The organism is Rathayibacter sp. AY1B5 (assembly GCF_002932795.1).
Lineage (GTDB): Bacteria > Actinomycetota > Actinomycetes > Actinomycetales > Microbacteriaceae > Rathayibacter.
The window spans coordinates 111,074-167,698 of sequence record NZ_PSWM01000002.1 but is presented as its reverse complement, the minus strand read 5'-3'; the positions used below and the strand labels follow the sequence as shown (position 1 = coordinate 167,698).

Here is a 56,625-nt window from a genome sequence, read left to right as displayed (position 1 = left end):
TGTACCCGACCGCGAAGTACCTGCAGCAGGCCGACGCGGTCGTGGTGCCGATGCCCGTGCTCGACGGCGTCCCGCTCGGCGACCGGGCGCTCATCCAGTGGGTCGCGTCGCTCCTGGACGCGCTGTTCCCGGAGCCGGTCACGGTCTGAGGTCCTCGGGGCGGCGCTCCCCGGTGGCGCGCCGCTCCGGTCGCCCTGCTCCGGTGGCCGGCGCCGCCGTGGGAGGGCCCGCTGGCAGGATGGAGGGCATGCCGCTCCTCGCCGCCCGACGTCCCCGCGAGCCGGAGCCGCTCGCCGGCCCGCTGGTCGCCGTCCGCGGTGTCGCGGTGCGCGCCTCGGGGGTCGAGCTGCTCGCCCCGTGCTCGCTCGAGGTGGAGGCGGGCGAACGCGTCGCGGTGACGGGCCGCAACGGCACCGGCAAGACCACGCTCCTGCGGGTGATCGCCGGCCTCACCACTCCGAGCGAGGGAGTCGTGACGGTGGCCGGGCGCGCCCCGGAGGAGCGCTCCGGCGCCCACCGCCGCGCCGTCGCCGCGCTGATCGGCACCCCGCCGTTCGAGCGGGACCTGACCCTCGAGGAGCACCTCGCGATGGTCGCCGTCTCGTGGGGCGCGCCGGTCGCCGACGCCCGCCGCGAGGCCGCGGCAGGTCTCGACGCGCTCGCGCTCGCTCCGCTCGCCCGCCGCTTCCCGCACGAGCTCTCCTCCGGGCAGACGCAGCTGTTCTCCCTCGCGCTCGTGCTGGCGCGGCCCTCCGCGGTGCTGCTGCTCGACGAGCCGGAGCAGCGGCTCGACGTCGAGCGGGTGCCGCTGGTCGCGGAGGTCCTGCGGAGGGCAGCCGCGTCCCGGGCGCTCGTCGTCGCGACCCACAGTCCCGTGCTGATCGAGGGTCTGGGCGCGCGGGTCGTCGAGCTGGAGCGGGCGTGAGGCGCGCAGAGGGGGCCCGCGTCGCCGAGGTGCGGGCTCTGCACCGGGGCCGGGCCGCGGCTCCGCCGGCACCGCGCGCCTACGCCGGCTACCTCGTCGCGATGACCGTCCTCGTCGTCGTCCTCCCCGTCGCCCGGGCCCTCGCACTCCTCGCCGCCGAGGCGGGAGCCGCGCCGGAGCCGCTGATCGCCCTCGCCGCCGGTCTCGCCCTGCCCGCCGCCGTGCTCCTGGGCCGGGTGCGCGGCCCCGCGGTGGGCGAGCCGCACACCACGGCAGTGCTGCTCGCGACCGACCTGCGCCGCTGGGCGGTCCTCCGTCGGCCCGTGGTCCGGGCGACGGCCGGTCTCGTGACGGTCTGCGCCGCCGTCGCCTCGCTCCTCGCCCTCACCGCCTCCGCGCCGCTCCTCCCGGCCGTCGCCGGCGGCGCCGCGTTCGCCGGCCTCCTCGCCGTCGCCTGGCTCGCCGGCCAGTGCCTGCCCTCCCGCCTGCCCGCGCTCGCAGCGGGCCTCCTCGCCTCTCTCGCGGTCCTCGGGTCCCTCCTGCCCGGTGCGCCCACGCCGGGCGGCCTCCTCGCCTCGGCCGTGAGCGGCGCGGAGGAGGTGCGCGCCGCGATCGTGCTGCTGACGTCGGCCGCGGTGCTCCTGGCCGCGGCGCCCCGCCTGCTCGACGCCGCGCGGGGTCCGCTGCTCCTCGCCCAGGCCCGGCAGTGGTCGGCCGCCGCCCGGCTCGGAGCGACGGGCGATCTCGCCGAGTCGCTCGACGGGTACCGCGCGCTCCCGGGGATCGGGCGCGGTCTCCGAGCCGTCCGCCTCTCCCCGTTCGCCTTCGCCGTCCCGGTGCGCGACGCGATCGGCGCGCTGCGCACCCCCGGCCGCTCGGCGGTCGCGGTGATCGCACTGGTCGCGGCGGGGGCCGCCGCCGTGCTCGCCGCGGTCGTGCCGTCCTCCCTCCTCGTGCTCCCGGCCGCCGCGGCGGGCGTGCTCGCCTACCTCGGCGCCGGCGTCTGGAGCGACGGCTTCCGGCACGCCGCGGCGACCGCGGGGCAGCCGGCGATCCTGGCGCCCGGGCCCGTCGAGCTGCTGCTCCTGCACGCCGTCCTCCCGCTGGTGCTCGCGGTCGCACTGGCGGCGCTCGGCGCGGTCCTCGCCTCGCTGCTGCTCCCGGGCGCGGCGCTGCCGGTGGCCGTCGCTACGGCCGTGGCCGCCGTCTCCGCTCGCGCCATGGACGCGACCCGGGGTCCGCTGCCGCCGCAGCTGCTCGGCCCGGTGCCGCTCCCGATCGGCGACGGCGCGGGAGCCGTGGTGGTGCTCTGGAACCTGGCGGGCGCGCTGGTCAGCGCCTCGACCGCGGTGGCCGTCGCGGCGACGCCCGGGCTCCTCGCCGCGGTGCCGCTCGTCGTCGGCGGGTGCCTCCTCGTCGCGCGGCGGCGTCTTGCGCGGGCCTGAGGCTCCCGGGCACCCGCCCCGCCCGGATGTCCGCGGAGGCGGCCGGACCGGATGCGAGGATGGCGGGGTGACCGCGCATCCCCGGCTCGACGAGCTCATCCGCACCGTCCACGTCCTCCGCGCCCCGGGCGGCTGCCCGTGGGACGCCGAGCAGACCCACGAGTCGCTCGTGCGCTACCTGATCGAGGAGTCGCACGAGCTCGTCGACGCCATCGAGGCGGGGGACCGGGCCGACCTGATCGAGGAGCTCGGCGACGTCCTCTACCAGGTCCTCTTCCACGCCGACCTCGCCGCCGAGAGCGCCGAGCCCTTCACCATCGAGGACGTCGCGGCGCACATGAACGCCAAGATGATCGGCCGCCACCCGCACGTCTTCGGCGACGCGACGGCCGAGACGGCCGACGACGTCATCGCGTTGTGGGACGAGCTCAAGCGGACCGAGAAGCCGCACCGCACGAGCGTGCTCGACGGGATCCCGCAGGGAATGCCGGCCCTCGCGCTCGCCGACAAGGTGATCGGCAAGGCGACCTCGCTGGGCGTCGTGGACGCCGGCCAGGGCCCGCTGCCCATCGAGTCGGAGGAGGACCTCGGCCCGCTGCTGCTGGCCATCGTCGCCTCCGCGCGCGCCCAGGGGCTCGACGCCGAGCGTGCGCTCCGCGCGGCGACGCGCGACCTCCAGGACGAGATCCGCGCAGTGGAGCAGGAGCGGCGCGCGGACTGAGGCGCCGCCGGCCCGCCTCGGCCGATCTGGGAGAATCGCCGTCATGGCCTCCCCGATCACCCCGCCCCGCGGCATGCGCGACTTCCTCCCCGCCGACAAGGCGAAGCGCGAGCACGCGCTCGGCGTCATCCGCCGCGTGTACGCCTCCCACGGGTTCGACGAGATCGAGACGCCCGTGGTCGAGGACTTCGACCGCCTCCACTCCGGCCTCGGCGGCGACAACGAGAAGCTCGCCTTCAGCGTGCTGCGCCGCGGGCTCACCCGCGACGACCTCGCGGCGGCCGACGACGCCTCCGCGCTCGCCGACCTCGGCCTGCGCTTCGACCTCACGGTGCCTCTCGCCCGCTTCTACGCCTCGCACCGCGCCGAGCTGCCGGCCGTCTTCCGGTCGGTGCAGATCGCGCCGGTCTGGCGCGCCGAGCGCCCGCAGAAGGGGCGGTACCGCCAGTTCGTGCAGTGCGACATCGACATCATCGGCGAGCCCGGGCAGCTGGCCGAGGTCGAGCTCATCACGGCGACCGCGGCGGCGCTCGACGCCCTGGGCCTCGAGGACTGCACCATCCGGATCAACGACCGCCGCATCCTCACCGGCATCCTCGAGCACTGCGGCTTCGCCCCCGAGCGCTTCGGCCCGGCCCTGATCTCGATCGACAAGCTCGACAAGATCGGCGCCGCCGGGGTCGTCGCCGAGCTCGAGGCCGACGGGCCGGACGCGGCCGCGGTCCTCGGCGGCTACCTCGCGCGGATCGAGCAGGCGGTCGCCGCCGGGGGAGTGGCGCTCGAGCAGTCCGCGATCCTCGACGTGCTGCCCGAGGGCGTCGACCCGGAGGCGGTGCTCGCGCTCGAGACCCTGGCCCGGTCGCTGCGCTCGCTGCCCGCCGGCGTCTCGCTCCGCTTCGACCCGACGCTCGTGCGGGGGATGGGCTATTACACGGGCACGATCTTCGAGATCGCGCACCCGTCCTCGGGCTCCTCGGTCGGCGGAGGCGGGCGGTACGACGGGATGATCGGCCGCTTCCTCGGTCAGGACGTGCCGGCCTGCGGCTTCTCGATCGGCTTCGAGCGGATCGTCGAGCTGATCGGCGGTGCCGTCGTCGAGCGCCCCGACGCCGTCGTCCTCGTGCACGAGCGCGACGCGGCGCCCGAGGTGCTGCTCGCGCTCAAGCAGGAGCTCATCGCGCAGGGCTCGCGCGTGCGCCTCGAGCGCCGGGCGAAGAACCTCACCCCGCTGCTCGACCGCGCTGCCGCCGCGGGCTTCACCCGCTTCGCCCTCGTTCCACGCGGCGCCGCCTCCGCCGCCGACCTCTCCTTCAAGGACCTCGGCTGAGCGGCGCCGGCTGAGCGGCGCCGGCGGCTGAGCCGGGCCGGCGGCTGAGCTGGGCCGGCGGCTTCGGATGAGCGGAACCTGACGCCGACGCCGACGCCGACGCCGACGCCGACGCCGACCCCGACCCCGTGCCTGCGGGCGGGCGGGGCGATACCGGGGCCTGACCGTCGGGGCTGAACAGGGTCTCAGACGATCCGTCAGGAGATCACCCCGGTCTGGTCGGATCCTTGTCGGATCCGTGAGAGCCTTAATACCCGCGAAATCTGCGGACACACCCGAGAAATCTCCCCCGGATAGCGTCGAGGCACCCGATCGGCGCGGCTTGGCGCGCCTGCACGGGCACCCCGTCGCGACCCCGCGCACCGCACCGCAGCAGCCCTGACGATCCCCACCCGAGGAGTCCCCTTGACCCTGTCGCCCCTCCGCTCCCTTCCGGCCTTCGACCGCCGCAGCCTCCTCCGCCTGGCGGGCGTCGCCGGCCTCGCGATCGGCGGCGCCTCCGTCCTCGCCTCCTGCGCCTCCGACTCCTCCGGGGCGTCCGCCGCGGACGGCGGCGACCTCGGCACCCTCAAGGTCCAGCTCTCCTGGATCAAGAACGAGGAGTTCGCGGGCGAGTTCTTCGCCGACTCGAAGGGCTACTTCACCGAGGCCGGCCTCGCGGGAGTGACGCTCACCCCCGGCCCCTCGACCGGCGTGGCCGAGCTGCTCTCGGGCAGCGCCGACGTCGCGCTCAGCGACGCCGTCTCGATCGGCACCGCGATCGCCCAGCAGGAGGCCCCGCTCAAGATCATCGGCGCGACCTACCAGAAGAACCCCTTCACGGTCCTCTCGATCAAGACCGCCGGCAACATCGCCACTCCGGCCGACCTCGCCGGGAAGAAGATCGGCGTCCAGGCCTCGAACACCTCCCTGTTCCAGGCGCTGCTCGCCGCGAACGGCCTCTCCGAGTCCGACCTCACGGTCGTCCCCGTGGAGTACGACCCCTCCGTCCTCGTCAACGGCACCGTCGACGGCTTCATCGCCTACCTGACGAACGAGGCCATCACGGTCGCGGCCGAGGGCTACGAGGTCGTCAACCTGCCCTTCGCCGACAACGGCCTCCCCTTCGTCGCCGAGACCTTCTCGGTGTCCGAGCAGGCGATCGCCGAGAAGCGCGACGCTCTGAAGGCGTTCCTCGTCGCCGAGATCAAGGGCTGGACCGACGCGGTCAACGACCCGGAGGCGGGCGCGATGCTGGCCGTCGAGAACTACGGCAAGGACCTCGGCCTCAACGAGGAGTCCTCCAAGAAGGGCGCCACCATCCAGGCCGAGGAGCTGGTCGTCTCGGACGAGACGGTCTCGAACGGCCTCTTCACCATCTCCGAGACGCTGCAGTCCGAGACCATCGCGTCCCTCGCGGGCGCCGGGATCGACGTCACGGCCGAGGACCTCTTCGATCTGACCCTCCTCGACGAGGTCTACGAGGAGAACCCCGAGCTGATGAAGTACGCGGCCTGATCCTGATCCACGAAGGGCACCACTCGTGACCGACACGACCGACGCCGGCACCCTGCGCGACCAGGGTGCCGGCGGCACCGGCATCCAGATCCACGGCCTGTCGAAGACGTTCCGGATGGGCTCGCGCAGCGTCGCGGCGCTGCAGGACACCGATCTCCACACCGACCAGGGCAGCTTCCTCGCCCTGCTCGGCCCGTCGGGGTGCGGCAAGTCGACCATCCTGCGCATCCTCGCGGGGCTGGAGGAGCCGACGTCCGGCTCCATCCGCGTCGACGGCCGCACCCCCCAGGAGCTGCGCCGCGACAACAAGCTCGGCATCGCCTTCCAGGACCACGCGCTCCTGCCGTGGCGCAGCGTCATGGCGAACATCCGCCTGCCGTTCGAGATCGCGGGCAAGGGCGTCGACCAGTCCTACATCGACGAGCTGATCGACCTCGTCGGACTCCGCGGCTTCGAGAAGGCCAAGCCGGCTCAGCTCTCGGGCGGCATGCGGCAGCGCGTGTCGATCGCGCGGTGCCTGATCCTCAAGCCCGAGGTCCTGCTGCTCGACGAGCCGTTCGGCGCCCTCGACGACATGACGCGGCAGAAGCTCAATCTCGAGCTGCTGCGGATCTGGACCGAGAAGCCCGCCACGACGCTCCTCGTCACGCACGGCATCTCGGAGGCGATCTTCCTGTCGGACCGCGTCGCGGTGATGAGCCCGCGCCCGGGACGGGTGAAGGAGATCATCGACATCGACCTCCCCCGCCCGCGCACCCCCGAGATGCAGCGCACTCCCGAGTTCCACGCCTACGTCGACCAGGCCTCCGAGCTGCTGTTCGGCGACGGCGGCGCGGCCTCGGACGACCGCGTCCAGGAGTGACCGTGGCCACCACGCTCCCCGCGGCCCCGCGCCGCACCCTGTCCCTCCCTCCGTGGCTCACCGGGCTGATCGGCGTCGCCGCGATCGTCGCCGTCTGGTGGATCGTGGCGCTCGTCACCGCGCCCACCGGCACCGCGACCTACGCGCCCGTCCCCACTCCCGTGCAGGTCGTGCAGACCGCGATGGAGGACGGCCTCGGCTTCTACTGGCGCAACTTCTCCGTCACGATCGGCGAGGCGGCGGTCGGCTACTTCTGGGGCAACCTCCTCGCGCTCGTGCTCTCGGCGCTCGTGCTGGTCCTGCCCTGGCTGGAGGGGGTCGTCTCGCAGCTCGCGGTCATCACCTACTGCGTGCCGATCGTCGCGATCGGAGCGATCGTGCTGCTGATCCTGGGTGGCGCGGACGCTCCCGGGAAGGCGAGCGCGACGGCGATCTTCCTGGCCGGCCTCTCGGTGTTCTTCACCACGGTCGTCGGCAGCCTCCTCGGGCTGAAGGCGGCCGACAAGGCGGCGCTCGACGTCGTCACGGTCTACGGCGGCTCGCGCTTCACCCAGCTGCGCAAGGTCCGCCTGATCGCGGCCCTGCCCAACATCCTGTCGGCGCTGCAGATCGCGGTGCCCGCGGCCTTCCTCGGCGCGATCCTCGGCGAGTACTTCGGCAAGATCGAGACGGGCGTGGGCCCGATCCTGGTCGCGGCGCAGGTCTCGCTGAACTCGCCCCGCGTCTGGGCGCTCTTCCTCCTCTGCGCGGGCGTCGCGCTCCTCGGCTACGGCATCGTCGGACTGATCGGGCGCCTCATCGCGCCCTGGTCCTCCGGAAAGCGGGCATGACCATGACGACCACCGTCCCCGACCGCACGGAGCAGTCCACGGCCACCTCGATCCTCGCGGTCGACGAGCTGCGGCGCCAGCTGCGCACGGCCGCCCTCGGCGCGACACTCAAGAGCCTGCGCAAGAGCCTGCTCGTCGCCCTCTCGACGATCGTGATCGTGCTGGCGATCTGGATCGGCGTGGTCCTCTTCAGCGGGGTCTCGCCCTACGTGGTCAAGGGCCCGTGGGACGTCTGGCAGCACCTGGTCACCGACGCGAAGGCGGCGGAGCACCGCGCCGAGCTGGGCGGGCTCTTCGCCGTGACCATGGGCGACGCGCTGATCGGCTTCGCGGCCGGCCTGGTCGTGGCGATCCTCGGCGCGATCCTGTTCCGCCTGTCCAAGGGCATCGAGCACGCGCTGATGCCGTTCGCGATGCTCCTGCGCTCGGTGCCGCTGATCGCGATGGCGCCGCTGATCATCCTCGTCTTCGGGACCGGCTCGATCGCCTCGGTCGCGGTGATCGGCGGGATCGTCGTCCTGTTCCCCGCGCTGGTGACGATCGCCTTCGGCCTCAACAACGCCTCCCCGCAGATGCTCGACGTGGTCGCGGTCTACGGAGGCAGCACCCTCACCGCGATCCGCAAGGTCGCCATCCCCGGCTCGCTGCCCTCGCTCTTCGCCGCAATCCGCATCTCGGTGCCCGGAGCGATCACGGGCGCGCTGCTCGCCGAGTGGCTCTCGACCGGCTCGGGCATCGGCGGGGCGATCAACGCCTGGTCCGCCCAGGCCCGCTTCGCGGACGTCTGGTCGGCGGTCGTGCTGGTCACCGGCGTCTCGCTCGTGCTCTACATGCTCGTGCAGGTGCTCGAGACCTTCGTCCTCTCCCGGATGTCCCTCTCCCTGAGCTGACGCCGCCTCCTCCGCTCTCCGCTCCCTCCTCCTCCATCTCGCGGACGGGAGGAGAGGCGGGAAGGGGCAGGGGAGCGGAGCGACGGGGCCGGGTCAGACGGTGACGATCGCGTCGACGATGTGGCCGGCCAGCACCTCGCGGCCGCCGAGCCCGTCGAGCTCCATGACCACCGCGATCCCCTCGAGGCTCCACCCTGCACGCTCGATCAGGCGGCGGCTCGCGTCGAGCGTGCCCCCGGTCGCCAGCACGTCGTCGACCAGCAGCAGGCGCGAGCCGCGAGGCGCCGCGTCCTCGTGCACCTCGAGCATCGTCTCGCCGTACTCGAGGGTCGCCTTCTCGCGGAGCACGGCCCGCGGCAGCTTGCCGGGCTTGCGGATGGTCACGACGCCGAGCCCGGCCGAGTAGGCGGCCGCCGCGGCGAGCAGGAACCCGCGCGCCTCCACGCCCGCGATCGCGTCGATCCGGCCGCGGTAGGGCTCGATCAGCGCGTCGGCCACCGCCCGCAGGGCCTCGCCGTCGCCGAAGACCGGCGTGAGATCGCGGAACAGGATGCCCGGGCTCGGGAAGTCCGGGACGACGGCGGTCAGACGGTCGACGTGGTCGGCGGCGGTCGTGGTCACGGGGAACCTCCGGGTCGGCGGGTGCGCCCGGGCCGTCCGGCGATCGGGCCCTGGGAGTCTATGACCGGCCGCGGTCTCCTGCGCTTCGGAGGCGGTCAGTAGACTCCTTCCCGACCGCTCCCGGCTCCGGGAGCCCATCCGTCAAGAGGAGATAGTTGTGGCCCTTATCGAGGCAGTCGTCGCCCGAGAAATTCTGGACTCCCGTGGCAACCCCACGGTCGAGGTCGAGGTCCTGCTCGAGGACGGCGCGTCCTCGCGAGCGGCCGTCCCGTCCGGCGCCTCCACCGGCGCGTTCGAGGCGTACGAGCTCCGCGACGGCGACTCCGACCGCTACCTCGGCAAGGGCGTGCAGAAGGCCGTCGACGCCGTCATCGACGAGATCGGCCCGGCCATCGAGGGCTTCGACGCCACCGACCAGCGCCTCGTCGACGCCGAGCTGATCGAGCTCGACGGCACCGAGAACAAGTCCCGCCTGGGTGCGAACGCGATCCTCGGCGTCAGCCTCGCCGTGGCCAAGGCCGCCGCGCAGTCGTCCGACCTCGACCTGTTCCGGTACGTCGGCGGCCCGAACGCGCACACCCTGCCCGTGCCGCTGATGAACATCATCAACGGAGGCGCGCACGCCGACACCGGCGTCGACATCCAGGAGTTCATGGCCGTCCCGCTGGGCGCCGAGTCCTTCTCCGAGGGCCTGCGCTGGGGCGTCGAGATCTACCACGCGCTCAAGGCGCAGCTGAAGAAGGCCGGCTTCGCCACCGGCCTCGGCGACGAGGGCGGGTTCGCCCCCGACCTGCCCACCAACCGCGAGGCGCTCGACTTCATCCTCAAGGCCGTCGAGGCCGCGGGCTTCACCCCCGGGAAGGACATCGGGCTCGCACTCGACGTCGCCTCCTCGGAGTTCTACGAGGACGGCGCCTACACGTTCGAGGGCAAGAAGCTCTCGGCCGAGGAGCTCTCCTCCTACTACGCCGACCTCGTCGCCAACTACCCGCTGGTCTCGATCGAGGACCCGCTGGACGAGGACGACTGGGCCGGCTGGACCCACCTCACCGCGGCCATCGGCGACAAGGTGCAGCTCGTCGGAGACGACCTGTACGTCACCAACCCGGTGCGCCTCGCCCGCGGCATCGCCGAGAAGGCCGGCAACTCGATCCTGGTCAAGGTGAACCAGATCGGCACGCTCACCGAGACGCTCGACGCCGTGGCCCTCGCCCAGCGCAACGGCATGACCGCGATCCTCTCGCACCGCTCCGGCGAGACCGAGGACACCACCATCGCCGACCTCGCGGTCGCGGTGGACGGCGGCCAGATCAAGACCGGCGCCCCGGCCCGCTCGGACCGCGTCGCGAAGTACAACCAGCTGCTGCGCATCGAGGAGATCCTGGGAGGTGCGGCGACCTACGCGGGTCGCTCCGCCTTCCCGCGCTTCTCCGCGTAGTCTCGGCACGCCGGACCGGCCCCGGAGCCCAGCACCTCGGTGCGGGCGCCGGGGCCGCTCCACTTCCCCCGCCGCGATCGAGGAGGCACCCGCCCATGGCCCGTCCGCCCCGCCGCCCCTCCGCTCCCGGGAGCGCGCCCCGCCGGCCCGCGCCCGCCCCGGTCCCGGAGCGGCCCGCGCGGCCCGCCGCCGGCACGTCGTCCGGCGGGAAGAAGCGAGGAGCCTCCGGCCCCCGCACGCCCTCCACGCCGCGCGCCGCGTCCGCCCCGCGCACTCCCCGCCCGAAGCAGCCGCCCGCCCCGCCCTCGTCGGCGTGGATCGCCGGCGTCCGCGGCTCCGGCTTCACGCTGCTGGTGATGGGGATCATGATCCTCGCGGTGGTCGTGCTCGCCCCGAGTATCAAGAACTTCGTCGAGCAGCGCGCCGAGATCGCCGAGCTGCAGCGCTCCGTCGATGCGGCCAAGACGCAGGCGCAGAACCTCGACGAGGAGCGCACCCGCTGGTCGGACCCGGCGTTCATCCGCGCGCAGGCCCGCGAGCGGCTCTACTTCGTCATGCCCGGGGAGGTCAGCTACCTCGTGCTCGACGACGTGACGCTCGCCCAGCAGGCGCAGCAGCCCGCGAGCGACACGGTGCAGGAGACCCCGAGCGACTGGGCCGGCTCCCTGCTGTCCTCGATCGCGGTCTCGGGCCTCGGCGAGCCGACCGCCGACGAGCCGGCGCCGACCCCGTAGGTCCCGCTCGGCCCCGCGTACACTGGAGCGTCCTCCCGGCCGTCCGTCCTCTGGAGCCCCCGTGACCACGCCCCCCTTCGATCCGCCGTCCGAGCGCGACATCGCGGTCGTCTCCGCCCAGCTGGGCCGTCCCGCCCGCGATGTGGTCGGGATCAGCGCCCGCTGCGTCTGCGGCGACCCGACGGTGGTCTCCACGAGCCCGCGCCTGTCCGACGGCACGCCGTTCCCCACCTTCTACTACCTGACCCACCCCGCCGCGACGGCCGCGATCTCGCAGCTCGAGGCCACCCAGGTCATGGTCGAGTACAACGGGATGCTCGCCGAGGACGAGGATCTGCGCGAGGCCTACGCCGCGGCGCACCGGGCGTTCCTGGCCGACCGCGAGAGCGTCGGCTCCGTCCCCGAGATCGCGGGCATCTCCTCCGGGGGCATGCCCTCGCGGGTGAAGTGCCTCCACGCCCTCGCCGCTCACGCCCTCGCGGCGGGCCCCGGCGTCAATCCGATCGGCGATCTGGCCCTGGCCCGCGCCGACTGGTCTCCCGAGCGCTGCGCCTGCAGGCCGCTCGACGCGTAGCCGCTCCTACCGGAGCCACGGAGGCGCCACCACCGGCGCGCTCTTCGCTAAGCTGATTCCCAGTCGGGGTCAGTGCTGCCCACCGCATCGAGAGCGGGCACTTCGCATTGCGTGAGGGTGTTCGCATTGTCCATCCCTCTTGGAGAGTCAACCGTGCCCAGAATCCTGATCGTCGGAGGCGGCTACGCCGGTTTCTACACCGCGTGGAAGCTCGAGAAGCAGCTCCGCCCGCACGAGGCAGAGGTCACGATCGTCGACCCGCTGCCCTACATGGCGTACCTGCCCTTCCTCCCCGAGGTCGCCGCGGGGTCGATCGAGCCCCGCCACGCGATCGTCTCGCTCCGCCGTCACCTCAAGAAGACCGCGATCCTCGCCGCCAAGGTGACGAAGATCGACCACGCGAACCGCACCGCGACGATCACCCCGACCGTGGGCGAGCCCTACGAGTTCGAGTACGACCAGATCGTCGTCACCGCCGGCTCCGTCTCGCGCACCTTCCCGATCCCGGGCGTCGCCGACAACGCGATCGGCCTGAAGACGATCGAGGAGGCGACCGCGATCCGCGACCGCATGCTCACGAACTTCGATAAGGCCGCGTCGCTCCCGGCCGGTCCCGAGCGCTCGCGCCTGCTGACCGTCACGGTCGTCGGCGGCGGGTTCGCCGGCATCGAGGTCTTCGCGGAGCTGCGCTCCTTCGCGAGCGCGCTTCTCAAGCGCTACCCCGAGATCGACTTCGAGGAGACGCAGTTCCACCTCATCGAGGCGATGGGCCGGATCATGCCCGAGGTCGCCCTCGAGACGAGCCACTGGGTGCTGAAGAACCTCGACCAGCGCGGTGCCACCGTGCACCTCGACACGCAGCTCAAGTCGGCCGAGAACGGCGTCATCCAGCTGTCGACGGGCGAGAGCTTCGAGTCGGACCTCATCATCTGGACCGCGGGCGTCATGGCGAACCCGTCGATCAAGAACTCCGACCTGCCCATCGAGGAGCGCGGCCGCCTGCGCGTGCGCGCCGACCTCCGCGTCGGCCACGACGACGTGCTCGTCGAGGGCGCCTGGGGCGCCGGCGACGCGACCGCCGTGCCCGACCTCACCGGCGGCGGCGTCGGCGGCTTCTGCGTGCCGAACGCCCAGCACGCCGTCCGCCAGGGCAAGCTCATGGCCAAGAACATCACCGCGGTGCTCCGCGGCGAGGAGCCGGTCGACTACGTGCACAAGAACCTCGGCGCGGTCGCGGGCCTGGGCATCGGCATCGGCGTGTTCCAGTCCGGCAAGATCGCGGTGAAGGGCTTCCCCGCCTGGGTGATGCACCGCGGCTACCACGGTCTCGCCATGCCCTCGTGGGAGCGCAAGTTCCGCGTGGTCTGGGGCTGGTGGAACAACCTCTGGCTCGGCCGCGACATCGCCTCGATCGAGGCCCGCGAGTACCCCCGCGGCTCCTTCGAGACCTACGCGTCGCGTCCGCGTCCGGCGGCCCCCGCCGCCGAGGCTCCGGCCGCGCAGGCCCCGGCGCAGATCCCCGGCCAGGCCGGTGCTCCGGTCCCGGTCGGCGGCGAGCCCGCCAAGTCCTGACACCGCCGCCGGGAGGATCGCTCCTCCCGGTGGTCGCCCCCATAGCCCAATCGGCAGAGGCAGACGACTTAAAATCGTCTCAGTCTGGGTTCGAGTCCCAGTGGGGGCACTCCGTCCGACGCCCGCTCCTCTAGGCGGCGCGGGCGTGCGCGCTGCGTCGAGCGGGCTCGAGCAGGGCGGCCTCGAGAGCCTCGGTGATCTCTCCCGGGGTGCAGTCGGCGCAGAGCACGACGAGCTCCTCCTCGGTGTCGCGGCCGCCGGAGCGGTCGAGGACGACGGCGTCGGTTCCGCAGAGTGAGCATTCGATCATGCGGGTACCGTACGTCCGACCTCCGACATGCGCGCGGCAGTGCCCCGGCGCGTCTCGCCCGGATCCGACCCGGGCGCCGGGTCCGACTCCGGACCGGTCGTCCTCCCGACCGGAGGACCCCGGTGTTCGGGAATCGGACGAGGATCCCGCGCGCCCGCGCCGCCTCGCCTAGAGTCGTCACCGGGCGGTTCCGCGCCCGGGCGCCCGCGTCCGGAGGCGAGCCGCCCGGTCCACGGCGGGCGCCGGAACGGTCCCGCTTCTCGTGCCCGCGGGCACTGTCATGCACCGCCCGGCGACGGGCGGCCGGGAGGCCCCCATGGGGAAGCTGCTCTACGGAGCCTCGGGAGTCGAGATCGAGTTCGACGACCGCACGCTCACGCACGTCCAGATCGTCATCGCCAACAAACTGCGCCGCCGCGAGAGCTTCTTCTTCTCCTGGCGGGACGACCCCGCGGTCGGCGACGGCCGCTCGAGCATCTGGCTCGACCCCTCCGTGCCCCTCTACTTCAAGTACTTCGGCGGCCGGGTCCCCTCGATCAACCGCACCTGGATCGATCTGCTGACCGTGTCGGCGAACTCGTCCGGCGGGCTCCAGCTCGTGCAGGAGCCGGACGCCGCCCCCACCCCGCCGCCGAAGGGCGAGCAGGGCGTCTGACCCCCTCACCCCGCCCCTCCCCGGAGAAGAGCCTCATGCAGCGCGACGTCTCGGCCCACCTGACCCTCGACGTCGCGGCTCCGGCCGCCCTCGTCCTCTCGATCGCCGTGGCCGACGCGTACGGGGCGGAGGAGTCGCTGACCCTCAGCGTGGACGGCCGCCCGCTCGCCGCTCGCGAGGTGGTCGACCAGCACGGCACCCGGCTGCACGTGCTCGACGCGCCGATCGGGCACCTGGTGATCGACTACTCCGCGCGCGTCCTCGGCCGTCTCGCTCCGCTCGAGGGCGACGAGGTGGACCGGCTGCGGTACCTGAGGCCGAGTCGCTACGCCGAGTCGGACGTGCTGTGGGCGACGGCCCGGGCCGAGTTCGCCGGCCTCGCCGGGGCGGACCTCCTGCACGCGGTGAGCTCCTGGGTCGGCACGCGGCTGGCGTACGTGCCCGGCTCCAGTCTTCCGACGGACGGAGCCGAGCGGACGCTGCTCGCCCGCCGCGGAGTCTGCCGGGACTTCGCGCACCTCGTCGTCGCCCTCCTCCGGGCGCTGGACGTGCCCGCCCGGCTGGCGGCCGTGTACGCACCGGGGCTGCAGCCGATGGACTTCCACGCGGTCGCGGAGGCCTGGATCGAGGGGGAGTGGCGGGCGGTCGACGCGACGACGCTCGCGCCGCGGTCGAGCCTCGTGCGGATCGCCACGGGACGCGACGCGGCCGACACCGCGTTCCTCGGCGTCTACGGCGGTATCGCGACGCTGCGGGAGCTGACCGTCGGCGCCGTGGCCGATGTGCTGCCGGGGGACGACCTCGACCGGCCCGTCTCGATCGGCTGAGCGGGCCGCCGAGCCCGGCTACTGAGCGGGCCGCCGAGCCCGGCTACTCCGACTCGACGAAGCGCCGCCAGGCCCAGATCGACGTGCACACCGCGCTGAAGGCGACGACGGCGAAGAGCACCGGGCCCGCTCCGCCGTCGGTCGACCAGGACGCGATGGTCGGGGTGAGCAGCACGAACAGCACGGTCGTCGCGAGGAGCGTGAGCCCGAGCCAGAGCAGCGGGGACCACTGCAGGATGCTGCGGCCGGCGGGGCGCCCGACCGGGAACAGCAGCACCACGCTCGAGCCGACCGAGATCAGCGTGGTCGCGCTCAGCACCTCGGCGAGGAGCACGGAGCCGAACGAGCCGTCGGGCGGGACCACGGCGGAGGCGCCCCACGCGAGTCCGGCGAGCCCCAGCAGCGAGACGACGCGGACGGTCGAGAGCTTCGCCCGGTCGACGGCCGACGCGCCCTCGGGGAGGACGAGGCCGATCACCACGCCGAAGAGGAGCGCCGGGTCCAGCCCTGCGAAGCGCGAGACGAGAGCAGCCGCCGCGACCAGGAGCAGCGCGCGGGGAGCGGCGACGACGCCGATCCCGCTGAGGCCGATCCGCCGCCCGACCACCGCGGGGACGGCGGCGGCGACCGCGTTGACCACGGCGACGGCCACGATGACGGCGATCAGCAGGCGCAGGTAGGCCGGCTGGCCGTCGACGCGCCCCGAGAGCAGGACGAGGCCGGCTGCGCAGCCGATCATCCCGACGACCATCAGGCGCGGCGAGGCGGGACCGGCGTCCGGCTTGTCGTCGTACTCGACGGCGGCGCGGTTGCGGCCCGTGAGGTGCCAGCTGCGCCCCGCGCGGGGCGCGCGCCCGGCCGCGGCGAGGCGGGCCGGCACGACGACCAGGGCGAGCGAGAGCAGTGCGAGGGCGAGGGAGCGCATCCAGTCGGCCATCGAGACGACGGGCGATCCGGCCGACAGTGCGGTGGTCATGCCGGTCGCCGAGTTCCAGCCGCCCGGCTCCGAGTCGGCGCCGGGGGCGGGCTGCGGCGGCACGTCCCCGGCGCCCTGGTCGGGAGCGGGGACCGGCGCTGCGGTGGGCTCGGCGGTCGGCTCGTCGTCGGGAGCGGGCGCGGCCTCTCCGGGGCGGACGGGCGACGGGGACGCGGTCGGCGCCGCGCTGCTCGGAGCGGGAGACGCGGTGGCCCCGGGAGCGGTGGGAACTGCTCCGGGAGCGGCCGGGGTCGTCGCACTGGGCGTACCGGTGGGGGCGGTCGTCGCCGCCGCGAAGGTCACGTCGATCCAGGGGCTCGGCGGGCTGTAGTTGCCGGCGCTGTCGCCGGCGATGGCGGAGACCCGGTGCGCACCTGCCGTGATGGTGCCGCCGGTGCAGCTCCAGGCGCCTCCGCTGACCGCCGCGTCGCAGGTGTTGACCCGGTCGACGTACACGTACGCGCGAGTGCCGTCCACGCCGGTCCCGGAGTAGGACGCGCCGCTGAGCGGCAGGGCGGCGCCGTCCGACGGCGAGGCGAGGGCAGGGGCGGCAGGAGCGGCGGTGTCGACCACGAGGGTCACCGGTGCGCTGGCCGGCGAGGCGGCGCTGCCGGCGAAGGAGGCGGTCTGCGTCGCAGTGACGCGGTAGCTGCCCGGCGCCGGAGTGGGGGCGAGCTGGCAGAACCATGCGCCGCCGGAGTCGGCGGTGGCCAGGCACGCGGCGCCGCCGTTCGAGACCGCGGCGACGCTCGCGCCGGGGTAGGCCGTGCCGCGGACCGAGCCCGCCGAGGTCGCCGAGCCGTCGACCGACTCGATGACGGGGGCGCTGAGGACGGCGATCGGGACGGCGGCCGAGGTCGTTCCGCCGCCGGCGAGGAGCTCCACCGCGACCAGGGTCGCCGGCCCGTCGTCGAGGGAGACGGCGCAGCTCCAGCCGCCGTCGGGGCCCGCGGTGGTGATGCAGAGGGGGTCGCCGCCGCCGCGGAGCCCGATCTGCACCTGGTCCCCGGCGGTCGCCGTACCGGTGACCGTCGTCGCTCCCGTCCCGAGGACCGCGCCGGAGGCGGGAGCGGTGATCGCGAGAGCGGCGGCCTGCGCGGCCGGCGCGGCCAGCCCGGAGACGGAGGCGACGGCCGCGAGCAGAATCAGCAGCAGGGCGGCGGTGCGCCGCGGGGATCGGCGGAGTCGGGGCACCGGCACGGCCGGTGAACCCCCCGGTACTGCCACGTCGACGCCCGATTTCACGATGCGTCCATTGCACGGGGGCAGGGGGGAGCTGTCAAGCGCGCCGCACCACTGTTCCCGGATGTACACCATCCGGAGGAGGCGTCTCAGCCGGTCGGGGGAGTCGGGAGGATCCGGGAGAGCGCTTCCGCGAGAATATACCCGTCGATCAGATCCGGAGGACAGTGGAATGAGCGAAGACGAGGCCCGCGGGCGCGATCGGCGGGAGGTGCGCGTCGAGGCCGCGCGCTTCGACGATCCGCGCGAGCTCGGCGGGCTCCTGCCGCCGGGCCTGCGCATCGGATTGGCGCAGAGCGCCTTCCAGACGGAGGGCTCCCTCGAGACGGGCGGCCGGGGCCGGTCGGTGTGGGACGACTTCGCACTGCGACGGGGGACGATCGCCGAGGAGGCCACTCCCGAGATCGCGACGGACTTCCTCCTGCGCTGGCGCGAGGACCTCGCGCTGCTGGTCGATCTCGGCGTCGACGAGCTCCGGCTCTCGGTCTCGTGGCCCCGGCTGCAGCCCGACGGCCGCGGACCGATCGACCGCGGAGGGCTCGGCTTCTACGACCGCCTGCTCGACGGGCTCGCCGAGACGGGGATCCGGGTCGCGCTGACCCTGCACCACCGCGACACCCCGTCGGCGCTCAGCGGCGGCTGGATGAACCGCGACACCGCGTTCCGCTTCGGCGATCTCGCGTTCGAGCTGGGCGGGCGGTTCGGCGATCGGGTCGCCGACTGGATCACCCTCGACCAGCCGTCGACAGTGATGCTCGAGGGCTACGCGCTCGCGCGGCAGGCGCCGGGCGCCGGGCGGCTGTTCAGCGCCCTGCCGGCGCTGCACCACCAGCTGCTCGGGCACGGCGTGGCGCTGGAGGCGCTGCGAGCGGCGGAGGTGACGGGGAGGATCGGCCTGGTCGACGCGCTCGCGCCGGTCGAGCCCGCCTCCGACGACGACCGGGACCGCGCCTTCGCCTCCCTGGCGGACGTTCTCCGGAACCGCCTGGTCGCCGACGCGGTGCTGACCGGGTCCTACCCGGTCGGACCGGAGGAGCTGCCGCCCTTCCTCGGCGCCCTCGCGCAGGCGGATCCGGTCGACCTCGCGCGCATCTCGGCTCCAATGGACTTCTACGCGGTCGCGCCGCTGCCTCCGCTGCGGATCGCGGCGGGCCGCGACCCGGCGCTGCCGACCGGGGCGGGCGCTCCTCCCGCGCTCCCCTTCCACACGGCGCCCTGGCCGGAGCTGGACCGCACGGGCGACGGCTCGCCGGTCGCGCCCTGGGCGGTGGTCTCGGTGCTGCGCTCCCTCGTGGAGCGCTACGGCGACACCCTCCCTCCGCTGGTCGTCACCGCGCTCGGCGCGAGCTACCCGGACGAGCCCGACCGCGAGGGAGCGATCGTCGACACCGAGCGGATCCGCTGGCTGGGGGCGCATCTCGCCGCCCTGGCCGAGGCCGTCCACGACGGACTGCCGGTCGAGGCCGTGCAGCTCTGGACCCTGGTCGACGCGTTCGAGTGGCAGCACGGCTACAGCCGCCCGCACGGGCTCGTGGCGGTCGACACGCGCAGCCGCGACCGCGTGCCCAAGGCGTCGTTCGACTGGCTCCGGCGCGTCCTCGACGCCCGCTCCTGACGCGGGGGCGTGGGAGACTGCCGCCGTGCGCAGCCTCCTCGCCCTCGCCTCCGTCCTCCACGCCGACGCCGCCCCCGTGCTCGCCGCCCTCGCGGACGTCCTCGCCGCTGACGGCGCCTACGAGCGTCGGGGGAGCGGGCTCGAGCGCCGGCTCCCCGTGCTCGGCGTCGAGCAGTGGCGGGTCCTGGCGGACGAGGAGGGGGCCCGGGTCGAGTGCGAGCTGGTCGCGGCGCCCGCTTCGTCAGCCCTCGCCGGGGTCCTCCTGCGGCGGCGGATCCGCGAGGCGCCGGAGCGGTTCCGCGCCGTCGTGACCGCGGTCGCCGACGCGGTGGAGTGACGCTCCGCGCAGGTCCGGGCGGGTCCGCTCCGCCGCCCGCTCTCCGCTCCGCCTCCACCCCGCGCCAGCGCCCCCCCGAACGGGGAATGCGCGGGCGCTCCCCGCTGTTGTCTACCGATGACGGGACGGGGCTCGGCGCCCCGCCCACCGGACAGCTCGGAGGAGCCAGAGGCAGATGGCAGGAACAGGGATGAACAAGGGTCGAGGGGCGCGCGGCAGTGACGACGAGATCGTCTACCGCCGCCACGCGAACGGACGCGGCATGGTCGCTCCCGGATCGCGCGTCTCGGCGACCGCGTACGTGGAGACCGGCGCCTACGTGGAGCCCGGCGCCACCGTGGGCGAGCGCGCCTGGATCGGCGCGGGCAGCTGGGTCGACCGCGACGCCATGATCGGGCACAGCGCCTTCATCGGCGCGAACGTGCACGTCGGGCCCGAGGCGATCATCGGGCCGGGGGCGCGGATCGGGAGCTACTCCCGCATCGGACGCTCGGCCGTGATCGCGACCGGCGCCCGCATCGACCGCGACACCGTGGTGCCCGACGGCGCCCGGAAGGGCCTCGACGAGGCGAGCGAGAGCGGCCGGCGCGCGGCCTGACCCCACGACCCTGTTCCGTCGGCTCCCGGAGCGGCGGAATAGGGTCGTTCCATGTTCGAACTCCACCACCTCAGCGCGCAGGAGCAGTGGGACTGGCTGCAGCGCGGAGAGGTCACGCCTCTCGAGCTCGCCGACCACTACCTCGCCCGGATCGAGCGCTGGAACGGGGACCTGGGCGCCTTCGCCACGGTGACCGCCGATCAGGCGCGGGAGCGGGCCGCAGCGCTCGGCACCGAGCCCGGCACCGCTCCGCTCTGGGGCCTGCCGAGCGGCGACAAGGACCTCTGGCGGCGCGCGGGCGTGCGGACCGCGTCCGGAGCCCGGCTCCGCGAGCACCACGTGCCCACCGCCTCCGACGAGATCGTCGAGGTGCTCGACGCGGCGGGAGCGGTCAGCCTCGGCAAGACCGCGGCGCCCGAGTTCGGGATGCCCTCCTACACCGAGACGCGGATCGGCCCGCCCGCCGTCACGCCCTGGGACACCCGCCTGGGGGCCGGCGGATCCAGCGGAGGAGCAGCGGTCGCCGTCGCCGCGGGACTGCTGCCGTTCGCCCCCGCGTCGGACGGCGGCGGGTCCATCCGCATCCCCGCCGCGGCCTGCGGACTGGTGGGGCTGAAGCCCTCCCGCGGACGCGTCGCCGCGCTCTCCGGCATCGGCGGGGTCGGCGGCCTGACGGTCGCCGGGCCGATCACCCGCTCGGTCGCCGACGCGGGCCTCCTGCTCGAGGGCATGCTGGAGCGGACGAACGGCCGCCTCCCGCAGCGCTGGTCGCTCGGCGCGCCCGGTGACGGCGACGGCTCGTTCCTCGGCGCCGCGGTCCGGGGAGAGGGGCGCTTCCAGATCGGCGTGCTGACGGACTCGCCCTGGGACGAGGAGTACGAGATCGCTCTCGCTCCGGAGGCGCGCGCCGCCCTGGACGAGGGGATCGCCGCGCTGGCCGACCTCGGCCACGGGCTCGAGGAGGCGTCGCTGCCCCCGAGCGCCGCGTACCCCGCCGCGTTCCGGACGCTGTGGCAGAGCGGCGCGGCGACCCTGCCCGTCGAGGGCGCGGACCTCGATCTGCTGGAGCCGCTGACCCGCTGGCTGGTGGAGGAGGGGCGTCGGCGATCCGCCCGCGAGATCGTCGAGGCGGCGTCCTGGCTCTCGGGCTACGAGCGCGCGGTGATCGCGGCGTTCTCCGGCGTCGACGCGGTCCTGACGCCGTCGCTGGCGATGACGCCGCGCCCTGTCGGCTGGTACGACCTCGAGGATCCCGAGCGCAATTTCGAGCAGCAGTGCCTCTACACGCCGTACACGTCCTTCGTGAACGTGAGCGGCCTCCCCGCGATCACCCTTCCGCTGAGCACCACGGAGGAGGGCCTGCCGATGGGAGTCCAGCTGATCGGGCGGCCCGGCGGCGAGGCGACGCTGCTGGCGATCGGCGCGCAGCTCGAGCGGCGGGCGCGCTGGCAGAGGCGGCACCCGCCGCAGTGGTGACGGAGGAGGCCGCCGTGGTGACGGATCCGTTCGCCGAGGTGGCGGGTCCGGACGCGGCCGCACGGCGGATGGTCAGGATCCGACTCTGGCCACTGAGGTAAGCCTTGCCTATACTCGAACGCGATGTGCATGTTCGAGGACCTCGACGGCTCCGCGCCGGTCGACGTGAAGCAGTTCCTGATCGCGGGCGACGAGACCGTCGTGCCGTGGATCCAGAGCATCCTCGACACCCTCCCCGCGAACGCCCGCGGCCAGGTCTTCGTCGAGGTCGACGACGCGCGCGGACTCCCGCCGCTCGCCGCCCCCGGCCGGGTCTGCGTCACCTGGCTCGGCCGCTCGGAGCGCACGGGCGCCCCCGGCACCGGGGAGCGCTGCTCCCGCGGAGTCGCGCTCGACCGCGCGGTCCGGGCGTGGGTCGGCGAGATGTCGGTCGTCGACGGCGACTACCCGTGGGCCGACGACCGCCACGACTTCTGCGCCTGGATCGGCGGGGCGGGCCCCGTCGTCGCCGAGCTCGCCGCCGACGTCGAGGCGCGCCTGCGCACCTCCGCCGAGCACCCCGCGCGCTGACCGTCCGCCGGGCGTCCCGGCTCAGTGTTAGGCAAGGCTTACCTTCTGTGCGAGACTGAGGCGATGCCTCCGACGACCGCCGCCCCCGCCCGACCGGCCTACCGGCCGTACCTCGCGACCGTCGCCGCAGCGACCCGGATCGCCCCGCACTTCATCCGCGTGACCCTCACCGGCACAGGCCTCGACCACGTCGGCTGCACCGGCCCCGACCAGCGCATCAAGCTCGTCGTCCCCACCGCCGCCTCCGACGCCCCCGCCTTCCTCGCCTCCGTCTCGGACCCCGACGGACCCGACGGACTCGACCCCGACTGGTACGGCCGCTGGCGACAGCTCCCCGACGAGCTCCGGAACCCCCTCCGCACCTACACGATTCGCGCCGTCCGCCCCGAGGACGCCGAGGTCGACATCGACTTCGCCGCCCACGGCGACACCGGACCGGCCTCCGCCTGGGTCGAGACCGCCCGCCCCGGCGACCAGATCGTCATCATCGCGCCCGACACGCGCTCCGACCTCCCCGGCGGCGGAGTCGAATTCCACCCCGGCGCCGCCACCTCCCTCCTCCTCGCCGGCGACGAGACGGCCGTCCCCGCCATCGCCGCGATCCTCGAGAGCCTCGACGCCGACGCCACCGGCGCCGCGTTCCTCGAAGTCCCCACCGCCCTCGACCGCCTCCCGCTCCGCCACCCCGCCGGCGTCCACGTCACCTGGATCGTCCGCACCGACGCGGCAGCCCCCGGAGCAGCCCTCGGCGACGCCGTCCGCGCCTGGGCCGGCCGCTTCCTCACCGCCCACCACCGCGGCGTCGACGTCAGCGACATCGACGTCGACCACGAGATCCTCTGGGAAGTCCCCGAGGAGAGCCGCGACCCCGGCCTCTACGCCTGGATCGCCGGCGAAGCGGGCGCCGTGAAGCTGATCCGCCGCTGCCTGGTCACCGAACTCGGACTCGACCGGAAGCGGGTGGCGTTCATGGGGTACTGGCGCCTCAACCGCCCAGAGTCCAACTGACCCGGAGCGCCGCAGGGCGACGTTCTGCGGCGTTGTCGTCGGGCGCGATACCGCCGGTATCGCTTCCTCCTCCGCCTTGCAGAACGACGCCCTGCGACGCTCCGGGCGCTGCTCGTCGGGGGGCGGCGCGCCAGGGGCGCGGCCGCGGGGGACGGCGCGGCAGGGGCGCGGCCGCGGGGGACGGCGTGCCAGGGGTGCGGCCGCGGGGGACGGCGCGCCAGAGGCGCGGCCGCGGGGGCGCTGCTGATCGCGCAGCACTCGGGGAGGGCGGATCGAGAGCCGCCGGGAGAGCGCCTGGGCGCTCCGCGCCGCACCCGCGCCGAGCCGGCGGCAGCGGGGAGCGGCAGCGGGCTACAGGGTGGGGGAGACGCCGACGAGACGGCTGGAGAGGGTCCAGAGGTCGTGAGCGAGAGCGCGGTCGCGGGCCTGGGGGTTCAGGGAGCCGTGCGGCGTCAGCTGGTCGAAGTAGGTGCCGCTGGCGGCGCCGACGTCGGGCTCGGAGGCGAGCGTGATCAGCGGCACCGCACCCGCCTCGGCGGAGATGCCGAAGGAGCCGACCGAGAGGCTCGTCATCAGCTTCATCATCGTGCTGTCGGCGCCGAAGCTCGTCGAGACGACGCCCGGATGGAACGAGTAGGCGTCGACGGACGTCGTCAGCAGGCGCTCCGCCAGCTCGCGGATGAAGAGGATCGTCACCAGCTTCGACGTGCCGTACGCCCGCCAGCCGCCGAGCCACGGGCCGCGGCGGTTGTCGAGGTCGTCGAGCTTCAGACGTCCGAAGCGGTTCGCGAGGCTCGCAGTGGAGACGACGCGCACACCGGCCCGCTCCCGCGAGGTCTCGATCATCCGCGGGAGCAGGAGACGGGTGAGCAGGAACGGCGCGAGATGGTTGCTCTGGATCGTCCGCTCGTGGCCGTCGACCGTCTCGGCGCGATGCGAGACGAGCCCGCCCGCGTTGTTCGCGAGGACGTCGATCCGCTCGTAGCGCTCGAGGAGGCCGTCGGCCAGGGCGCGGACGTCGTCGAGCCGGTCGAAGTCGGCCAGGAAGGCGTCGCCGCCCACGTCGGCGGCGACGGCGCGGGTGCGCTCGGGGTTCCGCCCGACCACGGCCACGCGGGCCCCGGCGGACGCCAGCGCTCCCGCCGCGACCCGGCCGATGCCGGAGCTCGCTCCGGTGAGGACGACGACGCGCCCCGTCATGTCAGTGACCACGGAGATATCCGCCCTTCTCGAGACCGGCTTCGATCTCGAATCGATTGCGCAGCGGATCGCGACCCGCCACCGTGTACGCGAACGGGAACCACATCCCGTAGAGCCGCCACTGCTCCTTGTGCACGGCCTCGTGCTCGAGGACGCTGTCGGAGACGTTGGTGCCCGTGAGGTAGCTCGTGCCGACGCAGGACCCTCCGCGGCCGAACGCCCAGGAGGGCAGACCGGTGAAGACGACGAGACCGTGGCTGCGCCGGATCGGGCCCGTGCTCCACAGCGCGCCCCACGCGAGTCCGACTGCGCACGCGAAGAGGTAGCCCGGCCGGGTGATCGCCGGATCCAGGGCCACCGTCGCGACGGCTCGGCGGAGCGCGCTCACGCGCTGTCGCGCCCGTAGGTCTCGAGCAGCCGCAGCCAGACCTCGCTGATCGTCGGGTAGGAGGGGACCGCGTGCCAGAGGCGCGAGAGCGGCACCTCGCCGACGACGGCGATCGTCGCGGAGTGGATCAGCTCGCCGACCTCCTTGCCGACGAACGTGACCCCGAGGACGACCTGGCGATCCTCGTCCACGACCATCCGCGCGGTGCCCGTGTAGCCGTCGGCGGCGAGCGCGGCGCCGGCGACCGAGCCGATCTCGTAGTCGACCACGCGGGTGCGGTAGCCGGCCTTCTCGGCGGCCGCGGCGGTGAGGCCGACGGACGCGACCTCGGGGTCGGTGAAGACGACCTGCGGCACGGCCTCGTGGTCCGCGGTCGCGACGTGGGCGCCCCAGGGGGCGTCGTGCACCTCGGCGCCGGTGGCGCGCGCGACGATCACGTCGCCGGCCGCACGGGCCTGGTACTTGCCCTGGTGCGTGAGCAGTGCGCGGTGGTTCACGTCGCCGACGCCGTAGAGCCACGGACGCTCGCCGCCGAGGGGAGCTCCGTCGTCGCCGAGGACGAGCATCGTGTCGTCGACGGTCAGCGAGGAGCCGGGCTCGAGGCCCACCGTCTCGAGACCGACATCGCGGGTGTGCGGGGCCCGGCCGGTCGCGGCGAGCATCTGGTCGGCCTCGATGACGTCGCCGCCCTCGAGCGTCACCGTCACGGTGCCGTCGGACCGGCGCTCGACCGAGACGGGCGAGTCGCCGAGGCGCAGGTCGACGCCGAGCTCCTGGAGCGCTGAGCCGACGAGCTCGCCGGCGAAGGGCTCGAACGGGGCGAGGAGTCCGCTGCGGGCGACGAGCGTGACGGAGGAGCCCATGCCGGCGTAGGCGGTCGCCATCTCGGTCGCGACGACTCCGCCGCCGATGACGACGAGGCGCGGCGGCACCTCCTCGGCCGAGGTGGCCTCGCGGCTCGTCCAGGGTGACGCGGCGCGCAGGCCCGGGATGTCGGGGACGACGGCGGTGGTGCCGGTCGCGACGGCGACGGCGGAGCGGGCGCGGAGCACGCGCACCTCGCCGTCGGGTCCGGTCACGGTCACCTCGCGCTCGCCGCTCAGGCGGCCGTGCCCGCGGACGAGCTCGATGCCGGCCCCCTCGAGCCACTGCACCTGGCCGTGGTCGTCGAAGTGGCTGGTGAAGGAGTCGCGGCGGGCCAGGAGCGCGGGCACGTCGACTCCTCCGCTCACCGCCTGCGCCGCGCCGGGGAGATCACGGGCGGCGCGGAGCGCCATCGGCGGCCGCAGCAGCGCCTTCGAGGGCATGCACGCCCAGTAGGAGCACTCGCCACCGACGAGCTCGCTCTCGACGACGGCCGCGGTGAGGCCGCCCTGGACCGCGCGGTCGGCGAGGTTCTCGCCCACCGGCCCGGCTCCGATGACGATGACGTCGAACTCGTCGGTCGTGCTGCTCATGCTGTCTCCCTGGGGTTCTCGGAGGCGTCGAGCCCCGTCGTCGGTGGGTGCGCGGCGGTCAATGCGCCGGCACGATCTCGGCCCGCCAGCCGTCGTAGCGGCCGCCGTGGCTCTCGACCGCGTCGATGACCTGGCGGAGGAACGCGGTGGTCGACTGCTCGTCGACCGCGGCGTGGTGGCTCGCGACCAGGACCTGCCTCAGCCGGAGCCGCGAGATCGCGATCTGGAAGCCGGAGGCGACGAGGACGCGTCCGGCGCGCCGTGCGGTGCTGCGGCGGGAGAACACGGCGAAGTGGTCGACCTCGCGCAGCTCCCACACCTGGTCGCCGTAGCGGAGCCGGATCTCGAGCTGCTGCGCGGCCCGCTCCTGCTGCGCCTCGAGGGAGGAGCTGCCGGGCGCCGTGACGGTGGTGCTCTCGTCGCTCATCGGCCGGTGAACTCCGCCGTGGTCCGCTGGAGGAAGGCCTCGGTGCCGATGCGCGCGTCCTCGGACGCCGCGAGACGCGCGAGCGCCCCGGGGAGCGCGGCCGCGGCCTCGGCGTCGGACGCGGCGACGGCGAGCCGGGCACTGGCCAGGGCGGCCTGCACGGCGAGCGGCGCCTGCGCGGCGATCCGAGCGGCCAGCGCCCAGGCCGCCTCGGCGACCGACCCGTCGGGGACGACCTGCTGCACGAGGCCGATGCGGTGGGCCTCCTCGGCGTCGAAGAGGTCGCCGGTGAGGATCCAGCGCATCGCGTCGCCCCAGCCGACGGCGCGGGGGAACCGCAGCGTCGCTCCGCCGAAGGGCAGGATGCCGCGGGCGACCTCGATCTGGCCGAAGCGGGTGGACCGCTCGGCGAGCACGACGTCGCTCGCGAGCGCGAGCTCGATGCCGAGCGTGAGGCAGGTGCCCTGGAGGCCGATGACGACCGGCTTGCTCACGGGCCGGGTGCGCAGGCCCCAGGGGTCGAGGCCGCCCTCGGGCACGAAGTCGAGGCCGTCGGAGCCCAGGCGGGGCCCGATGTCGGCGAGGTCGAGCCCGGCCGTGAAGTGCTCGCCCTCGGCGAGGACGACGCCGGCGCGCAGCTCCGGGTCCCGGTCGAGCTCGCCGTACGCGGAGGCCAGCTCGGAGAGGAGCCGCAGATCGGCGGCGTTGCGCTTCTCGGGCCGGTCCAGCACGATCGCGAGCACGGGCCCGCGCCGCTCGGTGCGCACGCGCGGTCTCTCGTCGCTCATCGTTCCTCCGCTCGGTCGCGTCCGACCATCTTGCCGGGTGCCGCCGACACGCGCTCGGGCTTGCGCGCCGATGGCAGGGCTCTCTCAGGCCCCGCGGGACAGAGCACCGAGGAGGCGGAGGATCGTGGGCAGGTCGTCCTCGGCCGCGGTCGGCGACGACGGGGCGAACGAGGTGACGCCGGCGCCCGCGAGCGGGAAACGGGACCGGAGGGCGTCGAGGCTCGCGACGAGGCGGGAGGCGGGCACGCCGAAGGGCACCGGGTCGAACAGCCCGGCGAGATCGGCGGGGTCGAGCACGTCCAGATCGAGGTGCACGTAGACGGAGGCGGCACCGGTCGCCTCGACCGCCGCGACGAGCGAGTCCGGGTCGAGGGCGTCCGCGGTCAGCACCGCGGCTCCCCGCTCGACCAGCGGCTCGAGCTCGCCGTCGTCGGCGGAGCGGACGCCGGCGAGGACGACGCGCTCGTCGGCCACGCGCTCCTCGGCGCCCGCGCTCAGGAGGCCGACGCCGCGGCCCAGCGCGGCCGAGAGGACCATGCCGCAGAAGGCGCCGCTGGGGGAGGACTCGGGAGTGTGCGCGTCCGGGTGGGCGTCGAGCCAGACCAGCGCGACCGGGCCCGGCGCCGAGCGCACCGCGTGCCCGATCGCCGCGAACTCGACGCCGCAGTCGCCGCCGATCGTGATCACGGGGTCGGTGCGGCCCGAGAGGGCCTCGCGCACCCGCTCGGCGACGGTGGCGACCGAGGCGTAGCGGCGGATGCCGGTGTCCTGGGCGTCACCCGCCTCGGCGGGGATGTCGAGGGTCGTGGTGGCGGAGGAGGGCAGATCGCCCCGGATCGCCTCGGCTCCGTCGACGAGGCGCATCGCGCGCGTCGACGCCGAGCCCTGCCACTGGGGGACGACGAGGAAGGAGGCCATGACCCTCACTATGGCACGCGCGCCGGTGCCGGGTGCCTGCGCGCTCAGGCCGCGGGCAGGCCTCCGGGGACGGCCGCGGGGCGGAGCGACGGGGGTGCGCCGTCGAGGTCGACCAGCGCCTCGTCGAGCGCGGAGCGGGCGCGGTCGGCGGCGGCGCGGGCCTCGTCCAGAGCGCCGGCCGGATCGGCTGCCGCGCGGCGCACCGCGGTGTCCAGCTGCCCGAGGGTCTCCTCCGCGAGGATCCGGGGTGCAGCGGTGATGCGCTCGCCGTGCACGGCGGCCAGGAGCAGCACCGACTCGGCGCCGAGCCGGGCCGCGGTGCGCGCCGCCTCGAACAGGAGGAGCTGGCGCTCGGCCTGGGCGCGCGGCTCGCGGTACCCGGACACGACGGCGTCCAGCGCGGAGTCGGCGTCGAGCAGCAGGACCAGGAGCGCGGCCGGATCGTGGCGGGCGCCGGCCGACCGGGCGTCGTCGGCGTCCAGGAGGAGCGACCGTGCCGCGGCGCACGCGACGGCCACGTCGGCGGCGGAGGCGAGCTGAGCCGAGGTGCGCAGGTCGGAGAGGGTGGCGGCCCGCTCCAGGTCGTCCCGCACGGAGCGCTCGACGCGGCTCAGCTGCACCTCGGCGCGGGTCAGGAGCCCGACCAGCGAGTCGACCGCGTCGAGGAGGGCGCCGGGATCGGGGGAGCCGCCGGCGGCGACGTGCTCGACGGCCTCGCGCAGCGGTCGGACCCGGCGCTCGGGAGTGGTCCCGGCGAGGACGGAGACCTCGGAGCGCGCCTGCTGCACGCGCTCCGGGACGGACGGGCTCGGCGAGGTCACTCCGTGATCGTACGGCCGGAGTGTGACACCGCGTGACACGGCGGTTCGACCGGCGGCGGCGGCGTCCCCAGGATGGAGTCATGACCCGCTCGCTCGCCATCGTCGAGGTCGCCCGCGTGCGACCGGGCCGCGAGGAGTACCACGCCTACGTGCAGATCCTGAACGGCCGCATCCTCGCCCTCGCCCACGAGCGCGGCTGGCGGGCGGAGCGCTTCGCCGCCGAGGAGCTGGGCACGGAGGAGCTGCTCGCTCGGACGGCGGGGGCGGACGCCCTGGTCCTCGCGGGCGGCGAGGACATCGCTCCCGAGCAGTACGGAGCCGACCGCGGCTATCCGGCCGAGGGCCCCCACGCGGAGCGCGCCGACGCGGCCCAGATCGCGCTGGTGCACCGGGCGCTGGCCCGTCGGACCCCGCTGCTGGGCATCTGCCGCGGCCTGCAGATCGTCAACGTCGCGCTGGGCGGCACGCTGGTGCAGGACCTGGGTCCGGAGGCGGAGCACGTCAACGCGTCGGCCCCCGCTCACCAGCGCATGCACCGGCACGAGGTCGGGCTCGCGGCGGGCTCCGTGCTCGGCGGGCTCTTCGGGTCCGAGGCGCTCGCGGTGCAGAGTGCGCACCACCAGGCGGTCGACCTGCTCGCCCCCGGGCTGCGGGTCGTCGCGCGGGCCGAGGACGGCGTGATCGAGGCCGTCGAGCACGTCGCGGCCCCCCTCGTGGGCGTGCAGTGGCACCCCGAGGACCCGGACGCTCCCGCCGGTCAGCTGGCGACGCTGCTCGACGGGCTGGCGCTGGCCGCCGCCCGCGGGGAGTTCGCGCTGCCCCTCGCCGCCTGAGCGGCCGGGGCTCCCCGCGGGCGACCGGGCTCAGCGGGCCAGTCGGGCCATCCACGCCTCGATGTCGTCGGCCGAGCGCGGGATGCCGGCCGAGAGGTTCTCGGCGCCGTCTGCGGTGACGAGCACGTCGTCCTCGATCCGGACGCCGATGCCGCGCAGCTCCTCCGGGACCGTCAGGTCGTCGGGCTGGAAGTAGAGGCCGGGTTCGATCGTGAAGACCATGCCCTCCTCGACCAGTCCGTCGAGGTACATCTCGCGCCGCGCCCGGGCGCAGTCGTGCACGTCGAGCCCGAGGTGGTGGCTGGTGCCGTGGACCATGTAGCGGCGGTGCTGCTGGTTGTCGGCCTCGAGCGCCTCCTCGGCGCTGACCGGCAGCAGGCCCCACTCGGCGGTGCGGCGCGCGATGACGGCCATCGCCGCGGCGTGCACCTCGCGGAAGCGGATGCCGGGTCGGACGATCGCGAACGCGGCGTCGGCCGCCTCCCGCACCGTCTCGTGCACCCGGCGCTGGGCGTCCGTGTACCGGCCGTCGACCGGGAAGGTGCGCGTGATGTCGGCGGTGTAGTAGCTGTCCTGCTCGACGCCGGCGTCCAGCAGCACCAGCTGGCCGGGGCGCACCGGCCCGTCGTTGCGCGTCCAGTGCAGGATGCAGGCGTGGGGGCCCGCCGCGGCGATGGTGTCGTAGCCGACCGCGTTGCCGTCGGCGCGCGCGCGTCCGTTGAAGACGCCCTCGATCAGGCGCTCGCCCTTCTCGTGGGCGACGATGCGCGGCAGGTCGGAGAGGACGTCCTCGAAGCCGCGGCCCGTCGCGTCGACGGCGGCGCGCAGCTCGGCGATCTCGTAGGCGTCCTTGACCAGGCGGAGCTCGGCGATGTCGCGCTCGAGCGCCGCGTCGCGGTCCGCCCGCTCGTCGGCCTCGACCGCGTCGAGACGGCCGGTCACCGCCGGGTCGGCCTCGCGCAGCACGGCGACGGGGACGCCGTCGTGCGCGTCGAGGACCGCGTCGAGCTCGGCGATCCCGCGGGTGGCGAGGCCGAGATCGCTCGCGACCTGCGCGAGCGACGGACGCGGCCCGATCCAGAACTCGCCGATCTCGGGGTTGGCGTAGAACTCGTCGGAGTCGCGGCCCGCGCGCTCGCGGAAGTAGAGCGTCGCGCTGTGGCCGGACTCGGCGGGCTCGAGGACGAGGACCGCGCCGGGCTCGGAGTCGGAGCCCCAGCCGGTGAGCCAGGTGAAGGCCGAATGCGCACGGAAGGGGTAGTCGGTGTCGTTCGCGCGCTGCTTGAGGCGGCCCGCCGGGACGATGATGCGGACGCCGGTGTGCAGCGCGGAGAGGCGCTCGCGGCGGGAGGCGGCGAAGGACGCCTGCTCACGCGGAGCGGGCAGCGGCTCCTCCCTCTCGGCCCAGCCGGACGCGATGAAATCGCGGAAGCGGTCGGAGGCGGGGGTCGTGGAGCGGTTCGCGGTGGCGCGGGGGCGCGGGGCGGCGGCGGGGTCGGGCGTCTGAGCGGCGGTCCGCTCCTCCGTGTTCGTCATGGCTCCCATTGTCCTCCTCCGCACGGCCACGGGGGCCGCCGCAGGCCGGGCGGGGGAGGAGCACGGGGAGTCGGCGTCCGGGGAGGAGCGTCAGGACGCGTCCTTCACCATCCCGCGGACCGAGAGCTGGACGACCAGCGGCCGGTGGTCGCTTCCGGCGTCGTCGCGGTCGTCGACGACCTGGTAGCCCGAGACCTCCCAGCGTCCCGAGAAGAGGACGTGGTCGATCGGGGCGCCGAGCGCGGGCGGGACCGAGGACGGCCAGGTGCCCAGGGCGCCGCCGCCCGCGACGGTCCCCGCGTCGCGGCAGCCGCCCAGCGCGGCCGAGCCCGGCAGCCCGGTCCAGTGGTCGACGGTGGAGTTGAGGTCGCCGAGGACCACGACGTCCTCCTCCGCGGAGCAGAGCGCGGAGACCGAGAGCAGATCGCTCCGCCACTCCGCGAGGCGCGACGGGATCGGAGCCATGGTGTGCACCGCGGCGAGGACGGGGCGCTCGGGAGTGTCGGGGCGCGCGACGAGGGACGGCGTCGATCCGGTGACGACCGCGGCCGTGTCGACGGTGTACCCGCCGAGCGAGGGGGAGAGCAGCAGGGCCGCCCCGTCGTCGGCACCCGATCCGGCGTAGTGGAGGGTCATCGACATCCCCTGAGCGCTGAGCGCGTTCACGACGTCCTGCGCGTGCGTCTGCGAGACCTCGAGGAGGGCGATGCCGTCGACCGCGCTCTCCCGGGCGAGCGAGGCGATCGTGTCGACGGGCACGCCGTCGTGCAGCACGTTCCAGGCAGCGAGGCGCACGTCGGCGAGGCGGTGGGCGCGCGGAGCGGCGGAATCGTAGCCCCGCGCTCCCTGCACTCCCGCGAGCACGAGCGCGAAGACGACGCCGAGCGCCGCGAGAGCCAGCGCGAGGCGCCTGACCGGAGCGACGAGGACCGCGATCACGGTCAGGACCGCGGCGAGCCCGACGGCCGCCGCGCCCGTCGCGAGCCGGAACGGCACCAGCTGGGCGAAGGGGGCGTCTCGGGCGATCCCGAAGAAGCCGGGCGCCGCGACCACCAGCAGAGCGATCGCCACGATCACCGCCACCGCGGTCTTCACCAGTCTCGTCCCCATCGCGGCCCAGGCTACTAGGGCATCGGAGGGCTCGCAGGCGGCGCGTCTACGATGAGCCCATGCATGTCGACGGGGGCCGTTACGACCTTCACACCCACTCCGTCGTCTCCGACGGCACCGAGGCTCCGGCCGTCCTGGTGCGGGCCGCGGCCGCGGCCGGGCTCACCGGAGTGGCCCTCACCGACCACGACACGACCGGCGGCTGGGCCGAGGCGCTCGCCGCGGCCGAGGAGGCGGGGATCGACCTGCTGCCCGGGATGGAGCTCTCCTCCCGCGTCGGCTGGGCCAGCGTCCACGTCCTCGCGTACCTCGTCGATCCGGCGGATCCGGGGCTCCTGGCCGAGACCGCGCGCATCCGCTCGGCCCGCACGCACCGCGCGGAGGCGATCGTCACCGCGATCGCGGCCGACTACGACCTCACCTGGGACGACGTCCTCGCCCAGACCAGCCCGGGCACGACCATCGGGCGTCCGCACATCGCCGACGCTCTCGTCGCCCGCGGCCTGGCCACCGACCGCTCCGCGGCCTTCGCGGGGATCCTCGACTGGCGCGGCGGCTACTACCGCCCGCACTACGCGCCCGATCCGGTCGACGCCGTGCGCCTGGTCCGCGCGGCGGGCGGGGTCCCGGTCATCGCGCACCCGGCCGCGAGCGCCCGCGGGATCGCGGTCGAGTCGATCCTCCCGCAGCTCGTCGACGCCGGCCTCTTCGGCCTCGAGGTCGAGCATCGCGAGAACACGGCCGACGGCAAGCGCCGGCTGCGAGAGCTCGCCGAGCAGTACTCGCTCGTCACCACGGGCTCGAGCGACTACCACGGCACGGGCAAGCCGAACCGCCTGGGCGAGAACACGACCGCGCGCGCGACCGTCGACGCGATCCGCTCCTCCGCCCTCTGAGCCGCGGCGACCGCTGAGTCGCGGACGCCGTCGAGGCGCGGACGCCGTCGAGTCGCGGACAGCCGCTGAGACGCCGAGAGCCCGCCCTCCGCGACGGATCGCGAGGGACGGGCTCGGTGGCGCGGTGGCTCAGGCCTGGGCGTCGGGGCGCGGGGAGCGGCGGCGCGACCGGGTGCGGCGGCGCGGCTCGCTGTTGCCGTCGTGGTGCTCCTTGCTCTCGCTCGAGGGAGCGGGGCCGGTCTGCTGCGGAGCGGTCGAGTCGGCGGCATCGGAGCGGGTGCGGCGGCGCGGCGGCCGGTCGCCCCGCTCGGAGCGCTCGCCCCGGTCGGAGCGCTCGCCCCGGTCCGGTCGGGCGTCGGCCTTCGCCTCGGCGGGGATCGGGGTCGGCTTCAGCCGTCCCTTGGTTCCCGCGGGGATGTCGAGGTCGGTGTAGAGGTGCGGCGAGGACGAGTAGGTCTCGACCGGGTCGGGCTGGCCGAACTCCAGCGCCCGGTTGATGAGGGCCCACTTGTGCAGGTCCTCCCAGTCGACGAAGGTCACCGCGATGCCGGTCTTGCCCGCGCGCCCGGTGCGGCCCACGCGGTGCAGGTAGGTCTGGTCGTCGTCCGGGATCGTGTGGTTGATCACGTGGGTGACGTCGTTCACGTCGATGCCGCGCGCGGCGACGTCGGTGGCGATCAGGATGTCCTTCTTGCCGGCCTTGAACGCCGCCATCGCGCGCTCGCGCTGCTCCTGGTTGAGGTCGCCGTGCACGGCGGCCGCGTTGAAGCCGCGGTCGTTGAGCTCCTCGACGATGCGGGCGGCGGCGCGCTTCGTGCGGGTGAAGATGACGGTCTTGCCGCGGCCCTCGGACTGCAGGATGCGCGCGATGACCTCGTCCTTGTCGAGCGAGTGCGCCCGGTAGACGATGTGCTTGATGTTCGCCTGCGTGATGCCCTCGTCGGGGTCGGTCGCGCGGATGTGGATGGGCTTGTTCATGAAGCGGCGCGCGAGCGCGACGATCGCGCCCGGCATCGTCGCCGAGAAGAGCATGGTGTGGCGGGTGGGCGGCGTCTGCGCGAACAGCTTCTCGATGTCCGAGAGGAAGCCCAGGTCGAGCATCTTGTCGGCCTCGTCGAGGACCATCACCTGCACGTTGGCGAGCGAGAGCAGGCGCTGCCCGGCGAGGTCGAGGAGGCGTCCGGGCGTGCCGACGACGATCTGGGCGCCGGCCTTCAGCTGCTCGATCTGGCCCTCGTAGGCCTTGCCGCCGTAGATGGAGACGATCTTGGTCGGCCGGTTGGAGGCGGCCAGCTCGATGTCCTCGGTGACCTGCACGGCGAGCTCGCGGGTCGGGACGACGATGAGCGCCTTGACGCCCGGCTCCGGGTCGGCGCCGAGGGCCTGGATGAGGGGGAGGCCGAAGCCGAAGGTCTTGCCGGTGCCGGTCTTGGCCTGGCCGATGATGTCCTGCTTCTGCAGGGCCAGGGGGATCGTCTGCTCCTGGATGGGGAACGGCTCGAGGATGCCCTTGGCGGCGAGTGCGGCGACGATGTCGTCGTCGATGGTGAGGTCGGAGAAAGTCACGGAGTGAAGCGCCTGTCGTGTCGAACGGTCCACGCCCCTGTACGACTCCGGGCGCAGGGTCACCGATCCAGCGCCGGTGACGTCCCGGCGAGTCTACTGCTCCCGGCCCCGTCGGCCCCGGAACCCCGCTCCTCCGGCGCCCTATGCTGAAGAAATGGCTGCCTGGTTCCGACGTCGACGTCCCCTGCTCGACGTGCCCCGCCTGACGCCGCGCGGGGAGTCGAGCCAGAAGCGCGACCGCGTCGACCTCGCCGACCTGACCCCCGAGGTGCTGCCCTACCTCGGCCAGGTCGCCTATCTCCAGCTCGCGGTGTTCGAGGTGCTGGCGCGCGCCGTCGCCGAGACCGACGACCTCGCGGACAAGGAGGCCATCTCCTCCGCGGCCGGCACGGCGCTCGCGAAGCACCACGCCGTCGTCGCCGAGCTGCGCCGCCGCGATGCGGAGCCCGGCGAGGCCATGGCGCCGTTCCGCCCCGCGATCGACACCTTCGAGCGGCTCACCCGCGGCGCGGATCTCCACGAGACGCTGCTCTCGGCGTACATCACGGCGGGCCTGCTCGACGACTTCTTCATCCGCCTCACCGGCGGGCTGCCCACCGACGTGGGGCCGCGCATCGCGCAGACCCTCGGCGCGGACACGGGCGTCGACGGCGTGATCACGATCCTCCGCCGCGAGATCGCCGCGGACCAGCGCCTGGGCTCGCGCCTGGCCGTCTGGGGCCGCCGCCTGGTGGGCGACACCCTCCTCGTGGCGCGCTCCGCGCTGATGGGGTCGGGCAACCACGACTCCGACGAGTCGCGGATCGAGCCGGTGTTCACCGAGCTCATCGCCTCGCACACGCGGCGGATGGACGCCCTGGGGCTCACGGCCTGACCGTCCCCGGCGCGTCGCTGCGCCGGACTCCGGGAACGACGGAGGCGCGGAAGTCCGAGGACTCCCGCGCCTCCGGCTCGGATCAGGGGGCGACGCGTCCCGAGAGCATCGCCTGCAGGGAGGCCTCGTCGCGGCGGGCGCGAGTGCGCCCGATCGAGAGGCCGACCGGGACGACGACCACGGCGGTCGCGACGAGGGACAGGACCCAGATCAGTCCGCCGTCCCACGGCAGGCCCGCCCAGGTCAGCGCGACCCAGACGACCGCGGCCACCAGGCCGCCGACCGCCGGCACCAGCACGGAGCCGTGCAGGTGCCGGTGCGGCAGCCCGTAGCGTGCGGCGAGACCGATCAGGACCCCGAACAGGGTGATGAAGAGGAGCTCCACGACGTGTCCGCCCGGGATGCTCTAGGCGACGAAGCCGACGCGGCGCGACTCCTCGGAGCCGACCTCGACGAAGGCGACGGTGGCGGTCGGGACGATGTAGATCTTGCCCTTCTCGTCGCGGAGGCGGAGGACGGCGGTGCCGGCCTCGAGAGCGGTGGTCACCGTCTTCTCGACCTCGGTCACGGACATCGACGACTCGAAGTTGAGCTCGCGCGGGGTGTTGACCATTCCAATACGGATTTCCACCAGCAGTGCCTTTCGGGAGGGGACGAGGCTGTCAGGATACGGGACCGCGCTCGGACGACCGCGCCGGTTTCGCGGTGAGCGGAGCGGGCGGCCGGAGCTCCCGGCGGGGACGGGCGGGAGTGTCGGACCCGGTGGCTACCGTGGTCGTGTGACCGCTCCCGCGACCCCCGCTCCCTCCACCGCAGCCCCAGTCGGCGAGGCGCTCCCGGGCGAGCCCGCGGTCGTGCTGGACGACTCCCAGCGCGCGGTGCTCGCGCTGCCCGAGGGCCGCAGCGCCGCCGTGCTCGGGGCGCCGGGGACGGGCAAGACCACGACGGTCGTCGAGCTGGTCGCCGAGCGCGTCCTCGCGCGGGGGTACCCGCCCGAGTCGGTCGTGGTGCTCGCGGCCAGCCGCACCGCCGCCACCGCCCTGCGCGACGTGCTCGCCCTGCGCCTGGGTGTGCCGACCCGGGGCCCGCTCGCCCGGACCGCGACCTCGCTCGCGTTCGAGGCGGTCACCTCCTCCGCCAAGGAGCGCGGCCTCGAGCGGCCGACCCTCCTGACCGGCGGCGAGCAGGACGCCCTCCTCTCCGAGCTCGTCGAGGGCCACCTGGAGGAGGGGACCGGGCCGCGGTGGCCGGAGGAGTTCAGCCCCGAGGTGCTGAGGCTCCGCACGTTCCGCACCGAGCTGCGCGAGTTCGGGATGCGGGCGACCGAGCACGGGCTCGACTCGGACGCGATCCGCGCCCTCGGGGTCGACGCCGAGCGCGGCGAGTGGAGCGCGGCGGCCGACGTGCTCGACGAGCTGCGCGAGGTGGTGGAGTGGATGGCGCCCCAGGCGGGCACCCGTCTGGACGCGGCGGAGTTCGCTGCCTACGCGGCCGAGGCGATCCGCGCGGGCGAGGGCGGCGAGCGGATCGACGCGCTGCGTCTCGTCGTCGTCGACGACCTCCAGGAGGCGAGCGAGTCGACGCTCGTGCTGCTGCGGGCGCTGACGGAGCGCGGGGCGACCGTGATCGCGCTGGGCGACCCCGACGTGGCGACCAGCGCCTACCGCGGCGCGGCCTCCGACACGCTCGGCCGGTTCGCCGCGAGCATCGGCGCGTCCGACGTCGAGACGCTGGTGCTCGCGCGGGTGCACCGCCACTCGGCCGCGCTGCGGGCGGTCGTGTCGGCCGCCACCGAGCGCATCGGCACCGCGGCGGCCGGCCGGCAGCGGGCGGCGGTCGCGGCTCCGGCCCCCGAGGCGGGTCCGGAGCCTGTGCTGGTGCTGCACGCGCCGACGGCGGCGCGCGAGGCGGCGACGGTGGCGCGGCTGCTGCGCGAGCGGCGGCTGCGCGACGGTGTTCCGTGGCGGCGGATGGCGGTCGTCGTGCGCTCCGGAGCCGCGGTCCAGCCGCTGGTGAAGGCGCTCGCCGTGGCGGAGGTGCCGACCCGCTCCGTGCTCGCCGGTCGGGCGCTGCGCGACGACCACGCGGCCCGGGCGCTGCTCGTGCTGGTCGGCGTCGCGATCGGCGAGCGGCCCCTCGACGCGGAGCTCGCGGCGGAGCTGCTGCTCGGCCCGTTCGGCGGGGTCGACCGGCTGGGACTGCGCCGGCTCCGCCTCGCGCTCCGGGCGGAGGAGCTCGCCGGCGGCGGCATCCGCGCGAGCGACCCGCTGCTGGTCGAGGCCCTCGCCGCGCCCGGCCGCTTCGCCACCATCGACTCCGCTCCCGCCCGGCAGGCCGAGCGGCTGGCCGTGACGATCGACCGGGTCCGCCGCCTGCACGGGGAGGGGGGCTCGATCGAGGAGCTCCTGTGGTCGGCGTGGGAGTCCAGCCGTGTCGCATCCTCCTGGCGCGAGCTCGCCCTCGGCACCGGCCTGACCGCCGCCGAGGCGAACCGCAACCTCGACGGCGTGGTCGCCCTCTTCAGCGCCGCGCGCCGGTTCGTGGAGCGGGCGACCGGGCACTCCGCGGTCGGCTTCGTCACCGAGATCCTCGAGGCGGAGGTCCCCGAGGACACGCTCGCGCCGCGCTCCGTCGAGGACGCGGTCCTCATCGGCACGCCCTCCTCCGTCGTCGGGCTCGAGTTCGACGTCGTGGTGGTCGCCCGGCTGCAGGACGGCGTCTGGCCCAACCTCCGCCAGCGCGGCTCGCTGCTCGATCCGGACGGCCTGCTGCGGCACGCCCGCGGCGAGGGCGGCCTGCCGCTCGACGCCCGCAAGGCCACTCTCGACGACGAGCTCCGGATGTTCGCCCTGGCCGCCTCGCGCGCCCGGCGGCAGCTGGTGCTCAGCGCCGTCGCGGGCGAGGACGAGACGCCCTCCCTCTTCTTCCGGCTCACCCCGCCGGACGCGCCGCGGCTCGATCCGGCCTCCGCGGTGCCGCTCACTCTGCGCGGGGCGGTGGCGGCGCTGCGCCGGACCGCCACCACGCCGGACTCGACCGAGGCTCCCGCCGCGATCCGAGGGCTCAGCGCCCTGGCGCTCGCAGAGGTCCCCGGCGCCGACCCCTCCTCCTGGTCCGGGGTGCTCGAGCCCTCGACCACGGAGCCGCTCTTCGACGTCGGCGACCCCGAGCGGCCCGTCTCCGTCTCGCCGAGCCGCCTCGAGGCCTTCGAGCGGTCCCCGCTGGACTGGTTCGTCGACGCCGTCTCCGGCTCCACGACGAGCACGGCGATGGGGGTCGGCACCCTCGTGCACTGGGTCCTCGAGAACGCCGAGCGGCCCGATCCGCAGGAGCTGTGGGCGGCCCTCGAGTCGCGATGGCCCGAGCTGGTCTTCGAGTCGCAATGGCTGGGCGAGCGGCAGAAGCGCGTCACGCGGCGGCTGATCGACGGCCTCGCGGGCTACCTCGCCGACTTCGAGCGCGGGGGAGGCGTGGTGCTCGGCCGCGAGCAGCAGTTCGAGCTCGACGTCCCGCCCGCCCGCGTTCGCGGATCCATCGACCGCGTCGAGCGCGCCGCCGACGGCTCCGTCACGATCGTCGATCTCAAGACGGGCCGCAGCACGCCCCGGAAGGACGACATCGCCGAGCACGCGCAGCTGGGCAGCTACCAGCTCGCCGTCGCCGAAGGGGCGATCGAGGCGGCCGACCCGGCCGACGGGGGAGGCGCCAAGCTGCTCTTCGTGGCGACGGGCGTGCGCGGGAAGCCGTACCGCGAGGTGGTCCAGGAGCGCTTCGGCGAGGAGGAGCTGGAGCGGTTGCGCGAGCGCGTCCGCGCCGCGGCGCTGGGCATGGCGGCGGCGGGCTTCTCGGGCCTGCTCGACGCGACCCCGTTCTCGCCCGGCGACGCTCTGCGGTACCGCATCCACGCGGTGCCCGAGGTCCCGGGCGACGGCCTCCTGGCGATCGACGAGATCGACGACGCGGACGACCTCGAGGACTCCGAGGACCCGGATCCCGGTGCGCCGGCCGATCCTTCCGCACCCGCCGGCCCCGCCGCCGTCTCCGAGGAGGAGCTGCCGTGATCGACGCCCTGACCATCGCCGAGCGACTCGACCTGCGCCCGCCCACCGCCGAGCAGCGCGCCGTCATCGAGGCGCCGCTCGAGCCGGCCCTCGTGGTCGCCGGTGCCGGCAGCGGCAAGACCGAGACGATGGCCAACCGCGTCCTCTGGCTCCTCGCGAACGGCCACGCGGCGCCGTCGGAGGTGCTCGGCCTCACCTTCACCCGCAAGGCGGCGGCCGAGCTCGGCGAGCGCATCGGACGGAGGATCGACCAGCTCGGCGCGGCGGGCCTGCTCCCGCTCGCGCCAGGGCAGACGACGCCCGACCCGTTCGAGGCCGCCACCGTCTCGACCTACAACGCCTTCGCGAACACGATCTTCCGCGACAACGCCGCCCTGATCGGCCGCGAGGGGGACGCGACCGTGCTCTCCGAGGCCTCCGCCTGGCATCTCGCGCGGGGAGTCGTGGCCGACACGGCCGATCCGCGCATCCTCGAGGTGGAGGCCGGGATCGACCGGCTGACCGACCTCGTCGTCTCGCTCGCGCACGACCTCGCCGACAACCTCGCCGATCCGGCCGCGGTCGCGGCGTTCGCCGAGGACTTCCTCCGCCTGGGCGAGCTGCCGCGCGGAGGCAGCGGCTCGGGGCTCTACCGCGAGCTCGAGAAGGCGCTGCAGGCCGTGGGCGCGCTGCCGGTGCTGACGGCGCTCGCCGAGCGGTTCCAGGAGGCGAAGGCCGAGCGCGGCTTCGTCGAGTTCTCGGACCAGGTCGCCCTCGCGCTGAGGATCGTCGACCGGGTGCCGCGGATCGTGGACGAGCACCGCGCGAGGTACCGGGTGGTGCTCCTCGACGAGTACCAGGACACCTCCGTGCTGCAGACCCGCCTCCTCTCGCGGCTCTTCGCCGGGCAGGGAGTGATGGCCGTGGGAGACCCGCACCAGTCGATCTACGGCTGGCGCGGTGCGAGCGCCGAGGGGCTCGGCCGCTTCGGCACCGATTTCGGGGGAGCGGGACGCTTCTCCCTCAGCACGAGCTGGCGCAACGGCCGCCGCGTGCTGACCGCCGCGAACGCGATCGTGGAGCCGCTGTCGGCGGGGAGCGCGGTCGCGGTCGACACGCTGAGCGCGGGTCCGCAGGCCTCCGAGCACCCGGTCGAGCTCACCTTCCCCGAGACGATCGAGGAGGAGGCGGACGACGTCGCCGCCTGGTTCGCCGGGCGCCTGCGCCAGAGCGCCGAGCCGCCGTCGGCCGCGGTGCTCTTCCGGGTGCGCGCGCACATGGACCGCTTCGCCGCCGCGCTCGCGAAGCACGGCGTCCGGTACCACATCCTCGGCATCGGAGGCCTGCTGCGGCAGCCCGAGATCGCCGACCTCGTCGCCGCGCTCACCGTGGTCGAGGACCCGGCCGCCGGCAGCGAGCTCGTCCGCCTCCTGGCCGGCGCCCGCTGGCGTCTGGGGGTCCGCGACCTCAAGGCGCTGCGCGACCTCGCCTCGTGGCTCGCGGCGCGCGACCACGCGCACCGGCTGCTCCCGGAGGCGGTGCGCGAGCGGATGCGCGCCTCCGTCACCGAGGGCGAGGGCGGCTCGATCGTCGAGGCCCTCGACTTCATCGCGGCGCGCCGCCCCGGCGACGACGGGCGGATCGACCACTCCGCGCTCGGCGGGTTCAGCGCCGAGGGCCTGCGGCGCCTGCATGAGGCGGGCACCCTGTTCGCCCGGCTGCGCGCCCGGGCCGGGCTCGACCTCCTCGACTTCGTCACCCTGGTCGAGCAGGAGCTGGGCCTGGACATCGAGGTCGAGGCGAACGAGTCGCGCGGGGACGGCCGCGCCAACCTCGAGGCGTTCCGCGAGGCGGTGGCCGGGTACCTGCAGACGGACGACCGCGGCGCCGGCACCGGGTCCTCCCTCCGCGGATTCCTCCGCTGGCTCGTCCTCGCGGACAAGCGCGACGGCCTGGCCCCGCGACCGGAGGACCCGGAGCCGGGGACGGTGCAGCTGCTGACGATCCACGGCTCCAAGGGCCTGGAGTGGGACCTCGTCGCCGTCCCGAGGATGGTCGACGGCGAGCTCCCCGGCACGCCGGTCGAGGGCTTCCGCGGCTGGGTCAGGCTGGGCGCGATGCCCTACGCGTTCCGCGGCGACGCCGCCGAGCTCCCCGATCTCGCCTGGCGCGGCTGCAGCACGCAGAAGGAGGTCGTCGACGCGATCGGAGCGTTCGGCGACACTCTCCGCGAGCGCAACGAGGCGGAGGAGCGGCGTCTCGCCTACGTGGCCGTCACGCGGGCGCGTCACCACCTCCTGCTCAGCGGCTCGTGGTGGGCCGGCCAGGCGAAGCCGCGCGGACCGGGCGTCTTCCTCCGCGACCTCGAGGAGGCCGGAACGATCCCGCCGCTGCCGACCGAGCCCGCGAACGAGGAGAACCCGCTCGAGCGGGCCCCGCGCACGTTCCGCTGGCCGCACGATCCGCTCGGCTCCCGCGGCGACCGGGTCCGCGCCGCCGCCGCCCGGGTCCGCAGCGCCGAGCCCGCCCTGCTCGGAGCGCGCGGCGACGACATCCGCCTGCTGCTCGCCGAGCGGGCGGTGCGGCTGGCCGGGGGCGAGCGCACGCCGCTGCCCACCCGCATCCCCGCCTCCCGGTTCAAGGACATCGTCAGCACGCCGGACGAGGTCGCGGCGCAGCTGCGCCGGCCGATGCCGGAGCGCCCCTACCGGCAGACCCGGCTCGGCACGACCTTCCACTCCTGGGTCGAGAACCGCTTCGGCGTCCAGGGCGGGGCCGAGGCGGTCGACACCTTCCCCGACGAGCTCGACGACGCCGGTCCCGCGAGTGTCGAGCAGGAGCGGCTCGACGCCCTGATCGCGACCTTCGAGCGCTCGGAGTGGGCCGACCGGCGCCCGGAGGCGGTCGAGATCGAGATCCACCTCCAGCTCGCCGGCCATGTCGTCGTCTGCAAGCTCGACGCGGTGTACCCGACGGAGGACGGCGTGCAGATCGTCGACTGGAAGACCGGGCGGGCGCCGAAGGACGCCGCCGACCTCGAGCTCAAGCAGTTCCAACTCGCGCTGTACCGGCTCGCCTACTCGCGCTGGCGGGGAGTGCCGCTCGAGAGCGTCGACGCCGTGTTCTACTTCGTCGCCGACGACCTCGTGCTGCGGCCCGAGCGGTTCTACTCCGAGCGCGAGCTCGCGGAGTCGCTCTCCTCGGCGACGGGAGCGAGCCCGCGGCCGTGAGCGGAGGAGCCCGTGCGGGCTCCCGGCGTGCGGTTGAGCAGCTCCTCGACCTCCGAGACCTCCAGCACCGGGCCGGTGTCGGTCGAGAGGGGCGCGGAGAGGTCGCCGAGCACGCTGTCGACCAGCGTGTCCAGCATCGCGACCGCGTCGTCCACGATGGCGGAGTCGTCGGTCTCGGTGCCGTGCAGCAGCCAGCGGGCGAGCTCGAGCTCGGCGTAGAGCTGGGCGCGCTGGCGGATCGTGCGGTCCACCGCTCCCGCGCGCATCCGGGAGTAGGCCGAGAGCGCCGTCTCGGAGCCCGGGGCGCTCAGCAGCCAGTGCAGGTCGCGCGCCGGGTCGCCGACCCGCAGCGCCGCCCAGCCGAGCACGGCCGCGACCACGTCGCCCGAGCGGAGGAAGGAGTCGGCCGTCATCGAGCCGTTCACCACGGTCGGGTCGAACTGCCAGAGCGCCTCGTCGGAGGAGGCCGACTCCCAGCGCGCGACGAGCGCCGCCGGGACGTGGCCGGTGTCGGCCGCGCGCTCGATCACGGCGACCGTCTCGTTCACGCTGTCGCGCGCGGTCGCGATCGGCAGGCCCGCCTCCTGGACGAACGACACCGGGAGCGAGTGGATCGCTCCGACGGCCCGGCCGATCGAGTCGGCGAGCCCGCTCTGCGCGGCCACGTCGTCGATGAGGACGCGGTCGCCCTCGAGGTACTCGTAGACGACCGCGCGGGTGCCGTCGAACGGCGTCTGCCCCACGCTCTCCTGCAGATCGAACGGCAGTCGGCTGCGGATGCCGGCGGTCAGCGCCCGGAGCGCGACGAGGTCGCCGAGCTGCTCCTGCTCCGCGAGCGCGGACGTGGGAACGCGCACGACGAGGCGGGCGCCCTCGCGCGTCGTCAGCAGGGCGGAGTCGAAGTCGCCGTGCGTCGAGGACGTGAAGGGGCGCGCGGAGCGGACGTCGAGGCCCTCGACGGCCGAGGTGGCCAGCGCGGCTAGAGTGAGATGGGATCTGGCCATGGTTTCCAGGGTAGGCGGCTCGTGCCCGGCCGGCCCGCCGCCACGCGCTGTCCCGCCGATGCCGTCGAAGGCCCGCGACAGCGGTCCTCGCGGCCCCCGTCACGAAATGAGCCCCGGATGTCACTGCCCTTCGCCGATCGCCTCCCGCTCTCGCGACAGGCGGCCGACCGCGACGGCGTCGGACGCTCGCGGCCCGCGCTCTTCGACGAGCTGCTCGCCGATCCCGCCACCCGCGTGCTCGTCCTGCACCACGACCGGACCCTGGTCGAGGCCGACCGCCTCCTCCTGCGCCGCCCCGAGGACGTGACCGCCGGCACCCTCCGGATCTACCTCGGCCGCACGCTCGCCGAGGCCCCCGGCGAGCCGGTCGGAACCCCCGTCATCGCGACCGTCCTCACCGACGCGGCCGCCGCCGAACTCGAGCCCGACGAGGAGCGGTGGAGCGGCCTGCGCCCGATCGCCGAGCGCCTGAGCGACCGCGACGCGGGCCTGTTCACCGAGGCTCTCGCCATCGCGAACTGGCACGCCTCGCACGGCTACTCGCCCCGCAACGGCGACCCGACCGTCGTCGAGCAGGGCGGCTGGGTCCGCCGCTCGCCCACCGACGGCAGCCAGGTCTTCCCGCGCACGGATCCGGCGATCATCGTCTGCGTCCTCGACGCGGACGACCGCCTCCTCCTCGGCTCGAACGCGATGTGGGGCACCGGCCGCTTCTCCCTCCTCGCCGGCTTCGTCGAGCCGGGCGAGTCGCTCGAGGCCGCCGTGATCCGCGAGATCGGCGAGGAGTCGGGCATGCGCGTCGTCGACCCGCAGTACCTGGGCTCGCAGCCCTGGCCGTTCCCCGCCTCTCTCATGGTCGGCTTCACCGCCCGCCTCGCCGAGGACCAGTCCCCGGAGGACCTGCTCCCGGACGGCGAGGAGATCGTCGAGCTGCGCTGGTTCACCCGGCAGCAGCTGCACGAGTCCCTCGAGTCCGTGCTGCTGCCCGGCCGCTCGTCCATCGCCCGAGCGATGATCGAGGACTGGTACGGAGGCGAGCTGGAGAACGGCCCGATCGCGTGACCCTGCTCGACGGACTCGACGAGGGGCAGCGCGAGGCGGCGGAGGCGCTGCTGGGACCGGTCTGCGTCCTCGCGGGCGCGGGCACCGGCAAGACCCGGACGATCACGCACCGCATCGCTCACGGAGTGGCGACCGGCGTCTACACGCCGGGCCGCGTCATGGCCCTGACCTTCACCAGCCGCGCCGCGGCCGAGCTGCGCTCGCGCCTGCGGGTGCTCGGCGCCGGCGGCGTCCAGGCCCGCACCTTCCACGCCGCCGCCCTCTCGCAGCTCGGCTACTTCTGGCCGCAGCTGGTGGGGGGCACGATGCCCCAGCTTCTCGACGGCAAGGCCCGCCTGCTCGGGCACGCGGCCGAGCGGCTCCGCCTGAAGCTCGACACGGCGACGCTCCGCGACCTCTCGGCCGAGATCGAGTGGCGGAAGGTGTCCGCCCTCTCCCTCGAGCAGTACGCCGTCGCCGCCCGCACGCGCCCCCTGCCCGGACGGCTCACCCTGGAGCAGACGGTCGCGCTCGTGGACGAGTACGAGGGGCTGAAGGACCAGCGCCGCCAGATCGACTTCGAGGACGTCCTGCTCGTGACCGCCGGGATGCTCGAGTCCGAGCCCGCGATGGCGATGCAGGTGCGCGAGCAGTACCGCTTCTTCGTCGTCGACGAGTACCAGGACGTCTCGCCGCTGCAGCAGCGGCTCCTGGAGCTCTGGCTCGGCGACCGGAGCGACCTCTGCGTCGTCGGCGACGCCAGCCAGACCATCTACTCCTTCGCGGGTGCGCGGGCCGACTACCTCCTCGACTTCCCGTCCCGCTGGCCGGCCGCCACCGTCGTGCGCCTGGAGGAGAACTACCGCTCGGCCGTGCCGATCGTGCAGACCGCGAACCGCCTCATGCGGGGCAGGCCCGGCGCGCTCTCGCTCCACGCCGTCGCCGCGGCCGAGGCGCCGGAGCCCGCGATCGACGCCTACCCGGACGACATCGCGGAGGCGCGCGGCATCGCGGCGCGGGTCGCGGCCGACATCGAGGCGGGGGTGCGCCCCTCCGACATCGCCGTGCTCTTCCGCACCAACAGCCAGTCGGCGGTCATCGAGCACGCCCTGCACGAGCGGGGAGTGAGCGCGCACATGCGCGGCGGCAAGCGCTTCTTCGACCTCCCCGAGGTGAAGCAGGCCGTGATGCAGCTGCGCGCGGCGTCCGTGTCGATCAGCGGCGAGCCGCTGTTCAAGTCGGTGAGCGACGTCCTCCGCTCGCTCGGCTGGAGCGCCGAGCCGCCGTCGGCGCCCGGTGCGGTGCGCGACCGGTGGGAGTCGCTGGACACGCTGGCCCGCCTCGTCGACGAGGCTCCTTCCGGATGGACCTTCCGGCAGTTCACCGACGACCTGATCGCGCGCCAGCAGGTGCATCACGAGCCGGACCGCGGCGCGGTCACCCTCGCCACGCTGCACTCGGCGAAGGGCCTCGAGTGGGAGTCGGTGCACCTGATGGGGCTCGCCGAGGGCCTGCTGCCGATCTCGTACGCCGCCGGCCTCGAGGCGATCGACGAGGAGCGGCGCCTCCTCTACGTCGGCATCACCCGGGCCCGCCGGCGCCTGCGCCTGTCGTGGGCGCGCTCGACGGTCGGCCGCGTCACGCGGAGGGAGCCGTCGCGCTTCCTCGAAGAGCTCGGCACGCGCACTCGGGGTGCGGCTCCCGCTCCCGCACGGTGAAGGCTCCGGAGGCGTCGATGTAGATCCGCTCGGCCGCGCGGAGCCCGCGCCAACCCGCGAGGAGCCGCCGCAGCACGGCGTCGGCGGCCGCCACGGCGATCGCCGCGCCGGCGAGGGGCGTGCGAGTGGGAGCCGAGCGGCCGAGCACCTGGATCACGAGGCGCGCGCGATCCGGATCGAGGTCCATGCGGTCCCGCTCGGCGCAGTGCAGGCACGGTCCGGACCCCGGCTCCACCAGGGGTCCGAGGCGCACCGATTCGTCGCCGAACACGACCGCCAGGTGCGGCACGTCGGCCGCGAGCCAGTGCGCGGCGCGGACGGGGGCGACGGCGAAGTCGGCGATCAGGACGGCGAGGTCCGGCGTCCCGTCGTCGGCGAGCAGCGAGCAGCCCTCGCTCCGGAGGAGTGTGCGCAGTGCGTCCGGTGCCGCGCCCGTCCCCTCGACGACGACCCGCGGTGCCGGGGGAGGGCCGGGCTCGATGCTGCGCAGCAGGACCGGCCGGAGCGCCTCGAGCACCTCGTCGACCCGCGCCTCGCTCGCTCCGGCGCGCGTCGCGATCAGGCGGACGGTGCCGGCGCTGGTGCCCACGCGGAGCGCGTCGAGCAGGAGCTCCTCCGGGTAGCCGACGCCGTCCAGGACCGCGTGCGGACGGTCCAGGCCGAGCTGCACCGCGGTCGCGGAGCGCCAGAGCAGAGGGAGTCGAGGATCGAGCCGGAGCACCATCCGGCGATCATGGCCGAGACCGGCCCGGCGCCGCGGGAGTTGTCCACAGGCGGGCGCCGGACGGGATCAGACGGGGCGGTCGCCCGTGGGGGAGGAGCCGCGGTCGTCGTCGTCCGGCGAGCCGGCGTCGTCGGCCGTGTCCGGAGCGTCTCCGGAGGCACCGTCGCGCTCGCGCGGCATCGTGCCGTTCAGCAGGTCCTCCAGCGCGCGGTCCATCTCGTCGGGCTCCGGGGTCTCGCCGCGGGCCTCGGCCGTGAGCCGGGCGACGAGCGCGCTCGGGTCGTCCAGGTCCTCCGAGCCGGGGAGCAGGTCGGGGTGCGACCAGAGCGAGTCGCGGGCCTCGGGCCCGACGGCGTCGGTCACGGCCTGCCACATCGCGGCGGCCTCGCGGAGGCGGCGCGGGCGCAGCTCCAGGCCGACGAGGGTCGCGAAGGCGGACTCGGCCGGTCCGCCGGAGGCGCGGCGGCGACGGACCGTCTCGGCGATCGCCCCGGCGCTGGGCAGGCGCGTGGTCGCCGCCGCGGTGACGACGTCGACCCAGCCCTCGATGAGGGCGAGGACGGTCTCGAGCCGGCCGTGCGCGGCGAGCTGCTCCTCCGTCTTCGGCGGGATGAGCGCGCCGGAGGTCATCGCGTCGCGGAGCTCCTCGGGGTTCGACGGGTCGAAGCCCTCGGCCAGCTCCTCGAGGCGGGTGGTGTCGATGCTGATCCCGCGCGCGAAGTCGGTGATCTGCGAGATGAGGGCGAGGCGGAGCCACTTGCCGTGGCGGAACAGGCGGGCGTGGGCGAGCTCGCGGACCGCCAAGTACAGCTGCACCTGGTCCAGCGGGATGTCGAGGCCCTCGCCGAACGCGGCGACGTTCTGCGGCAGGATCGCCGCGTCGTTCTCCTCCAGCAGCGGGATGCCGATGTCGCCGCCCGAGACGACCTCGGCGGCGAGCTGCCCGACGACCTGGCCCAGCTGCAGGGCGAACAGGGTGCCGCCGATCCCGCGCATCATGCCTTCGGCGCCGGCGATCATCGCCTGCATCTCCTCCGGGGCCTGCTCGCGGAGCACGCGGGTCAGCGCGTCCGAGATGCTCAGCGCCACCGGCTCGGCGAGCTGGGTCCAGACCGGCATCGTCAGGGAGATCCACTCGAGGCGGCTGATCGAGCGCGGCGTGCGGCTCAGCTCGGAGACGTACGCGACCTCGTCCAGCCAGAGCGCGGCGACGCCGAAGGCCGCGTCGATCGGCGCCCGCACGGAGTCGGACACCGGCGCGGAGTCGGCGCGCGCGAGCTGCTTCGCCTGCTCGAGCGAGAGCGTCCAGTTCACGCCGCCGTCGCCGTTCTGCTGCATCGCGCTCTGCAGCTGCGAGAGCAGATTCTGCAGGGCCACCGGGTCGTTCGGCAGGCCCGCCGCACCGGCGAGCTGCGAGGGGTCGACCGGGCCGTTCCCCGAGAGGAACTGCCGCAGCATCTCCCGGAACTCGTCCTCGGAGCCGCCGCCCGCTCGGTCCGCACTGTCGCCATCGGCCATCGGGATCAGCCCTCCGTCGCTCACGTGAATCCGGTCGCCGCACCGCTTCCGCGGCCCTGCACGGGGCGCCGGTTCCGGCGCGACTCCCAGTCGTGCAAGCTACGTTAGCCCGAGCGCCCGGGGCCTCGGCGTGCAGAGCACCGCTCGGGCCCAGCCCGCTTCCGCCCGCCGCGAACATCCCGGCGGAGCCGCTCCACCCGTTGCCAGAAAGGCCCCCGTGTCGCTGTTCTCCGACGACCCGCGCCCCTCCTCCTCCCCGCGCCGCCCGTGGGTCGGACCGGTCGTCCTCCTCTCGGGTGTCGCCCTCGTGGTCGGTCTGGGCGTCGCGCCCGCCCCCTACGTGATCGAGCAGCCCGGCCCGGTCTTCGACACCCTGGGCAGCAGCGAGGACGTGCCCCTCATCTCGATCCCGGACCGCACCACCTACCCCACCGCAGGCACGCTCGACATGCTCACCGTGTCGGTCGTCGGCAACCCGCAGAGCCTGCCCACCTGGGTGGAGGTCGCGAGCGCCTGGTTCGACAGGACCAAGGCGGTCGTCCCGGTCGACGCGATCTTCCCGCCCTCCTCCACGGTCGAGGAGCGCGACGAGGCGAATCAGGCCGAGATGACCGACTCCCAGCAGGAGGCGATCGCCGCCGCGCTCACCGAGCTCGGCCACCCCGTCGAGCAGCGCGTCTCGGTCGTGCAGGTGCCCGAGGGCTCCCCTGCCGAGGGCGTCCTGGAGGCGGGGGACGAGATCCTCGCGGTCGCCGGGACCCCTGTCGCCGACGCGACCGCCCTGCGCGCGACCCTGCAGACCCTGGGCACCGGCTCCCCGGTGCAGATCAGCATCGAGCGCGAGGGCGCACGGCAGGAGGTGGAGGTCACGCCGCGCGACTCGAACGGCGCCGCCGTCATCGGCGTCCTCCCCGGCGCGGCCTTCGACTTCCCGTTCGAGGTCGACATCCAGCTGGACGACGTGGGCGGGCCGAGCGCCGGGATGATGTTCGCCCTCGGGATCATCGACAAGCTCACCGAGGGCGAGCTCAACGGCGGGCGGAGCGTCGCCGGGACCGGCACGATCGACGCGGCCGGCGAGGTCGGCGCCATCGGCGGGATCCGCCAGAAGCTCTACGGGGCGGAGGGCGCCGGCGCGGAGTACTTCCTCGCACCCGCGACCAACTGCAACGAGGTCGTCGGCCACGTCCCCGACGGGCTCGACGTGCTCGCGGTCTCGACCCTCGACGACGCCCTCGCCGCCCTGAAGGGCATCGCCGCGGGCGACACCTCCGGCCTGCCGGACTGCAGCACCGCCGCTCCCCTCGACTGATCCCACCCGCCGACCCCGGGTCGACGCCCAGGTGAGCCGGACAGCCGTCGCATAGCATGGGTGGCCTCCCCTCACATCTCGACAGCAAGAGGCCCTCACGTGAGTTCCACAGCAACCGAAACCCCGCCGCGGAAGAGACGGAGCGTCCTCGCCGTCACTGTCGTGGTGGTGGCCGTCCTGGTGGTGGCGTTCTTCGTCTTCGCAGGTCTGTACACCGACATCCTCTGGTACGACCAGCTCGGCTTCCTCTCCGTCCTCACGACGCAGTGGGCGGCGGCGGGCGGGCTCTTCGTCATCGGCTTCGTCGCCATGGCCGTGCCGGTGTTCATCAGCCTGATGCTGGCGTACCGCCTCCGGCCGGTCTACGCGAAGCTCAACTCGCAGATCGACCGCTACCAGCAGGTCGTGGAGCCGCTGCGGCGCCTGGCCACCTTCGGGATCCCCGCGGTGCTCGGCCTCTTCGCCGGCGTGTCCTCCGCCACCCGCTGGCAGACGAGCCTCACCTTCTGGAACCGCACGCCCTCGGGCACCACGGATCCGCAGTTCGGCCTCGACACGTCGTTCTACCTCTTCGAGCTGCCCTTCTACCAGAGCATCGTCGGCTTCGCGTCGGCGGTCCTCCTGATCTCGGCGTTCGCGACCCTCGCCACCGGCTACCTCTACGGAGCGATCCGGGTGAACGGCCGCGAGATCCGCATCTCGAAGGCCTCGCGCATCCAGCTGGCGGTCATCGCCGCCCTCTACCTCGCCGTGCAGGCGGTCAGCCTCTGGCTCGACCAGTACGCGACGCTCGCGCAGCAGGGGCCCCGCATCACCGGCGCCACCTACTCGACCGTCAACGCCACGATCCCGGGCCTGCAGATCCTGGCCGGCATCGCGGCGCTGGTCGCGATCCTCTTCGTCGTCACCGCCTTCATCGGCCGCTGGCGCTTCCCGGTCATCGGCACCGCGCTGCTGATCGTGTCGAGCCTGCTCGTCGGCTCCCTCTACCCGTGGATCGTGCAGAAGTTCCAGGTCGAGCCCAACGAGCGCACGCTCGAGCAGCCCTTCATCCAGAACAACATCGACATGACCCGCCAGGCCTACGGGGTGAGCGACGTCGACGTCATCCCCTACGAGGCGACCACCGACGCGGAGCCGGGCGCCCTGCGCTCGGACGCCGAGACCACCGCGAACATCCGCATCCTCGACCCCGCCGTGGTCACCGACGCGTTCTCGCAGCTGCAGCAGTTCCGCCAGTACTACAAGTTCGGCGACACGCAGAACGCGCTCGACGTCGACCGCTACTCCATCGACGGATCGACGCAGGACGCCGTGGTCGGCGTCCGCGAGCTGAACCTCAACGGCCTCGGCACCAACCAGACCTGGTACAACCAGACGCTCGTCTACACGCACGGCTACGGCCTGGTCGCCGCCTACGGCAACCAGCGCTCGGCCGACGGCGAGCCGGTGTTCATCGAGTCCGGCGTCCCGACCACGGGCGACCTCGGCGACTACGAGCCGCGGATCTACTTCGGCGAGAACTCCCCGCCGTACTCGATCGTGGGCGGCAACGACTCGCGCGACATCGAGCTCGACTACCCCTCGGGCACCGACGGCGCGCAGCAGACCTACACGACCTTCGACGGCGAGGGCGGCCCCGCTCTCGACAACGTCTTCAAGAAGCTCGTCTACGCGATCAAGTTCCAGTCCGAGCAGATCTTCCTCTCGGACGGCGTGAACGACGACTCGCAGATCCTCTACGACCGCGATCCCGTGCAGCGCGTCCAGAAGGTCGCGCCGTACCTCAAGCTCGACTCCGACGCCTACCCGACCGTCGTCGACGGCCGCGTGAAGTGGGTCGTCGACGGGTACACCACCTCGGCCGACTACCCGTACTCGGAGGTGCAGAGCCTCTCGCAGGCGATCGCCGACACGAACACGCAGCAGCAGTTCCCGACCGACGACGTCAACTACATCCGCAACTCGGTCAAGGCGACGGTCGACGCGTACGACGGCAGCGTCACGCTCTACGCGTGGGACACCGAGGACCCGATCCTGCAGACCTGGCAGAAGATCTTCCCGACCACGGTGAAGCCCGTGAGCGACATGTCGGGCGAGCTGCTCAGCCACGTCCGCTACCCGGAGGACCTCTTCAAGGTCCAGCGCGCGGTCCTCGGCACCTACCACGTCACCGACGCGGGCTCCTTCTACTCCCGCGAGGACGCCTGGGCGACGCCGAACGACCCGACCAGCGGAGCCGCGACCACGGCCGCCGCGACCGGCACCAGCCTGCAGCCGCCTTACTACCTGACGCTGCAGACGCCGGACCAGGACGTCCCGTCGTACTCGCTCTACTCGACATACATCCCGGCGAGCGTCCAGGGCGCGCAGGCCAGCCGCAACGTGCTGACCGGCTACCTCGTGGCCGACTCCGACGCCGGCTCGACGGCGGGCTCCGTGGCCGACGGCTACGGCACCCTCCGCCTGCTCGAGCTGCCGAAGGACGACACGGTGCCCGGTCCCGGCCAGGTGCAGAACGCCTTCACGACCGACCCGACGGTCGCGAACGAGCTGAACATCCTCTCCCGCGGCGACACCACCGTCACGAGGGGCAACCTGCTCACGCTGCCGGTCGGCGGCGGCCTGCTCTACGTCCAGCCGATCTACGTGCGCTCCAACGGAGACACGAGCTTCCCGCTCCTGCAGAAGGTGCTGGTCGCGTTCGGCGACGACATCGCCTTCGAGGACACCCTCGACGCGGCCCTCGACAGCCTCTTCGGCGGCGACTCGGGAGCCGACGCGGGCGACACCGGCACGCCGACGACTCCGGACGCGGGCACCGGCACCTCGGGCGGCGACACCGGAGGCGACGCGGGCGGCACGACCGGCGGGACCGGCACCACGCCGACCACGGGGGACCAGACGGCGCTCCAGCAGGCGCTGAACGACGCTCGCGACGCCCTCGCGGCCCGGGAGACGGCGCTCAAGTCCGGTGACCTGACCGCGTTCGCGGCGGCCGACGAGCAGCTGACCGAGGCGCTCTCGCGGGCGCTGCAGGCCGAGGGCGGCCAGTAGCCCGCATGGTGCAGGTCGACCGCGGCGAGCACCTCCGCTCGGGGGAGTGGCTCGAGCTCAACCGCACGTACTGGGAGGAGCGCACCGGCGAGGGTGCGCTCCACCCGGAGCTCGTCGCCGTGGCGCTCCGCGGCCCCGGGCCGCGGATACTCCAGCTCGGCTCGGGCGACGGGCTCGACGCGCTCGAGCTCGCCCAGCGCGGCGCCCGCGTGGTGGGCGTCGACTTCTCGATGCCGGCCGTGCGCCGAGCACGCGCCGCCGCAGCGGAGCGGGACCTCGCCGGCTCCGCCCGCTTCGTCTGCGCGAACCTCTACGAGCTGCGGCACATGCTGCCGGAGCCCGACTCGTTCGACGTGGTGCTCAGCAGCGCCGGCGTCGTCTCGTGGCTCCCCGACGCGGAGGAGTGGGCGCGGCTGGTGGAGTGGTTCCTCGCCCCGGGCGGCGTGGCGCTCATCGCCCCCTCGTCGTCCGCTCCCGTCGACGCCGACGTCCGCACCTGGTCGCGCCCCTCGTCCGCGCTCGCCGCGGCACTGACGGCAGTCGGGCTGAGTGTGGACGAGGACGCCCCGCTGCGCGCCGCCAAGCCCGCCTGGGACCGGAGCCCGCCCCCGCCACCGCGTCGATTTGCACCGGCGCCGGAACGCGTGTAATGTCTCTTCTTGTGCCGCGGGGTGGAGCAGTTCGGTAGCTCGCTGGGCTCATAACCCAGAGGTCGTAGGTTCAAATCCTGCCCCCGCAACAAGAAAGCGAAAGCCGGTCCTGAGAAGGGCCGGCTTTCGTCGTTGACGCCGGTCCGAGAACGGCCATCAGCGGCCGGGGCGCCCGGGCGGCGCGTCAGTCGGCCTCGATGACGCTGAGCACGTTCCCCGACGGATCGCGGAACCAGCAGATCGTCGGTCCGTGGCCGCGCATCACCCCGTCCGCATCGGTCGGCAGCGACGGGTCGTCGTAGATCGCCGTGGCGACGCCCGCCGCGTGCAGCTCGGCGACCGCGGCGTCGACGTCCTCCACCGAGAAGTTCAGGATCGTGAACGACGCCGGCGCGTGGTCCGGCTTCGGGTACGCGATCGCGCGGCCTCCGCCCGGCAGCCGGATGTCGAGGATCCCCATCGCGTTCACCTCGACCTCGAGCCCCAGCACTCCGCCGTAGAAGGCCCGCGCCGCCTCCACATCGTCCACGCTGAAGCCGCTGAACGCCCTCTCGCTCCGGATCATCGCCGTCCTCCGTCCCGCGGCCGCACCGTCGCGCCCGCTCCGCTCCGGACGCTACTCCGGTCCTGCGGCCCCGTCACCGTTCGTCTCGCCGGGATACGGCGTGGACCCCAGCGGACCGTCGAGTAGGGGCTGCCCCGAAACGATGCGAAGTTGCCGTGCGGCCGGCCCGCCGGGCGTCCGGGACTTATTCGAGGGTTTCGCGAGCCTCCTAGGTCGCCCCCGTTTCTACCATGGCCATCAATGGCTCGCGATCGTTGAATCGCACGGGGTTCAGCTAGAAAGGTCCTCGACTTGCTCATCACTACTTCGCCCTGAACCAGGTGGCGCCTCACCGCCTATATCTAACGCGCCGCTTTCTTGTCGGCACGGAACCTTGTTTTCGTGAGGGGCCCAGCAAACAAGTCCTCATTCAGGAAATAAAGTACTGGAGCTATGTCTTCTTCATTCATTACAAACGCGCCTTCGGGATTTAAGAGGACATCCGGGTTCAGATCTGCCTCTCGCATTGCTTCGATAAGCGCTTCTTTCGGAACTGTGTCTAGGTGGCCGCGCCGAACAACGGCTTCAAGCCTCGCCCTAATTCGACTGTCCCTTTGGGCGCGGGTGCTTAGACGATCCCGGCCAGCAGTTTCGATCGCTAGTGACTTGTTTAGGTCGCCGGTCCACTGAGGCACCTGACTAACGAGAGCATCCTGACTTCGGAAAATTGCGGCGAAGACCGTCTGAGAGAGGATGTAAAGGTCGGATCCGAGAACTACGAGATCGAACCATTCGTCAAAGGCAAATATTGGCGCCTCGATCCGCTGTAGCGCGTCTGTCATCAACGAATAGATCCGGCCTCGTTTCAATCCGCGCCTTGGATTGCTTCGTCGAAGAAAGACCGTCCTGTTGCCTGCTCCGGAACCCAGGGTTATGGCGTAAAACGAGAGGTCCCCCGCGGGCAGTTCTTTGGGAGTAATCTGCGGAAGCGTTTCAGCGAGGCGCAACGCCTCGAGAAGAACGAGATCGCCGTGCTCGGCACCCATTTGCGGCGCGGTTCCAACGTCGGCGAGTCGCAAGACCAAGCACGTCTCCGGAGAAAGGTCGGCATCTGGCGCCCAGTCCTGGAGTTCTCGTTCCTCGATGTCCGAGATAGTCCTTAGTATCACCTCCCGGAATGCGCTCCCGACTGACTGACTGATTGCAACTTGCCGCACTTTTGTCTTCTGGCCTGAGATCCATCCCACTGATAGCGTGATGGACGAGGTTACGTCGATTTCCGAAAAGGAGGCATGATCAACCATTTGAGGCTCCATCTGTTATGTGGCGTAGCTTAAAGCAACTCCCAATAACTCTAAACGCTGTGAGAGATGTTCCAGAAATCGGAGCTTGCTTTGCAAAAAGTACTATTTTGCTGCCAGCCGAAGTCTCGACCAAGTACGTATGTATTCCAAATGCGAGCAGCAAAGGATTGACAAGTCCGAGACTTGTTCTGAAAAGAAGAGTTAGCAAGAGGAGGGCGAAAACTCCATATGCAAGCCAGTTGGAAAAAGTTTCCACCGAGGCAAATGCGAACGGGAATAGATAGGTGAGCAAGTAAGCGGGCACTTGTGTGCTTTCGTCCTCTACTCGCACAACCTGAAATGGGGTATCTTCCATTCCGCCCCTCACAAGCACGACTAGTGGAAGAGTGAGCGCAGAAATGAGGGCGGCGGCTCCGAGCGTCATAGCAAGTTTCAGATCTTGCTCGATAAATCGGATTGCAATAATTAAGACGAGTGGAGAAATCGATGACGCCACCATGAAAGTTCTAATCAATTACTGTCCTTCGAACCGCGATTGAGTGTGCGCGCCGTCGCGCGCGTCTCGGGCTCAGGTCGACGATCGTGATAATCACTTCACTTCCCTCGCAGATGTGAGCAT

At 73.5% G+C, this 56,625-nt stretch carries 52 protein-coding genes and 2 tRNA genes (1 of these 54 running past the window's edge); 33 read left to right on the top strand and 21 right to left on the bottom strand.

All coding sequences use genetic code 11. The features are described from left to right. From mfd to C5D44_RS02850, 9 genes are all read left to right on the top strand, one after another. A protein-coding gene (mfd, locus tag C5D44_RS02890; RefSeq protein ID WP_104276394.1) for a transcription-repair coupling factor crosses the window boundary here: on the top strand, positions 1-149 show its final stretch. It extends 3,463 nt beyond the left edge of the window; 149 of the gene's 3,612 nt are visible here — the last part of the coding sequence; its start codon lies beyond the left edge, outside the window; the stop codon is at positions 147-149. A gap of 98 nt (positions 150-247) precedes the next feature. After that, entirely contained in the window at positions 248-925 is a 678-nt protein-coding gene (locus C5D44_RS02885) for an ATP-binding cassette domain-containing protein (protein ID WP_104280775.1), read from the top strand. Further along, positions 922-2,370, top strand: a complete 1,449-nt coding sequence (locus tag C5D44_RS02880; RefSeq protein WP_104280774.1) for a hypothetical protein — start codon at positions 922-924, stop codon at positions 2,368-2,370. The genes C5D44_RS02885 and C5D44_RS02880 overlap by 4 nt, the downstream gene beginning before the upstream one ends. 67 nt (positions 2,371-2,437) lie before the next feature. Continuing rightward, complete coding sequence (locus tag C5D44_RS02875) at positions 2,438-3,091, top strand: MazG family protein (protein WP_104280773.1); 654 nt, start codon at positions 2,438-2,440, stop codon at positions 3,089-3,091. 43 nt (positions 3,092-3,134) lie between these two features. Next, positions 3,135-4,418, top strand: coding sequence for a histidine--tRNA ligase (gene hisS / locus C5D44_RS02870; RefSeq protein ID WP_104276398.1), 1,284 nt, complete (start codon positions 3,135-3,137; stop codon positions 4,416-4,418). 405 nt (positions 4,419-4,823) lie between these two features. Further along, positions 4,824-5,915 carry an ABC transporter substrate-binding protein gene (locus C5D44_RS02865; RefSeq protein ID WP_258059873.1) on the top strand — a complete coding sequence of 364 codons (1,092 nt, stop codon included), beginning with the start codon at positions 4,824-4,826 and terminating at the stop codon, positions 5,913-5,915. A 115-nt stretch (positions 5,916-6,030) separates the two neighbouring features. Further along, complete coding sequence (locus tag C5D44_RS02860) at positions 6,031-6,777, top strand: ABC transporter ATP-binding protein (protein WP_104276409.1); 747 nt, start codon at positions 6,031-6,033, stop codon at positions 6,775-6,777. Between the two features lie 2 nt (positions 6,778-6,779). After that, positions 6,780-7,607, top strand: a complete 828-nt coding sequence (locus C5D44_RS02855; RefSeq protein WP_258065327.1) for an ABC transporter permease — start codon at positions 6,780-6,782, stop codon at positions 7,605-7,607. Then, complete coding sequence (locus tag C5D44_RS02850) at positions 7,604-8,497, top strand: ABC transporter permease (protein WP_104280772.1); 894 nt, start codon at positions 7,604-7,606, stop codon at positions 8,495-8,497. The genes C5D44_RS02855 and C5D44_RS02850 overlap by 4 nt, the downstream gene beginning before the upstream one ends. Positions 8,498-8,590: 93 nt before the next feature. Here C5D44_RS02850 and C5D44_RS02845 read toward each other — a convergent pair whose 3' ends face one another. Beyond that, on the bottom strand, positions 8,591-9,118 hold the full coding sequence (locus tag C5D44_RS02845) for an adenine phosphoribosyltransferase (RefSeq protein ID WP_258065328.1): 528 nt from the start codon (positions 9,116-9,118) through the stop codon (positions 8,591-8,593). 157 nt (positions 9,119-9,275) lie between these two features. On the opposite strand from C5D44_RS02845, the gene eno reads away from it, so the two are divergent. From eno to C5D44_RS02820, 5 genes are all read left to right on the top strand, one after another. Beyond that, positions 9,276-10,556, top strand: coding sequence for a phosphopyruvate hydratase (gene eno / locus C5D44_RS02840; RefSeq protein WP_104222361.1), 1,281 nt, complete (start codon positions 9,276-9,278; stop codon positions 10,554-10,556). A gap of 95 nt (positions 10,557-10,651) precedes the next feature. Continuing rightward, positions 10,652-11,290 carry a septum formation initiator family protein gene (locus tag C5D44_RS02835; protein ID WP_104280770.1) on the top strand — a complete coding sequence of 213 codons (639 nt, stop codon included), beginning with the start codon at positions 10,652-10,654 and terminating at the stop codon, positions 11,288-11,290. A 61-nt stretch (positions 11,291-11,351) separates the two neighbouring features. After that, complete coding sequence (locus C5D44_RS02830; RefSeq protein ID WP_104280769.1) at positions 11,352-11,864, top strand: DUF501 domain-containing protein; 513 nt, start codon at positions 11,352-11,354, stop codon at positions 11,862-11,864. Between the two features lie 153 nt (positions 11,865-12,017). Beyond that, positions 12,018-13,436, top strand: a complete 1,419-nt coding sequence (locus C5D44_RS02825; RefSeq protein WP_104225019.1) for an NAD(P)/FAD-dependent oxidoreductase — start codon at positions 12,018-12,020, stop codon at positions 13,434-13,436. 35 nt (positions 13,437-13,471) lie between these two features. Continuing rightward, positions 13,472-13,545: transfer RNA gene (locus C5D44_RS02820), tRNA-Leu, on the top strand. A gap of 21 nt (positions 13,546-13,566) precedes the next feature. Here C5D44_RS02820 and C5D44_RS02815 read toward each other — a convergent pair. After that, positions 13,567-13,746: a hypothetical protein gene (locus C5D44_RS02815; protein WP_104280768.1), complete on the bottom strand. Its 180-nt coding sequence runs from the start codon at positions 13,744-13,746 to the stop codon at positions 13,567-13,569. Positions 13,747-14,062: 316 nt separating this feature from the next. On the opposite strand from C5D44_RS02815, the gene C5D44_RS02810 reads away from it, so the two are divergent. Then, a complete protein-coding gene (locus C5D44_RS02810; RefSeq protein WP_104277865.1) occupies positions 14,063-14,401 on the top strand; it encodes an ATP-dependent DNA ligase in 339 nt (112 codons plus the stop codon). 35 nt (positions 14,402-14,436) lie between these two features. Further along, entirely contained in the window at positions 14,437-15,228 is a 792-nt protein-coding gene (locus C5D44_RS02805; RefSeq protein ID WP_104277866.1) for a transglutaminase family protein, read from the top strand. Between the two features lie 43 nt (positions 15,229-15,271). Here the strand turns inward: C5D44_RS02805 and C5D44_RS17570 are convergent, their stop codons facing one another. Continuing rightward, entirely contained in the window at positions 15,272-17,398 is a 2,127-nt protein-coding gene (locus C5D44_RS17570) for a hypothetical protein (protein ID WP_181118431.1), read from the bottom strand. A gap of 220 nt (positions 17,399-17,618) precedes the next feature. Here C5D44_RS17570 and C5D44_RS02800 point away from each other — a divergent pair, with 220 nt between their 5' ends. The 6 genes from C5D44_RS02800 (at position 17,619) to C5D44_RS02775 (ending at position 23,050) form a co-directional block, all read left to right on the top strand. Further along, positions 17,619-19,061 (top strand): glycoside hydrolase family 1 protein, encoded by a 1,443-nt coding sequence (locus C5D44_RS02800; protein WP_181110331.1) that lies wholly within the window; start codon positions 17,619-17,621, stop codon positions 19,059-19,061. Between the two features lie 25 nt (positions 19,062-19,086). Beyond that, positions 19,087-19,398 carry a hypothetical protein gene (locus C5D44_RS02795; RefSeq protein WP_104277869.1) on the top strand — a complete coding sequence of 104 codons (312 nt, stop codon included), beginning with the start codon at positions 19,087-19,089 and terminating at the stop codon, positions 19,396-19,398. A gap of 190 nt (positions 19,399-19,588) precedes the next feature. Beyond that, complete coding sequence (locus C5D44_RS02790; RefSeq protein ID WP_181110330.1) at positions 19,589-19,996, top strand: transferase; 408 nt, start codon at positions 19,589-19,591, stop codon at positions 19,994-19,996. 51 nt (positions 19,997-20,047) lie between these two features. Further along, the gene (locus C5D44_RS02785; protein WP_104280766.1) at positions 20,048-21,472 is read left to right on the top strand and encodes an amidase; all 1,425 of its coding nucleotides are present in this window, start codon (positions 20,048-20,050) and stop codon (positions 21,470-21,472) included. A gap of 123 nt (positions 21,473-21,595) precedes the next feature. Further along, on the top strand, positions 21,596-22,042 hold the full coding sequence (locus C5D44_RS02780) for an SIP domain-containing protein (protein ID WP_104280765.1): 447 nt from the start codon (positions 21,596-21,598) through the stop codon (positions 22,040-22,042). Between the two features lie 63 nt (positions 22,043-22,105). Continuing rightward, the gene (locus C5D44_RS02775; RefSeq protein ID WP_104280764.1) at positions 22,106-23,050 is read left to right on the top strand and encodes a siderophore-interacting protein; all 945 of its coding nucleotides are present in this window, start codon (positions 22,106-22,108) and stop codon (positions 23,048-23,050) included. A 351-nt stretch (positions 23,051-23,401) separates the two neighbouring features. On the opposite strand, the gene C5D44_RS02770 is transcribed toward C5D44_RS02775, so the two are convergent. From C5D44_RS02770 to C5D44_RS02740, 7 genes are all read right to left on the bottom strand, one after another. Then, complete coding sequence (locus tag C5D44_RS02770) at positions 23,402-24,262, bottom strand: SDR family NAD(P)-dependent oxidoreductase (RefSeq protein WP_258067857.1); 861 nt, start codon at positions 24,260-24,262, stop codon at positions 23,402-23,404. Beyond that, a complete protein-coding gene (locus tag C5D44_RS02765) occupies positions 24,252-24,638 on the bottom strand; it encodes a Fe-S oxidoreductase (RefSeq protein WP_104227423.1) in 387 nt (128 codons plus the stop codon). The genes C5D44_RS02770 and C5D44_RS02765 overlap by 11 nt, the downstream gene beginning before the upstream one ends. After that, complete coding sequence (locus tag C5D44_RS02760; protein WP_104280762.1) at positions 24,635-26,095, bottom strand: NAD(P)/FAD-dependent oxidoreductase; 1,461 nt, start codon at positions 26,093-26,095, stop codon at positions 24,635-24,637. The genes C5D44_RS02765 and C5D44_RS02760 overlap by 4 nt, the downstream gene beginning before the upstream one ends. Before the next feature lie 58 nt (positions 26,096-26,153). Then, positions 26,154-26,522, bottom strand: a complete 369-nt coding sequence (locus tag C5D44_RS02755) for a ribonuclease E inhibitor RraB (protein ID WP_104277876.1) — start codon at positions 26,520-26,522, stop codon at positions 26,154-26,156. Next, positions 26,519-27,310 (bottom strand): crotonase/enoyl-CoA hydratase family protein, encoded by a 792-nt coding sequence (locus tag C5D44_RS02750; RefSeq protein WP_104280761.1) that lies wholly within the window; start codon positions 27,308-27,310, stop codon positions 26,519-26,521. The genes C5D44_RS02755 and C5D44_RS02750 overlap by 4 nt, the downstream gene beginning before the upstream one ends. An 84-nt stretch (positions 27,311-27,394) precedes the next feature. After that, positions 27,395-28,228: an arginase family protein gene (locus C5D44_RS02745; protein ID WP_104280760.1), complete on the bottom strand. Its 834-nt coding sequence runs from the start codon at positions 28,226-28,228 to the stop codon at positions 27,395-27,397. 44 nt (positions 28,229-28,272) lie between these two features. Continuing rightward, positions 28,273-29,049 (bottom strand): hypothetical protein, encoded by a 777-nt coding sequence (locus C5D44_RS02740; protein WP_104280759.1) that lies wholly within the window; start codon positions 29,047-29,049, stop codon positions 28,273-28,275. An 80-nt stretch (positions 29,050-29,129) separates the two neighbouring features. On the opposite strand from C5D44_RS02740, the gene C5D44_RS02735 reads away from it, so the two are divergent. Next, positions 29,130-29,882, top strand: coding sequence for a gamma-glutamyl-gamma-aminobutyrate hydrolase family protein (locus tag C5D44_RS02735; protein WP_104280758.1), 753 nt, complete (start codon positions 29,130-29,132; stop codon positions 29,880-29,882). A 30-nt stretch (positions 29,883-29,912) separates the two neighbouring features. Here the strand turns inward: C5D44_RS02735 and C5D44_RS02730 are convergent, their stop codons facing one another. Both C5D44_RS02730 and C5D44_RS02725 read right to left on the bottom strand, forming a co-directional pair. Then, on the bottom strand, positions 29,913-31,418 hold the full coding sequence (locus tag C5D44_RS02730; RefSeq protein WP_258067856.1) for an aminopeptidase P family protein: 1,506 nt from the start codon (positions 31,416-31,418) through the stop codon (positions 29,913-29,915). A gap of 90 nt (positions 31,419-31,508) precedes the next feature. Then, a complete protein-coding gene (locus C5D44_RS02725; RefSeq protein WP_146087960.1) occupies positions 31,509-32,528 on the bottom strand; it encodes an endonuclease/exonuclease/phosphatase family protein in 1,020 nt (339 codons plus the stop codon). Between the two features lie 59 nt (positions 32,529-32,587). On the opposite strand from C5D44_RS02725, the gene C5D44_RS02720 reads away from it, so the two are divergent. After that, entirely contained in the window at positions 32,588-33,424 is an 837-nt protein-coding gene (locus C5D44_RS02720) for a PHP domain-containing protein (RefSeq protein ID WP_104280755.1), read from the top strand. A gap of 129 nt (positions 33,425-33,553) precedes the next feature. Here C5D44_RS02720 and C5D44_RS02715 read toward each other — a convergent pair whose 3' ends face one another. Then, entirely contained in the window at positions 33,554-34,990 is a 1,437-nt protein-coding gene (locus tag C5D44_RS02715; protein ID WP_104277654.1) for a DEAD/DEAH box helicase, read from the bottom strand. Positions 34,991-35,144: 154 nt separating this feature from the next. Here C5D44_RS02715 and C5D44_RS02710 point away from each other — a divergent pair, with 154 nt between their 5' ends. Next, on the top strand, positions 35,145-35,864 hold the full coding sequence (locus tag C5D44_RS02710; RefSeq protein WP_104280754.1) for a ferritin-like fold-containing protein: 720 nt from the start codon (positions 35,145-35,147) through the stop codon (positions 35,862-35,864). A gap of 82 nt (positions 35,865-35,946) precedes the next feature. Here C5D44_RS02710 and C5D44_RS02705 read toward each other — a convergent pair whose 3' ends face one another. Together C5D44_RS02705 and C5D44_RS02700 are read right to left on the bottom strand one after the other, a co-directional pair. Continuing rightward, positions 35,947-36,249: a hypothetical protein gene (locus tag C5D44_RS02705; RefSeq protein ID WP_104280753.1), complete on the bottom strand. Its 303-nt coding sequence runs from the start codon at positions 36,247-36,249 to the stop codon at positions 35,947-35,949. A 21-nt stretch (positions 36,250-36,270) separates the two neighbouring features. Then, a complete protein-coding gene (locus C5D44_RS02700; protein WP_104277651.1) occupies positions 36,271-36,495 on the bottom strand; it encodes a DUF3107 domain-containing protein in 225 nt (74 codons plus the stop codon). A gap of 148 nt (positions 36,496-36,643) precedes the next feature. Here C5D44_RS02700 and C5D44_RS02695 point away from each other — a divergent pair, with 148 nt between their 5' ends. Next, a complete protein-coding gene (locus C5D44_RS02695; RefSeq protein ID WP_104280752.1) occupies positions 36,644-39,925 on the top strand; it encodes an ATP-dependent DNA helicase in 3,282 nt (1,093 codons plus the stop codon). Continuing rightward, entirely contained in the window at positions 39,922-43,134 is a 3,213-nt protein-coding gene (locus tag C5D44_RS02690; RefSeq protein ID WP_104280751.1) for an ATP-dependent DNA helicase, read from the top strand. The genes C5D44_RS02695 and C5D44_RS02690 overlap by 4 nt, the downstream gene beginning before the upstream one ends. Here the strand turns inward: C5D44_RS02690 and C5D44_RS02685 are convergent. After that, the gene (locus C5D44_RS02685; RefSeq protein ID WP_104224838.1) at positions 43,071-44,138 is read right to left on the bottom strand and encodes a phosphotransferase; all 1,068 of its coding nucleotides are present in this window, start codon (positions 44,136-44,138) and stop codon (positions 43,071-43,073) included. The two genes, C5D44_RS02690 and C5D44_RS02685, sit on opposite strands and share 64 nt — an antisense overlap. Positions 44,139-44,255: 117 nt before the next feature. Between C5D44_RS02685 and nudC the strand changes: the two genes are divergently transcribed. Further along, positions 44,256-45,200 carry an NAD(+) diphosphatase gene (nudC, locus tag C5D44_RS02680; protein ID WP_104280750.1) on the top strand — a complete coding sequence of 315 codons (945 nt, stop codon included), beginning with the start codon at positions 44,256-44,258 and terminating at the stop codon, positions 45,198-45,200. Continuing rightward, positions 45,197-46,897, top strand: coding sequence for an ATP-dependent helicase (locus C5D44_RS02675; protein ID WP_104280749.1), 1,701 nt, complete (start codon positions 45,197-45,199; stop codon positions 46,895-46,897). Before nudC ends, C5D44_RS02675 begins: the two co-directional genes overlap by 4 nt. On the opposite strand, the gene C5D44_RS02670 is transcribed toward C5D44_RS02675, so the two are convergent. After that, positions 46,818-47,621 (bottom strand): hypothetical protein, encoded by an 804-nt coding sequence (locus C5D44_RS02670; RefSeq protein WP_104280748.1) that lies wholly within the window; start codon positions 47,619-47,621, stop codon positions 46,818-46,820. The genes C5D44_RS02675 and C5D44_RS02670 overlap by 80 nt on opposite strands. Before the next feature lie 66 nt (positions 47,622-47,687). After that, on the bottom strand, positions 47,688-49,139 hold the full coding sequence (locus C5D44_RS02665) for a zinc-dependent metalloprotease (RefSeq protein WP_104280833.1): 1,452 nt from the start codon (positions 49,137-49,139) through the stop codon (positions 47,688-47,690). A 217-nt stretch (positions 49,140-49,356) separates the two neighbouring features. Between C5D44_RS02665 and C5D44_RS02660 the strand changes: the two genes are divergently transcribed. The 4 genes from C5D44_RS02660 to C5D44_RS02645 all read left to right on the top strand — a co-directional run bounded on the left by C5D44_RS02660 (position 49,357) and on the right by C5D44_RS02645 (position 54,247). Then, positions 49,357-50,451: a PDZ domain-containing protein gene (locus C5D44_RS02660; RefSeq protein ID WP_104280747.1), complete on the top strand. Its 1,095-nt coding sequence runs from the start codon at positions 49,357-49,359 to the stop codon at positions 50,449-50,451. 99 nt (positions 50,452-50,550) lie between these two features. Continuing rightward, positions 50,551-53,508 carry a UPF0182 family protein gene (locus tag C5D44_RS02655; RefSeq protein ID WP_181118430.1) on the top strand — a complete coding sequence of 986 codons (2,958 nt, stop codon included), beginning with the start codon at positions 50,551-50,553 and terminating at the stop codon, positions 53,506-53,508. A gap of 5 nt (positions 53,509-53,513) precedes the next feature. Further along, entirely contained in the window at positions 53,514-54,158 is a 645-nt protein-coding gene (locus tag C5D44_RS02650; protein ID WP_104280746.1) for a bifunctional 2-polyprenyl-6-hydroxyphenol methylase/3-demethylubiquinol 3-O-methyltransferase UbiG, read from the top strand. Positions 54,159-54,173: 15 nt separating this feature from the next. Next, positions 54,174-54,247: transfer RNA gene (locus C5D44_RS02645), tRNA-Met, on the top strand. Positions 54,248-54,342: 95 nt separating this feature from the next. Here C5D44_RS02645 and C5D44_RS02640 read toward each other — a convergent pair. The 3 genes from C5D44_RS02640 to C5D44_RS17560 all read right to left on the bottom strand — a co-directional run bounded on the left by C5D44_RS02640 (position 54,343) and on the right by C5D44_RS17560 (position 56,505). Beyond that, entirely contained in the window at positions 54,343-54,723 is a 381-nt protein-coding gene (locus C5D44_RS02640) for a VOC family protein (protein ID WP_104280745.1), read from the bottom strand. Between the two features lie 341 nt (positions 54,724-55,064). Next, entirely contained in the window at positions 55,065-56,006 is a 942-nt protein-coding gene (locus C5D44_RS17565; protein WP_181118429.1) for a Kiwa anti-phage protein KwaB-like domain-containing protein, read from the bottom strand. After that, positions 55,999-56,505 (bottom strand): hypothetical protein, encoded by a 507-nt coding sequence (locus C5D44_RS17560; protein WP_146087958.1) that lies wholly within the window; start codon positions 56,503-56,505, stop codon positions 55,999-56,001. Before C5D44_RS17560 ends, C5D44_RS17565 begins: the two co-directional genes overlap by 8 nt. Between the last annotated feature and the right edge of the window lie 120 nt (positions 56,506-56,625).

Excerpts from the sequence above, each read along its gene's own strand:
- C5D44_RS02860 (WP_104276409.1), top strand. The coding sequence starts at position 6,031 with ATGGGCTCGCGCAGCGTCGCGGCGCTGCAGGACACCGATCTCCACACC.
- nudC (WP_104280750.1), top strand. The coding sequence starts at position 44,256 with ATGTCACTGCCCTTCGCCGATCGCCTCCCGCTCTCGCGACAGGCGGCC.
- C5D44_RS02780 (WP_104280765.1), top strand. The coding sequence starts at position 21,596 with ATGTGCATGTTCGAGGACCTCGACGGCTCCGCGCCGGTCGACGTGAAG.
- C5D44_RS02835 (WP_104280770.1), top strand. The coding sequence starts at position 10,652 with ATGGCCCGTCCGCCCCGCCGCCCCTCCGCTCCCGGGAGCGCGCCCCGC.
- C5D44_RS02665 (WP_104280833.1), bottom strand. The coding sequence starts at position 49,139 with ATGGCCGATGGCGACAGTGCGGACCGAGCGGGCGGCGGCTCCGAGGAC.
- C5D44_RS02785 (WP_104280766.1), top strand. The coding sequence starts at position 20,048 with ATGTTCGAACTCCACCACCTCAGCGCGCAGGAGCAGTGGGACTGGCTG.
- C5D44_RS02850 (WP_104280772.1), top strand. The coding sequence starts at position 7,604 with ATGACCATGACGACCACCGTCCCCGACCGCACGGAGCAGTCCACGGCC.
- hisS (WP_104276398.1), top strand. The coding sequence starts at position 3,135 with ATGGCCTCCCCGATCACCCCGCCCCGCGGCATGCGCGACTTCCTCCCC.
- C5D44_RS02775 (WP_104280764.1), top strand. The coding sequence starts at position 22,106 with ATGCCTCCGACGACCGCCGCCCCCGCCCGACCGGCCTACCGGCCGTAC.
- C5D44_RS02730 (WP_258067856.1), bottom strand. The coding sequence starts at position 31,418 with ATGACGAACACGGAGGAGCGGACCGCCGCTCAGACGCCCGACCCCGCC.
- C5D44_RS02750 (WP_104280761.1), bottom strand. The coding sequence starts at position 27,310 with ATGAGCGACGAGAGACCGCGCGTGCGCACCGAGCGGCGCGGGCCCGTG.
- C5D44_RS02745 (WP_104280760.1), bottom strand. The coding sequence starts at position 28,228 with ATGGCCTCCTTCCTCGTCGTCCCCCAGTGGCAGGGCTCGGCGTCGACG.
- C5D44_RS02805 (WP_104277866.1), top strand. The coding sequence starts at position 14,437 with ATGCAGCGCGACGTCTCGGCCCACCTGACCCTCGACGTCGCGGCTCCG.
- C5D44_RS02685 (WP_104224838.1), bottom strand. The coding sequence starts at position 44,138 with ATGGCCAGATCCCATCTCACTCTAGCCGCGCTGGCCACCTCGGCCGTC.
- C5D44_RS02710 (WP_104280754.1), top strand. The coding sequence starts at position 35,145 with ATGGCTGCCTGGTTCCGACGTCGACGTCCCCTGCTCGACGTGCCCCGC.
- C5D44_RS02725 (WP_146087960.1), bottom strand. The coding sequence starts at position 32,528 with ATGGGGACGAGACTGGTGAAGACCGCGGTGGCGGTGATCGTGGCGATC.
- C5D44_RS02735 (WP_104280758.1), top strand. The coding sequence starts at position 29,130 with ATGACCCGCTCGCTCGCCATCGTCGAGGTCGCCCGCGTGCGACCGGGC.
- C5D44_RS02670 (WP_104280748.1), bottom strand. The coding sequence starts at position 47,621 with ATGGTGCTCCGGCTCGATCCTCGACTCCCTCTGCTCTGGCGCTCCGCG.
- C5D44_RS02760 (WP_104280762.1), bottom strand. The coding sequence starts at position 26,095 with ATGAGCAGCACGACCGACGAGTTCGACGTCATCGTCATCGGAGCCGGG.
- C5D44_RS02755 (WP_104277876.1), bottom strand. The coding sequence starts at position 26,522 with ATGAGCGACGAGAGCACCACCGTCACGGCGCCCGGCAGCTCCTCCCTC.
- C5D44_RS17560 (WP_146087958.1), bottom strand. The coding sequence starts at position 56,505 with ATGGTGGCGTCATCGATTTCTCCACTCGTCTTAATTATTGCAATCCGA.
- C5D44_RS02720 (WP_104280755.1), top strand. The coding sequence starts at position 32,588 with ATGCATGTCGACGGGGGCCGTTACGACCTTCACACCCACTCCGTCGTC.
- C5D44_RS02885 (WP_104280775.1), top strand. The coding sequence starts at position 248 with ATGCCGCTCCTCGCCGCCCGACGTCCCCGCGAGCCGGAGCCGCTCGCC.
- C5D44_RS02815 (WP_104280768.1), bottom strand. The coding sequence starts at position 13,746 with ATGATCGAATGCTCACTCTGCGGAACCGACGCCGTCGTCCTCGACCGC.
- C5D44_RS02800 (WP_181110331.1), top strand. The coding sequence starts at position 17,619 with ATGAGCGAAGACGAGGCCCGCGGGCGCGATCGGCGGGAGGTGCGCGTC.
- C5D44_RS02640 (WP_104280745.1), bottom strand. The coding sequence starts at position 54,723 with ATGATCCGGAGCGAGAGGGCGTTCAGCGGCTTCAGCGTGGACGATGTG.
- C5D44_RS02790 (WP_181110330.1), top strand. The coding sequence starts at position 19,589 with ATGAACAAGGGTCGAGGGGCGCGCGGCAGTGACGACGAGATCGTCTAC.
- C5D44_RS02810 (WP_104277865.1), top strand. The coding sequence starts at position 14,063 with ATGGGGAAGCTGCTCTACGGAGCCTCGGGAGTCGAGATCGAGTTCGAC.
- C5D44_RS02650 (WP_104280746.1), top strand. The coding sequence starts at position 53,514 with ATGGTGCAGGTCGACCGCGGCGAGCACCTCCGCTCGGGGGAGTGGCTC.
- C5D44_RS17565 (WP_181118429.1), bottom strand. The coding sequence starts at position 56,006 with ATGGTTGATCATGCCTCCTTTTCGGAAATCGACGTAACCTCGTCCATC.